This is a genomic window from Streptomyces sp. NPDC050508 (assembly GCF_040655155.1).
In the GTDB taxonomy this organism is placed as follows: Bacteria; Actinomycetota; Actinomycetes; order Streptomycetales; family Streptomycetaceae; genus Streptomyces.
Map to the genome: position 1 here is coordinate 113,780 of NZ_JBFAJJ010000012.1, position 57,457 is coordinate 171,236.

The following is a 57,457-nucleotide window of genomic DNA, read 5'->3' on the forward strand; positions in this document are numbered from 1 at the left end:
CTTCACCGCGTACTCCGTGAGCGCGTGCTCATGGGCGAGGATCTTGTCCATGCCGATGGCCGACAGGTAGTCGATCGCCGCGCCCAGACCGACCGCCTGCGCGATCGGCGGGGTGCCCGCCTCGAACTTGTGCGGCGCCGGGGCGTATGTCGACGAGTGCATCGACACCGTCTCGATCATCTCGCCGCCGCCCAGGAACGGGGGGAGGTCTTCGAGCAGCTCCTGGCGGCCCCACAGCACACCGATGCCCGTCGGGCCGCACATCTTGTGGCCGGTGAAGGCCACGAAGTCGGCCTGGAGGGCCTGGACGTCCAGTGGCATGTGCGGTGCGGCCTGCGAGGCGTCGATCAGGACCAGGGCCCCGACCTCCTGCGCGCGGCGCACGATCTTCTCGACCGGGTTGACCGTGCCCAGGATGTTGGACACCAGCACGAAGGAGACGATCTTCGTCTTCTCCGTGATGACCTCTTCTATGTTCGAGAGGTCCAGCCGGCCGTCGTCCGTGAGGCCGAACCACTTCAGCTTCGCGCCGGTGCGCTGCGAGAGCAGCTGCCACGGCACGATGTTGGAGTGGTGCTCCATCTCCGTGATGACGATCTCGGTCTCGTGGTCCACGCGGTAGGGCTCGTCGGCCCAACCCAGCATGTTGGCAACGAGGTTGAGCGACTCGGAGGCGTTCTTGGTGAAGATCACCTCGTCGCGGCTGGGCGCGTTGATGAAGGTGGCGACCTTGTCGCGCGCGCCCTCGTACAGCGCCGTGGCCTCCTCGGCGAGCACATGCACACCGCGGTGGACGTTGGCGTTGTAGCGCTCGTAGTACTCGTTCAGGGCGTCCAGCACCTGGCGCGGCTTCTGCGAGGTCGCCGCGTTGTCCAGGTACACGAGCTTCTTACCGTCGTGGACCGTGCGGTCCAGGATGGGGAAGTCCTTGCGGATCGCCTCGTCGAGCAGCTGAGAAGAACTCGTGAGGAGGCCCGGCGTCTGCGTCACGCGGATACGCCACCCTTCGTGTAAGCCTCGTAGCCCTCGTCCTCCAGTTTGTCGGCGAGCTCGGCGCCGCCGGACTCGACGATCTTGCCGCCGGAGAAGACGTGCACGAAGTCGGGCTTGATGTAGCGCAGGATGCGCGTGTAGTGCGTGATCAGCAGGGTGCCGACCTCGCCGGTCTCGCGGACGCGGTTGACGCCCTCGGAGACGACGCGCAGGGCGTCGACGTCCAGGCCGGAGTCGGTCTCGTCGAGGATCGCGATCTTCGGCTTGAGCAGCTCCAGCTGAAGGATCTCGTGGCGCTTCTTCTCACCGCCGGAGAAGCCCTCGTTGACGTTGCGCTCGGCGAAGGCGGGGTCCATGGAGAGGCGCTCCATGGTCTCCTTGACTTCCTTCACCCAGGTACGCAGCTTGGGGGCCTCGCCACGGATCGCCGTGGCGGACGTACGGAGGAAGTTGGAGACGGAGACGCCGGGGACCTCGACCGGGTACTGCATCGCGAGGAAGAGGCCGGCGCGGGCGCGCTCGTCGACGGACATCTCCAGGACGTCCTCGCCGTCGAGGGTGACGGTGCCGCCGGTGATCGTGTACTTCGGGTGGCCCGCGAGCGAGTAGGCGAGGGTCGACTTGCCGGAGCCGTTCGGGCCCATGATGGCGTGGGTCTCGCCCTGCTTCACGGTGAGGTCGACGCCCTTGAGGATCTCCTTCGTGGCGTTGTCGGCCTCGACGGTGACGTGCAGGTCGTGGATTTCAAGCGTTGCCATGGGTTCCTCAGGACTCCTGGGTGAGGGAGACGAGCACGTCGTCCCCTTCGATCTTTACGGGGTAAACGGGTACGGGGCGCGTGGCGGGAAGGCCGGACGGCTTGCCGGTGCGCAGGTCGAACGCGGAGCCGTGCAGCCAGCACTCGATTTGACAGTCCTCCACCTCGCCCTCGGAGAGCGAGACGTTCGCGTGCGAGCAGATGTCGTTGATCGCGAACACCTCTCCCGCGGTACGGACGACCGAGACCGGCGTGCCGTCGAGTTCCACCCGTTTCGGGGTGTCCTCCTCCAGCTCGCTCAGCCCACAGGCGCGTACGAACGACATCAGACCGACGCCTCCAGCTCCGCGTCGATCTTCTCCAGCAGCCGCTCCTGGATGTCGGCGACACCGATCTGCTGGACCAGCTCGGCGAAGAAGCCGCGGACCACCAGTCGGCGGGCGTCGTCGGCGGGGATGCCGCGGGCCATCAGGTAGAAGAGCTGCTCGTCGTCGAAGCGGCCGGTCGCGGAGGCGTGTCCGGCGCCGACGATCTCGCCGGTCTCGATCTCCAGGTTCGGCACGGAGTCGACCCGGGCGCCGTCGGTCAGCACGAGGTTGCGGTTCATCTCGTACGTGTCGGTGCCCTCGGCCGTGGCCTCGATGAGCACGTCGCCGATCCAGACGGCGTGGGCGCCCTCGCCCTGGAGCGCGCCCTTGTAGACGGCGTTGGACTTGCAGTGCGGGACGTTGTGGTCGACGAGGAGGCGGTGCTCCTGGTGTTGGCCGGCGTCCGTGAAGTACAGGCCGAACAGCTCGGCCTCGCCGCCGGGTCCGGCGTAGGCCACGCGCGGGTGCAGTCGTACGAGGTCGCCGCCGAAGGTGACGACGAACGACTTGAAGGTGGCGTCGCGGCCGATCAGCGCGTTGTGCTGGCCGACGTGTACGGCCTTGTCGTCCCAGTCCTGGACGGAGACGACGGTCAGCTTGGCGCCGTCACCGAGGACGTAGTCGACGTTGGCCGCGAGGACCGCGTCTCCGGTGTGGTCGATGACGACGACGGCCTCGGCGAAGGCTCCCAGCTCGATGACCTGGTGGCCGTAGGCGACCCCGCCCTCGCCGTGCACGACGATGCGGATCGGCTCGGTGAGGACCGTCTCCTTGGGAACGGTGACGACCGAGGCCTTCTCGAAGGACGAGTAGGCCTGGGCGGCCACCCGGTCCACCGGGGTGCCCGCCTTGCCGAGTCGCGCGTCGTCACGGCCGACGGTCTCCACGGTGACCCCTTCCGGGGCCCCGATGGCGACCTTCACGCCGTCGCCGGTGGCGACCGCGGTGCCGTCGTGCAGTCCGCGCAGGCGCTCCAGCGGGGTGAACCGCCACTCCTCCTCGCGGCCGTGGGGGACCGGGAAGTCCGCCACGTCGAAGGACGGGGGCGCGCTCATGCGCGTGGCGACGGTCGACTCGGCGGCAACGGCCACCGCGCCGGCGGTGGTGGAGCCCACCGGAATACTCTGAGCCTCAGCCATGGCTGTCGGTCTGCTCTCTTTCCTGCATCAGAATTCGCTGGCTACTTGCGGAAGGACCGGTCTTAACCGACCGAGCCTTCCATCTGCAGCTCGATCAGCCGGTTGAGTTCGAGCGCGTACTCCATGGGCAGTTCCTTGGCGATCGGCTCGACGAAGCCGCGCACGATCATCGCCATCGCCTCGAACTCGGTCATGCCCCGGCTCATCAGGTAGAAGAGCTGGTCGTCGCTGACCTTGGAGACGGTCGCCTCGTGGCCCATGGACACGTCGTCCTCGCGGACGTCCACGTACGGGTACGTGTCCGAGCGGGAGATCGTGTCGACGAGCAGCGCGTCGCAGAGCACGTTCGACTTGGAGCCGTGGGCACCCTCGCCGATCTCGACGAGACCGCGGTAGGACGTACGACCGCCGCCGCGCGCCACCGACTTGGAGACGATGTTGGAGGACGTGTTCGGCGCCATGTGGACCATCTTGGAGCCGGCGTCCTGGTGCTGGCCCTCGCCCGCGAAGGCGATGGAGAGGGTCTCGCCCTTGGCGTGCTCGCCCATGAGGTAGACGGCCGGGTACTTCATCGTCACCTTGGAGCCGATGTTGCCGTCGATCCACTCCATGGTCGCGCCCTCGTAGGCGACGGCGCGCTTGGTGACCAGGTTGTAGACGTTGTTCGACCAGTTCTGGATGGTCGTGTAACGGCAGCGGGCGTTCTTCTTGACGATGATCTCGACGACCGCGCTGTGCAGCGAGTCCGACTTGTAGATCGGGGCCGTACAACCCTCGACGTAGTGCACGTAGGCACCCTCGTCGACGATGATCAGGGTCCGCTCGAACTGGCCCATGTTCTCCGTGTTGATCCGGAAGTACGCCTGCAGGGGGATCTCGACCTGCACGCCCTTCGGCACGTAGATGAAGGAACCGCCGGACCACACGGCGCTGTTCAGCGAGGCGAACTTGTTGTCGCCGACCGGGATGACGGTGCCGAAGTACTCCTTGAAGAGCTCCGGGTGCTGCTTCAGCGCGGTGTCGGTGTCGAGGAAGATGACGCCCTGCTCCTCCAGGTCCTCACGGATCTGGTGGTAGACGACCTCGGACTCGTACTGCGCGGCGACACCGGCGACGAGGCGCTGCTTCTCCGCCTCGGGGATGCCGAGCTTGTCGTACGTGTTCTTGATGTCCTCGGGCAGGTCCTCCCAGGACTCCGCCTGCTTCTCCGTGGAACGCACGAAGTACTTGATGTTGTCGAAGTCGATGCCGGAGAGGTCGGAGCCCCAGTTCGGCATGGGCTTCTTCTCGAACAGGCGCAGGCCCTTGAGGCGGAGCTTGGTCATCCACTCCGGCTCGCTCTTCTTGCCGGAGATGTCCCGGACGACGTCCTCGTTGATGCCGCGCTTGGCGGAGGCACCGGCCACGTCGGAGTCGGCCCAGCCGTATTCGTACGTGCCCAGACCCTCAAGCTCGGGGTGGGCAGTCTCCTCGATGGGGAGCGTCATGCGGGGTTCCTCCCGGCGGTACTCGCGGATGCGTTGGGTAGATCAGGAACGGTCTTGGAATTCTTCGGAATGAACGTCGTGCACACGCCGTCGCCGTGGGCGATGGTGGCCAGCCGCTGGACATGGGTGCCGAGCAGCTGGGAGAAGAGCTCGGTCTCCGCCTCGCACAGCTGCGGAAACTGCTCGGCGACATGGGCGACGGGGCAGTGGTGCTGGCAGAGCTGCTCACCGACCGGTGCGCTACGCGCCGTAGCAGCGTACCCGTCCACGCTCAGGGCCTTGGCCAGGGCTTCCGCGCGATCCTCGGGGGCGGCGGCCTCGACGACCTTGCTGTACGCGACGGCCTGGGCGGCCATGCGGTCACGGGCGAAGGCGACGACGGCCTCGTCCCCGCCCTCACGCTGCGCGATCCAGCGCAGCGCGTCCGCGGCGAGCTTGTCGTAGGACTGGTCGAAGGCGTCGCGACCGCAGTCGGTCAGGGCGAACACCTTGGCGGGACGGCCGCGCGTGCGCGCTCCGTAGATCCGCTGCTCACGTGCTTCCACGACGTCGTCGGCGACGAGTGCGTCGAGATGACGGCGTACGGCGGCCTGGGTCAGCCCCAGTCGGCCTGCGAGGTCGGCCACGGTCGACGGGCCGTGGTCCAGGATGGAGCGCGCGACACGGTTGCGGGTGGACCGCTCACCGGTCGCGAGTTCCTCCTGCGGGGCCTCGCCAACGTATTTCACAACGCCATTGTTGCGTAATTCCTCAGAGCCTGACAACCCGCGCCCGACCGATGGACGGTGCGCTACATCACTTAGGTTTACCTAATCTGACCTGCGAAAACGATCTTTGATCGATCAATTCACTGGTGCCACCGACCCCCTTCGAGGACACTCCCGACCATGTCCACACCCCCTCCCACCGGCCCACTTGCCACCCGGGACACAGTCGCCGCACAACTGCGCGAGCTGGGCGTCCGCCCCGGTGAGATCCTCCTCGCGCACACCTCCCTCAGCTCCCTCGGATGGGTCTGCGGAGGCGCCGTGTCGCTCGTCCAGGGACTCCTAGACGCCCTCACCCCGGAGGGCACCCTGGTCGTCCCCACCCAGACCGGCGACCTCTCGGACCCGGCCCACTGGGGAAACCCGCCGGTCCCCCGCGAGTGGTGGGACACCATCCGCACCTCCATGCCGTCCTACGACCCCCTCGTCACGCCCTCACGCGGCGTCGGCATCGTCCCGGAGACCGTCCGCACCTGGCCCGGCGCCGAACGCTCCGCGCACCCGCAGACCTCCTTCGCGGCGCTCGGCCCGCGCGCGGGCGAGATCGTCGCAGGCCACGCGACCGACTGCCGGCTCGGCGAGCGCAGCCCGCTGGCCCGCCTGGAGGCCCTCCACGCGCGCGTGCTGCTGCTCGGCGCGGGCTACGACGCCTGCACGAGCTTCCATCTCGCTGAGTACCGCATCCCGTCCCCGCCGGTCCCGATCGGCCGCCCGGGACCGGACGGCTGGGAGACGGTGACCGAGGTGTCGATCTCCTCCGACCGCTTCGACGAACTGGGCCACGACTTCGAACGGGACCGTCCGGTCGTACGGGGGCGGGTGGGCGCGGCCGACGCACGACTGTTCCCGGTGGCGGACGCCGTGGCCTACGCGGAACGCTGGCTGCCACTTCACCGCCCCCGTGAGGAGGAGATCCTGCACCCGCCGCTCTGAGACAAGGTCGGGCTACCTAGACTCGGGCCCATGCGAAGTGAGCCCGTGCTCCAGGTCCAGGCCCTGGTGAAGCGGTACGGCACGAAGACCGCGGTGAACGGCCTCGACCTGGTGGCCGATGCGGGTGTCACCGCGGTGCTGGGTCCCAACGGGGCGGGCAAGACGACCACGGTCGAGACCTGCGAGGGGTACCGGAAGCCGGACTCCGGCACGGTGCGCGTCCTGGGCCTCGACCCGGTCCGTGAGTCCGCCGCGCTGCGCCCCAGGATCGGCGTGATGCTCCAGTCCGGCGGTGTCTACTCGGGCGCCCGCGCCGACGAGATGCTCCGCCACATCGCCAAGCTGCACGCGCACCCGCTGGACGTGGACGCGCTCATCGAGCGCCTGGGCCTCGGCAGCTGCGGCCGCACGACGTACCGCCGCCTGTCCGGCGGCCAGCAGCAGCGCCTCGCGCTGGCGATGGCCGTCGTAGGCCGCCCGGAACTGGTCTTCCTGGACGAGCCGACGGCGGGCCTGGACCCCCAGGCCCGCCACGCCACCTGGGACCTGGTCAGGGACCTGCGCACGGACGGCGTTTCGGTGATCCTCACGACCCACCACATGGACGAGGCCGAGCAACTCGCCGACGACGTCGCGATCATCGACGCCGGCAAGGTCATCGCGCAGGGCTCCCCCGAGGACCTGTGCCGCGGCGGCGCCGAGAACACCCTCCGCTTCACCGGCCGCCCCGGCCTCGACGTCGGCTCCCTGCTGAAGGCCCTCCCGGCCGACTCCACGGCCGCCGAACTGACCCCGGGCTCCTACCGCGTCGGCGGCAAGGTCGACCCGCAACTGCTGGCCACGGTCGCCTCGTGGTGTGCGCAGCACGGGGTGATGCCGGAGAAGATCTCGGTCGAACGGCACACCCTGGAGGACGTGTTCCTGGAACTCACCGGCAAGGAGCTGCGCTCGTGACCACGGCGACCTACACGCCCGCGCCAGGGGCGGCACCCCTCCCCCGCATGATCGCGGCGCAGGCGGCCCTCGAAACGAAGATGCTCCTACGGAACGGCGAGCAGCTACTGCTGACGGTCGTGATCCCGACCCTCCTCCTGGTCCTGTTCAGCTCGGTGGACATCGTCGACACCGGCAAGGGCAAGTCCGTCGACTTCCTCGCCCCGGGCATCCTCGCCCTCGCCGTGATGTCGACGGCGTTCACGGGCCAGGCCATCGCGACGGGCTTCGAACGCCGCTACGGCGTCCTGAAGCGCCTCGCGTCCTCCCCGCTCCCCCGCTGGGGCCTGATGACCGCGAAGACGGCGTCGGTCCTGGTCACGGAGATCCTCCAGATCATCCTGCTGACGGCGATCGCCTTCGCCCTGGGCTGGTCCCCGCACGGCAACCCCCTCGCTGTGTTCCTGCTCCTGGTCCTCGGCACGGCGGCCTTCTCGGGCCTGGGCCTCCTGATGGCGGGCACGCTGAAGGCGGAGGCGACGCTGGCCGCGGCCAACCTGGTCTTCCTGCTGCTGCTGGTCGGCGGCGGGGTGATCGTGCCGATGGACAAGTACCCGTCGGGGGTCCAGGACGTGCTGGGGCTGCTGCCGATCTCGGCCCTTTCGGACGGGTTGCGGGACGTGTTGCAGCACGGGGCCGGGATGCCGTGGGGGGACCTGGGGATTCTGGGGGTGTGGGCGGTCGTGGGGCTGACGGCGGCCGGGAGGTTCTTCCGCTGGGAGTGACGTTCGTACGGAGCGGGAAGAGTCGCTCCGTGGTCAAGACGGCGGAACCTCAGACTGCGCGCGCCCTACAACCGCTGCTGCACGACGTGGTGATCTGCGTCGCGGCTCCGGCGTTCGCCGTGTCACCCCGGGACGGGCAGTTGCGCGGTCTGCGCGCCGACGGGTTCTACGGCCACGACCGCAGGCTGCTGCACACCGTGTGCCTGCTGATCGACGGACGGGAGCCCGAGCCGATCGGAGTGCAGCCGCTCGGCCCCGACGAGGTGCGGTTCACCGCGATCCACCGCTATCCCGGGGGCGGTACGGACGATCCCACCGTGATCGTCGAACGCGTACGCACCGCCGGTGCGGGAGAGACCGTCCTGCTGCGCAATGTCGGCACGGTCACCCGCCGATTACACGTCGAGCTGGCTCTGGCGACCGACCTCGCGGACATCGCCGTGGTGAAGCGCGGCGATTCGGGAACCTCCGCGCCTTGCACGACCACGTCCGACGCCGTCGGCCTGGACTGGCAGACGCCCACCGGCCGGGCCGAGGTGCGTGTCGTGGACAAAGAGACCATCGCGCCGGAGATCGCCGTGGCCCCCGAGGGCGGCACCCTCACCTGGCCCAGGATCACGTTGCGGCCCGGCGAGAGTCGGCAGATCCGGCTGACCGTCGAGGGCGGAGCGGTTCCTGCCCCGCCCGGCCACCCCGACGCTCCCCGCTCCGCGGCGCCCTGGGCCGAACCCGTCGTGGAAGGCGACCGCCGGCTGGTGGAGCTGGTGCGCCAGGGCCTGGGCGATCTGCGCGCGCTGCGCTTGGCGGACCCCGAGCGAACAGCCCCGGACGGTCCCGAGGACCAGTTCGTCGCGGCGGGCTGCCCCTGGTACCTGACGCTGTTCGGCCGCGACTCGATCTGGTCGGCACGGATGCTGCTGCCGCTGGGCACGGACCTGGCGCGCGGCACCCTGTGGGCGCTGGCGCGCCGCCAGGGCACGGTGGACGACGAGACCCGCGAGGAGGCCCCGGGACGGATCCTGCACGAACTGCGCCAGGCCGACTCCGAACACGGCCACGGCCTGCGCGTGCCGTCGCGCTACTACGGCTCGGTGGACGCGACCCCGCTCTTCGTGACCCTGTTGGTGGAGGCCTGGCACTGGGGGCTGCCGGACGCGGAGGTGGACGCGCTGCTGCCGTACGCGGAGCGGGCCATGGAGTGGGTGGTGAAGACGAGCGACGGCGACGAGGACGGCTTCCTGCGCTACTACTCGCGCGCCGGCGGACTGCACCACCAGTCGTGGAAGGACAGCGAGGACGCGGTCCGGGACGCGGCGGGCCGCCGTATCGAGCCGCCTCTGGCCCTGTGCGAGGTGCAGGGGTACGCCTACCAGGCGGCGAGCGGGCTGGCCGAGCTGCTGTCGGCCCGTGGCCGCCACGAGCAGGCCGAGCGGTTGCACGCGTGGGCGCAGTCGCTGCGAAAGCGCTTCGCCGACGCGTTCTGGCTGCCGTCGCCGGACGGTCCGGCACCCCGCTACGTGGCCATCGCCGTCGGCCGCGACCTCACCCGGATCAGCGGCCCCGCGTCCAACATGGGCCAGTTGCTGTCCACCGGCATCCTCGACCCGGCCGGCTCCCGTGACGTCGCGGCCTGGCTCGCCTCCGGGGAACTGAACTCCGGCTGGGGCCTGCGCAGCCGCTCCTCGAAGCTCCCGGGCTTCAACCCGATGAGCTACCACGGCGGTTCGGTGTGGACCCACGACACGGCGATAGCGATCCAGGGGTTGTGCGCGACAGGCTGCCACGAGGAGGCGTATCTCCTTGCAGACGGCCTCCTGGACGCGGCAACCCGCTTCGGATACCGGATGCCGGAACTGTACGGCGGCGATGACCGCACCCCGGGATCACCCGCTCCCCTCGCCTACCCCGCGGCCTGCCGCCCGCAGGGCTGGTCCGCGGCGTCCGGAGTGGCGCTGCTGGGCGCACTCCTCGGGCTGCGCCCGGACGTCCCGAGCCGCACCCTGCGGATCAGCCCCATGCCGCCGGAGCAGTTCGGGCCGCTGCGCGCCGAGGGGGTGCGACTGGCCGGACACACGCTCACGATCAGCGCGGACCGCTCGGGCGGGGTGGACGTGACCGGGCTGCCCGGGGGCTGGAGCTACGTCGTCGAATGAGCCGACGGGTGAGGAATCCGCGCAGCCGCCTGTGGAAGGGGATACCGGCAAGCGCGTCGCCGTACGCCAAGACCAGTGGCGGCAGACAGCGGGCTTCGAGGTCGAACTCCTCCTGCACCCTCTTCCGCGCCGCGTTGCCGACGGACCAGGCCAGTTGGGGGGAGCGAAGCAGCTCGGCGATGCGTCCGGCGAGGTCGTCGGCGTCCTTGGGATCCACGAGGAAGCCGGACACACCGTCCGTACCGATTCCCTCCGAGAGACCGCCCACCTTGGTGGCGATAACGGGACGCGCCGCGCACATCGCTTCCAGTGCCGCGAGCCCCATGGGTTCCGCGAACGTGGACGGGCAGATCACGACCCGCGCCCCGCGGTACATATCAGTCATTCCATCCACACCGGCTCGTTCGAAGCGCACCCGATCGAGAATTTCAAGAGTTTTTGCGAGCGTGCGCACGGAAGCCCGAAATCCGACTTTCTCACCGTGGAAATCGACCGAGTCCGGCGTATCCATGAGAACCAGGTACGGCCGAACCGGAAGATCCTCCCCAATAACCTTGGCCAAGGCTTTCACAGCCAGTTCGGCACCCTTGTTGGGAATGAGCCGGGCCGGCAGAAGAATGGCGACCGCCTCACCCTCCTTCGGGTCGGAAAGCTCGGGTACCCGCAGATAGGACTCCGTGTCGATCCCCAGATACATGGGTTTCGCACAGTGCACGCTCAGCACCTCCGAACAGGCACCCCTGAGGAAGTCGGAGACCGCGAAGTGCGCGTCGAACCGGCCGCACGCCTCGGCCGGGGCGACGTTCTCAGGCTTCTCCCAGATGCTGTGATACGTGTGCAGCAGCACCAGCCCCAGCGCATCGCGCAGGTCGAGCAGGGCCTCGGCGGGCGCCGCGGAGAAATGGTGCAGATTGTGACCGTGCACCAACCGGATGTCCCGTGCGGTCAGTTCGGCCCGGAACCAGTCCCGCAGGGACTCCCTTTCCTCCCGACCCTCGGTGACCCGGGACAGATCGAGGCCGGGGTGGTACAGCACCTCAACCCCGTCCACCGGGGGCGTCCTGGCCCCTGGTGTCCCCGTGAACACCGTCACCCGGTGGCCGAGTCCGGCCAGCAGCCGGGAGCAGTTCCACAGGTAGGACTCGACCCCGCCGACCGTGGGCGGGAACGCCCAGTGGACAAAGGCGATGTTCAGCCTTTTCGGGGTCTGGAAACCGCTCGCCTGCCCCATTGCCGCCTCCGGCGCACTGGCCACCGTGCTCGGGCCAGACCCGGTAAACGGTAGAACAACTTCCGCGAGCGGGAATCGTATCCATACGACGCGCGGCTTGTCTCTTGAACGAACCAGGTTCTCGTTGGTTGTAAGCGCGAGCACCGGGGAAAACTGAAGATTAGATGACATTCGCCCGCAAACACGAGAGGGATGCTCGTGGTGTGTAGCGGAGCGATTTCGGGGGGTCACATGCGTTCGTGGGTGATCAATTTATCCGCTGGTACGGGGGCCGGAGCAGCCGCCTTCCTCACCGTGGCGGCCAAAGCCGCCGAGTCGGGCAAGGCACTGCTGTGGTGGCTGGCCGCAGGAGCCGCGGTCGTCGTGGGTCTGACCGCTGCCGTCGCCGCGCAGGTGGCGCGAAAGCCTGCCGAGAACCCCCGTCCGAAATCGCCCAGCCCCTTGCAGGGCCCGCCGAACAACCTCCCCATGCTCAGCATGTACTTCACAGGCCGCGCGGCGGAGAGCGAGCGGATCGTGAGCGTGCTGCGCCGCCCGGACGTCGAACGCCGCGAGAAGAACAAGAGGTCTCTCCCGCGCGTCTGTGTCCTGTACGGAGCGACCGGCGCCGGCAAGTCGCAGCTGACCGTGGCCTACGCCCTCCAGCACCTCCACCGGCACAGCCTCACGTGGTGGCTCCACGCCTCCCGGCCCGACGCGCTGCGCACCGAACTGCTGGAGCTCGCCGAGTACGTGGGCATCCCCGAGCAGGAGAGCAAGAACGTCGTCCTGATGAACCTGTGGTCCCGGCTTCGCGACCAGCAGGGATGGCTCCTCGTGTACGACGGATGGCCGGCGTACGACGATTCCCTGCGCCCCCTGCTGCCGCCCGAGGGCGACGGCGAGGTGCTGATCACCACCCAGCAGCACGACGGGTGGACCGGCCTGCGCGCCGACCCGATCGAACTGCGGGCGTTCCCCGAGCACGAGGGCATCGAGTTCCTGCGCCGCCGCTTCGGTATCGCACGCGACCACGTCACCGACGCGGACCATCGGGCCATGGCCTCGCTGGGCCGCCAGCTCGGCTGGCTGCCGCTGGCCCTCGAACAGGCCGCCGCCTACATCATGCAGGCCGAGATCACCGTGGCCGAGTACCTGCGCGACCTGCCGGGCGGGGCCTCCGTCGAGGACACCTTCCGGCTGTCCATCAGCAGGGTCTCGGACGCCTCGCCGGCCGCCGTGGACCTGTTGCAGCTGTTCGCGTTCCTGGCGTCGGAGGACGTACAGAAGACGACGCTGACCCAGAACCGGTCGGTGCTCCCGGGCCGGCTGTGCGCCATCATGACCGACCCGGTCACCTTCAACCGCGAGGTGATGCTGCTGGTGGACCACTCCCTGGTGACCCGCAGCGGCGACTGGCGCGACGGATCGGCCGCGTACGGCATGCATCCTCGGGTCCAGATACTGATCCATGACGAGCTGAGCGAGGCCGAGCGGCTGGAGTGGTCCCAGGCGGCGGTACGGCTCATGGAGGCCTGCTTCCCCACGACACCGGACCTGCTGGCGTCGTGGCCGGTGTGCGAGCGCCTGATGCCGCACGTCGAGGCCGTCATCGACAAGCTGGCCTGGGGCGACGACGCGGACGGCGGATACGGCGCCTCGCAGGACCCGGAGGCGTTGGCCCGGCTGCTGCACCGCGTCGGCATGTACCAGGAACACCGCTGCGACTGGGTACGAGCGCTGGACTTCTTCGAGCAGGAGGCCGAACTCCGCGAGATAGGGGACGACGACGAACTCGCCCGCGCCACCGCCCGCTACGCGATGGCCCGCCAGCACTACCTGCTCGCCGCACTCGACGAAGCCGAACAGGAGTGCCGCCTGGCCCTCGACCTGTGCGCGGACCACGAAGGGGAGGCGTTCCTTCGGCTACGGGCGCAGTGCCAGCGGCAGTTGGGCGGCATCATGCGCGAGCGCAACCGCTTCCCGGAGGCGCTGGAGGCCGTGCAGACGGCGGTGAAGATCTACGAGGGGCAGACCTGGCGGGAGGAGAGTCTCGACTGGGCCGTCGCCGAACAGGAGATCGGCCTGATCCACCGCAACGCGGGCCAACTTGCCCAGGCCGCCGTCCACTACGAGCGCGCCGAGGAACGGATACCCAGCCGGGGCAGTCAGGAGCCGCCGGAGTACACGGTCTTCCGTGCCATGCTCCAGCGCGACCTAGGCATCGTCGCCCAGGACCGCGGGCAACTGGAACTCGCCGAGGAGAGGCTGAACTCGGCCCTGGAGACGTGCAAGGTCCACCGGGGAGGGGAGGACTTCGAGACGGCGCAGGTCGCCAAGTTCCTGGCGGACGTGCTGCGGCGACGGGGCGAACAGCACCGGGAGGATGCCCGCCGTACCGTGCAGCCGCTGCGCCGCCTCGACCTGGCGCGCCAGGCCCGTGCGGCGCTGGGGCGGGCCGACGCGCTCCTCGGCCCGGTGGTGGAACTCCACAGCAAGCGCAGTGAGGCCGAGGAACACAAGTACGCGTCCTGCCTCAACAAACTGGGCTCACTGCGGCTCGCTCAGGGCCGGACGGCCGAGGCGAAGCGGATCCTGGAGCAGGCAGAGAAGATCTACCGGCGTGCCTACGGCAATCAGCACTACTACCGTGCCAAGTCGCTCACCCGGCTCGGACCCGTGCTGCGCGCCGAGGGCGACGACCAGGGTGCGGAGCGCGTGCTGCGGGACGCGGGTGAGATCTTCCGAACCGCGCTCGGCGGCGACCACCCCGTGCTGATGGCGGTGTACGAGCACCTGGCCGACTGCGTCGCGGACCGGGGCGACCCCCGGGAGGCCGGTCTGCTCAGGGCGGAGGCGAAGCGCATCCGGCAGTCGCTGTGACCAGCACCTCCGCATGATCCACCCGGCAAAGCACCGCCCACGTGAATTCATGCACAAGCACCCCCCTACGATGGTCCCCGTGCCCAACGTGACCCCCGCCGACGTCGTAGCCGCCGCGCGCAACCCCCTCGCCTTCATCGCCGCTCGCTGGACCCCGGATCCCCGGACGGTGCAGCGCGCGGCCCTCGCCGCGCTCGTCATGTCGGTGGTCATCGTGGTCACCGGCGGTGCCGTGCGGCTGACGGGTTCCGGGCTCGGCTGCCCGACCTGGCCCAAGTGCACGGACGACTCGCTCACCACGACCAGCGCGATGGGCTTCCACGGTGCCATCGAGTTCGGCAACCGGATGCTGACGTACGTGCTGTGCGCCGCCGTCGGCTGGGCGATCATCGCGGCACGCTCGGAGAAGCCGTACCGCCGCACGCTCACCCGGCTGGGCTGGGCGCAGTTCTGGATCGTGATGAGCAACGCGATCCTCGGCGGCATCGTGGTGCTCGTCGGCCTCAACCCGTACACGGTCGCGGCACACTTCCTGCTCTCCTCGGCGCTGATCGCGGTCGCCACGCTGATGTGGCAGCGCAGCCGGGAGGGCGACGCGGAGCCCAAGCCGCTGGTCGGCAAGGCCGTGCAGCAGCTGGTGTGGTTCCTGGTCACCGCCTCCGTGCTGCTGATCGCGGTCGGCACGGTGGTCACCGGCGCGGGCCCGCACGCGGGCGACTCCAAGGAGGTCGACCGCATCCCGATCGACTGGGAGACGGTCGCCAAGCTGCACGCGGTGCTCGCCTGGATCGTGGTCACGCTGACCTTCGCCCTGTGGTTCGTCCTCAAGGCGGTCGACGCCCCCAAGGGCCCCCTGCACCGCACCCGGGACCTGTTCCTGATCCTGCTCTCCCAGGGCGTCATCGGTTACGTCCAGTACTTCACGAACCTCCCCGAGGCCCTGGTCGCCCTCCACATGCTGGGCTCCTGCCTGGTGTGGATCGGCGTGCTGCGAGTGCTGCTCGCGCTGCGGGAACGACCGGAGGTCGTGGCCGACCTGCCGGGCCCGTCGGTGGAACAGTCACTCCCCACGCGCGCGTGAAGCGTCACCCGTAATAAACGGCTCACCCGTAGCGCGTCACCAGGTCGTCGATCGCCGGGCCCAGATAGGCCCGGGTCAGCTCGGCCCGGCGGCGGAGCCAATCGCCCTCTACGGAGGCTGCGGACGGTACCGGATCGTCGTAACGCCGCCGTACGACGTCCTCCACGACCTCCACCGGAGCGCCGAGCGCGGGCAGCAGGTCGAGTGCCTCGCGCTTGGTGATCAGGCGGCCGTCCCGTCGGGTGACCGTCGCGCGGGCGAAGGTGGTCAGGCCCACATCGACCCAGCCGTTCTCAAGCCAGATCTGCGGCTTGTCCACGGCCGGCCGCCAGAACTCCCGCTGGTCCCGTACGACGAACTCGGCCAGCTCCTGGTCCGTCACGACCGGCAGCAGGTCCTTCGGTGATCCGCCGTGCAACACCCGCCCGAATTGGTGCAGTTCACGCCGGGTGACAGGCGTGACGGGCCGACGGGTGACGTGGTCGTGCGCCCAGGTGAGGTGGCGCTGGTTCGGGGCGTCCTGGGTGCCCGGGGCGAGGTAGCTGCAGTGCAGCCGGACGGCGAGGGGGTCGGTGCGCAACCCCCGGTGCAGGGCGACGAGCTGTCGGGCGGTGCTCGGCTTGAGGGGATGGTCGAGGATGGCTATCAGGTCCAGGTCGCTACGGCCCTCCTGGTAGTCGCCCCCGCCGAGCGAACCGTGAGCCCACACGGCGATGGGCTCCAGGGGGGCCAGTTCGTTCAGGAAGCGGGCGAGCAACGCGTCGGTCGACATGGGCCCAGTCTGTACAGCTCACTCCAGCCCGTACACCCTCTTTGCGTTGCCGACCGCGATCAGTCCCGCCACCCGTTGGGCGTCCGCCGGCGACCATGCCCCTTCGGCGACCCAGGTACCGAGCACCCTGCCCAGCGCCTCGCGGAACAACCGCGCCCCCACGACGTGCAGTTCGGGCAGTCCGTGCGCCCCGCTGGAGAAGAGGATCTTGCCGAAGGGGGCCAGCTCCAGGATCTCGGCGAGTACGGTCGCGGCGCGGGCGCCGGTGCGGACGAGGGCGGCGCCGGAGTCGGCGTAGACGTGCGGGAAGACGCCGGCGAGGTGGGCCGCGTGCCGGTGGTACGGGTAGCTGTGCAGCAGCACCAGGTCCGTGCCGAGCCCGGCCGTCGCGCGCACGAAGTCGGTGAGCAGGACGGGGTCGGTGCGGTCGATGCGCAGGCCCGGTTCGCCCAGTCCGGCGTGCAGTTGGAGCGGCAGTCCGGACGCCACGGCGTTCCACAGCAGGTGTCGTAGGAGCACGGGATCGCTGAGCGGTCCGCCGACGCGCCGCCCGGCCAGCCAGCGGCCCGCCGCGCCCCGCACCTCGCCGGGTCCGGGCGGTTCGGGCGCGAGTGCGAGACCGTGCCGTACGCCCGCCACCGAGGTGAAGGCGACCGCGCTCGCGGCGGCGCCGTGCACCGACTCGGCGAGGTTGGCGAGGAAGGACTCGACGGTGCCGGAGGTGTCGGCGACCTGTTCGGCGAGGAGTTCGAGGCGGACGATCTCCCGCGCGTCCGCCTGCCCGGCCGTCGCCATCTCCGCGGGTCCGGTGAGGTCGCCGGGCAGGCCCGTGTCGATCAGATACGTCGTGATGCCACTGCCGCGCAGCAGCCGGCGGCCCGCTTCCAGTACGCCGAGTTCACGGCGCCGGGCGAGATAACGGGCGGGCGGACAGTGCGGCTCCAGACCGAGCAGGGGTGGGCACCATCGTCGTACGGCGAATCCCGTCTGGGTGTCGAAGAGGGTGGTGCCGGCTGCGGGTGGGCCCTCGGTGCGGGCGAGTTGGGCCTCGAAGGTGCCGAGGCCCAGCTCCGTTCTCAGTACGCCGTGGCAGTACTGGTCCACGAGGGACGGCGTTTCGATCATCCGGGCTCCCCATGGCTGGACCTTGCGCTCCTCAGGTCCTAACGGGTGAACCGGGTGTGAGGTGTTGCTCGTACACACCCCGTGTGAGGGGGCGCCCCTCGTCAGCCGTTGCTCGGGCCGCCGACCTGGATGCCCGCCATGCGGCTCCACTCGTACGGGCCCGTCGTCACCTTGGCCGCGAACTCGCCGTCGAAGTCCTCGTGGACCGTGATCCCGGACTTCTCCACGGCCTGCTGGGCGATCTCGTACGACGTGGCCACCAGGTCGCCCCAGCCGCCGTCCTCGCCGACGAGGACGATGCGGGCGCCGCGCTCCCCGATGTACGCGACCTGGCCCTCGGCCCCGCCGTGCGCCTTGGAGAAGGTGCCGATCTGCTTGGCGAGGCGGGCCACCTGGCGCTCGGCCTTCGCGTCAACCTGCTGCGTGTCTGCCATGGCCAGGATGCTACCGACGGGTAGATCGAACGGCGACGGGCGGGGGGAGTGACTCCTGCCTCAGGAGGAGACGCACTACCTCAGGAAGGGGTCCACCGCGATCGCCACGAACAGGAGCGACACATAGGTGATCGACCAGTGGAACAGCCGCATCTCCTTGAGCTTGCCGCCCGTCACCTCGGCCTTGGCGCGGTTCTGCAGCCCGTGCGCCTCCCAGAGCCAGAAGCCGCCGGCCAGCAGCGCGACCAGGGTGTAGAACCAGCCCGTGTAACCGAGGGGCGTCAGCAGCAGCGAGACCGCGACCATGACCCAGCTGTAGATCACGATCTGCCGGGCGACGACCTTGTTGGAGGCGACGACCGGGAGCATCGGAACGCCCACGCGCGCGTAATCGTCCTTGACCTTCATGGACAGCGGCCAGTAGTGCGGCGGCGTCCAGAAGAACATGACGAGGAAGAGAATGATCGGGGCCCAGGACATGGAGTCCTTGACCGCGGACCAGCCGATGAGCACCGGGAGGCAGCCGGCGATGCCGCCCCACACGATGTTCTGCGAGGTACGGCGTTTGAGGATCATCGTGTAGACGACGACGTAGAAGAGGAGCGCTCCGAGCGCGAGCCAGGCCGACAGCCAGTTGACGGTCAGGCCGAACATCAGGGTCGAGACGACGGCGAGCGTGATGCCGAAGGCGAGGCACTCGCGGGGGCTGACCATGCCGGTGACCAGGGGGCGCTGCGAGGTGCGGTCCATGAGCGCGTCGATGTCGCGGTCGATGTACATGTTGAGGGCGTTGGCGCCACCCGCGGAGAGGTAGCCGCCGACACAGGTGAGGAGGACCAGCTTGAGGTCCGGCACACCCTGCTGGGCCAGGAACATCACCGGGACGGTGGTGATCAGCAGCAGCTCGATGATCCGCGGCTTGGTCAGCGCCACGAACGCCATGACCCGGGCCCTGATCGGCCGCCGACTCGGGCTCTGGCTCGCCCCGACAATCCCCGCTGGACGGGATTCAACGGCCGTCACGCACACCCCTGACAGAGACATCCCAGCAAGCCTCCGGGTGTGAACTCCCCGTAAAGGCTCGCGCGTACCACGCCACTGTAGACGTTGCCCAGACCCGGACATTCGCGGGGGTGGGGTCGTGTTGGGCACCGCCCCCGGAAGAGCTGATCACCTCTCTGTTGAGCACTCGAACGAGCACCTCCGTATTCAGTTGCCGAATGCGAAACGGACCAGTAACGGACCGGTCGGGAGGCGGATCCGCGCGAGTCCCGGCAGTCTGGAATGACTCGAAAAAATGCGCGTTCTTACGGGGGTAGGCTCGACAACGGCCGGTGGGCGCCAAGTGCACCGGTATTCGACATGCGTGACATGTGGAGAGGAGCCCTGACCCAGGGTGAGCACCAAGCCGACCACAACAGACCTCGACTGGACCGAGTTGGACCAGCGCGCGGTGGACACCGCGCGCGTCCTGGCAGCCGATGCCGTACAGAAGGTCGGCAACGGCCATCCCGGTACGGCGATGAGCCTGGCCCCGGCCGCGTACACCCTCTTCCAGAAGGTGATGCGCCACGACCCCGCCGACGCCGACTGGGTCGGACGCGACCGGTTCGTGCTGTCCGCCGGTCACTCGTCCCTGACCCTCTACACGCAGCTCTACCTGGCCGGTTTCGGCCTGGAGCTGGCCGACCTCGAAGCGTTCCGTACGTGGGGCTCCAAGACTCCGGGGCACCCCGAGTACGGCCACACCACCGGCGTGGAGACGACGACCGGCCCGCTGGGCCAGGGTGTCGCCAACGCCGTGGGCATGGCCATGGCCGCCCGCTACGAGCGCGGTCTGTTCGACCCGGACGCTCCGCAGGGCGAGTCCCCCTTCGACCACTTCATCTTCGCCATCGCCGGTGACGGCTGCCTCCAGGAGGGCATCTCCGGTGAGGCGTCCTCGCTCGCCGGCCACCAGGAGCTCGGCAACCTCATCCTCCTGTGGGACGACAACCACATCTCCATTGAGGGCGACACCGAGACCGCCGTCTCCGAGGACACCGTCAAGCGCTACGAGGCCTACGGCTGGCACGTCCAGCGCGTCGCCCCGAAGCCGGACGGCGACCTCGACCCGCACGCCATCTACAACGCCGTCGAGGCCGCGAAGAAGGTGACGAACAAGCCGTCGTTCATCGCGATGCGCTCGATCATCGCCTGGCCCGCGCCGCACGCGCAGAACACCGAGGCCGCGCACGGCTCGGCGCTCGGCGCCGACGAGGTCGCGGCCACCAAGCGCGTTCTCGGCTTCGACCCGGAGAAGTCCTTCGACGTCTCCGACGACGTCCTCAAGCACACCCGCCAGGCGCTGGACCGGGGCCGCGAGGCGAAGGCCGCGTGGGACCCGTCGTACCAGCAGTGGCGCAGCAACAACCCGGAGCGCGCCGCCGAGTACGACCGCATCGCCGCGGGCGAGCTGCCGGCCGGCTGGGAGGACAAGCTCCCGGTGTTCGAGGCGGGCAAGGGTGTCGCCACCCGTGCCGCGTCCGGCAAGGTGCTCCAGGCGCTCGGCGCGGTCATCCCGGAGCTGTGGGGCGGCTCGGCCGACCTCGCGGGCTCGAACAACACGACGATCGACAAGACGTCGTCGTTCCTGCCGGCGGACAACCCGCTGCCGGAGGCGAACCCGTACGGCCGCACCATCCACTTCGGTATCCGCGAGCACTCCATGGCCGCGGAGATGAACGGCATCACGCTGCACGGCAACACCCGTGTCTACGGCGGTACGTTCCTCGTCTTCTCCGACTACATGCGCAACGCCGTCCGGCTGTCGGCGCTCATGCACGTGCCGGTGACGTACGTGTGGACGCACGACTCCATCGGCCTCGGCGAGGACGGCCCGACGCACCAGCCGGTCGAGCACCTGGCCTCGCTGCGCGCCATCCCGGGCCTGAACGTGATCCGCCCGGCCGACGCCAACGAGACGGCCATCGCCTGGCGCGAGGTCCTGCGCCGCTACACCAAGGTGTACGGCGAGGGTGCCCCGCACGGTTTCGCGCTGACCCGTCAGGGCGTGCCGACGTACGAGGCCAACGAGGGCACCACCAAGGGCGGTTACGTCCTGTTCGAGGCGTCCACGGGCACGCCCGAGGTGATCCTCATCGGTACCGGTTCCGAGGTGCACCTGGCCGTCGAGGCCCGCGAGCAGCTCGAAGCCGACGGTGTGCCGACGCGGGTCGTGTCGATGCCGTGCGTGGAGTGGTTCGACGCGCAGGACAAGGAGTACCGGGACAGCGTGCTGCCGCCGTCGGTCAAGGCGCGGGTCGCGGTCGAGGCCGGGATCGGTCTGACCTGGTACCGGTTCGTCGGGGACGCCGGTCGCATCGTTTCCCTGGAGCACTTCGGGGCTTCCGCCGACGGCAAGGTGCTCTTCCAGGAGTTCGGCTTCACTGCCGAGAACGTGGCTGCCAAGGCCCGGGAATCCATCGCCGCCGCCCAGAGCTGACGCTGACAAACGACACGTAGGAGATGCATTTTCCATGACAGACGCACTCAAGCGCCTCTCCGAGGAAGGCGTCGCGATCTGGCTGGACGACCTGTCGCGCAAGCGGATCACGTCCGGCAACCTCGCCGAACTGATCGACCAGCAGCACGTCGTGGGCGTCACCACCAACCCGTCGATCTTCCAGAAGGCCATCTCGTCGGGCGACGGTTACGAGCAGCAGCTCACCGACCTCGCCGCCCGCAAGGTGACCGTCGAGGAAGCCCTCCGCATGATCACGACGGCGGACGTCCGTGACGCCGCCGACATCCTGCGTCCGGTCTACGACACGAGCGGCGGCCAGGACGGCCGGGTCTCCATCGAGGTCGACCCGCGGCTGGCGCACAACACGGCGGCGACCATCGCCGAGGCCAAGCAGCTGGCCTGGCTGGTGGACCGGCCCAACACCCTGATCAAGATCCCGGCCACCAGGGCGGGTCTCCCGGCGATCACCGAGGTCATCGGCCTCGGCATCAGCGTCAACGTCACGCTGATCTTCTCGCTGGCGCGCTACCGCGAGGTCATGGACGCGTTCATCGCCGGCCTGGAGAAGGCCAAGGAGCGCGGCCTGGACCTGGCGAAGATCCACTCCGTGGCGTCCTTCTTCGTGTCCCGCGTGGACACCGAGATCGACAAGCGGATCGACGCGCTGGGCACCGACGCGGCCAAGGCCGCCCGCGGCAAGGCCGGCCTCGCCAACGCGCGGCTCGCCTACGAGGCGTACGAAGAGGTCTTCTCCTCCTCGCGCTGGGCCGCCCTCGACAAGGCGCAGGCCAACAAGCAGCGTCCGCTGTGGGCCTCGACCGGCGTCAAGGACAAGGCGTACAAGGACACGCTGTACGTGGACGACCTGGTGGCGCCGAACACGGTGAACACCATGCCGGAGGCCACCCTTGAGGCCACCGACGACCACGGCCGGATCACCGGCAACACCATCTCCGGTACCTACGAGCAGTCCCGTGCCGAGATCGCCGCGGTCGAGGCGCTCGGGATCTCGTACGACGATGTGGTCCAGCTGCTGGAGGACGAGGGCGTCGAGAAGTTCGAGGCGGCCTGGACCGACCTGCTCAAGTCGACCGAGGCGGAGCTTTCGCGCCTCGCCCCCTCGGAGGGCTGAAACCTTGTCGAGCAGCAACCCGCTGCGTGACCCCGCCGACCGACGGCTCCCGCGTATCGCGGGGCCGTCGGGCCTGGTCATCTTCGGCGTAACAGGCGATTTGTCACGCAAAAAGCTGATGCCCGCCGTGTACGACCTCGCGAACCGGGGTCTGCTGCCGCCGGGTTTCTCGCTCGTCGGCTTCGCCCGGCGCGAGTGGGCCCACGAGGACTTCGCGCAGGAGGTCCATGACGCGGTCAAGGAACACTCCCGTACGCCGTTCCGTGAGGAGGTCTGGCAGCAGCTCGTCCAGGGGATGCGCTTCGTCCAGGGCACCTTCGACGACGACGACGCGTTCGAGCGGCTGCGCGACACGATCGACGAACTGGACAAGGCGCAGGGCACGGGCGGCAACTTCGCCTTCTACCTGTCGGTGCCGCCGCGTTCCTTCCCGGTCGTCATCCAGCAGCTGAAGAAGCACGGTCTTGCCGACCAGGAGGGGGGTTCGTGGCGTCGCGCGGTCATCGAGAAGCCCTTCGGGCACGACCTCAAGTCGGCCGAGGACCTCAACAAGGTCGTGCACGAGGTCTTCGCCGCGGACCAGGTCTTCCGCATCGACCACTACCTCGGCAAGGAGACCGTCCAGAACATCCTGGCGCTCCGCTTCGCCAACACGATGTTCGAGCCGATCTGGAACCGGTCCTTCGTGGACCACGTGCAGATCACCATGGCCGAGGACATCGGCATCGGCGGCCGGGCCGGCTACTACGACGGCATCGGCGCCGCCCGTGACGTCATCCAGAACCACCTGCTCCAGCTGATGGCGCTGACCGCGATGGAGGAGCCCTCCTCCTTCTCCGCCGACGCGCTGGCCGCCGAGAAGGAGAAGGTGCTCGGCGCGGTGCGGCTGCCGAAGGACCTGGGCAAGAACACGGTCCGCGGGCAGTACGCGGAGGGCTGGCAGGGCGGCGAGAAGGCCGTCGGCTACCTCCAGGAAGACGGCATCGACCCGCAGTCGAAGACCGACACCTACGCCGCGATCAAGGTCGAGGTCGACAACCGCCGCTGGGCGGGCGTCCCCTTCTACCTGCGCACCGGCAAGCGCCTTGGCCGTCGCGTCACCGAGATCGCGGTGGTCTTCCAGCGCGCCCCGCACTCCCCCTTCGACCAGACGGCGACGGAGGAGCTGGGCCAGAACGCGATCGTCTTCCGCGTCCAGCCCGACGAGGGCGTCACGGTCCGCTTCGGCTCCAAGGTGCCCGGCACCTCGATGGAGATCCGGGACGTCTCCATGGACTTCGCCTACGGCGAGTCGTTCACGGAGTCGAGCCCCGAGGCGTACGAGCGGCTCATCCTGGACGTCCTCCTGGGCGACTCGAACCTCTTCCCGCGCACCGAGGAGGTCGAGCTGTCCTGGAAGATCCTCGACCCGATCGAGCGGTACTGGGACAAGCACGGCAAGCCCGCGCAGTACCAGTCCGGCACGTGGGGTCCGGTCGAGGCGGACGAAATGCTCGCACGAGAGGGACGGAGCTGGCGCCGGCCATGAAGATAGACCTCACCGACACCACAGCCAGCAAGATCAACAAGGGGCTGGTGAAAGCCCGCCGCGCCATCGGCACCCCGGCCGTCGGCATGGTGCTCACCCTCGTCGTCGTCACGGACGAGGAGAACGCCTACGACGCCCTGAAGGCCGCCAACGACGCGTCGCGCGAGCACCCCTCGCGCACACTCGTCGTCATCAAGCGCGTCTCGCGCTCACCCCGGGACCGCACCCAGTCCCGCCTCGACGCCGAGGTACGGGTGGGCACGGACGCGGGCAGCGGCGAGACGGTCGTCCTGCGGCTCTACGGCGAGGTCTCCGACCACGCCCAGTCCGTGGTGCTGCCGCTGCTGCTGCCGGACGCGCCGGTGGTGGTCTGGTGGTCGGTGGACGCGCCGAGCGACCCGGCGGCCGACCCGCTGGGCGCCCTGAGCCAGCGCCGGGTCACCGACAGCTACGCGGCGGAGAAGCCCGTCGACGAACTGCGGTCCCGCGCCGAGAGCTACGAGCCGGGCGACACCGACCTGGCCTGGGCCCGGATCACGCCGTGGCGTTCGATGCTGGCCGCCGCGCTCGACCAGGTCGACTCGGAGATCGTCTCCGTCGAGGTGGCGGGCGAGGAGTCCAACCCGAGCGTCGAACTGCTCGCGATGTGGCTCGCCGACCGGCTCCACGTGCACGTCCGGCGGGCGGTCTCCGCGGGTCCCGGTCTGACCCAGGTGCGCCTGGAGACGACCGGCGGCCCCATCACGCTGCACCGCTCCGACGGGGCGATGGCCACGCTGGCGCTGCCCGGCCAGCCGGACCGCGCGGTGGCGCTCAAGCGCCGCGAGACGTCCGAACTGCTCGCGGAGGAGCTGCGCAGGCTCGACCCGGACGACACCTACGCGTCCGCGCTGCGGTTCGGCGTGGACCGGCTGGGCGGCATCCAGTCGGCCGCGGAGCGCGCCGAGGCGGCGGCTCAGCCGGTGCCGGCGCTGCCGGTGCGTGCGGTGACCGAGCCGGCGGCGACCGGTGTGCAGCCGGCCTCCTCGGAGAGCGGGGGCGCCGACCGGCCCACCCCCGCGAAGATGCCCCCGGTCAAGAAGGCTGATCCGCAGTGAGCACTCCCCAACTCGTCGTCCACCGCGACAAGGAACTGATGGCCCAGGCCGCCGCGGCCCGGCTGATCACGAAGATCGTGGACGCGCAGGCCTCGCGCGGCTACGCCTCGATCGTGCTCACCGGCGGTCGCAACGGCAACGGTCTGCTGGCAGCTCTGGCGGGCCAGCCCGCCCGGGACGCCATCGACTGGGGCCGGCTCGACCTGTGGTGGGGCGACGAACGCTTCCTGCCCGAGGGCGACCCGGAGCGCAATGTCACCCAGGCCCGTGCGGCACTGCTCGACGCGGTGCCGCTGGACCCGAAGCGCGTGCACGCCATGCCCGCGTCGGACGGCCTCTACGGCAACGACGTGGAAGCGGCGGCGGCAGGCTACGCCGAGGAACTCGCCCGGTCCGCCGGTCCCGAGAACCATGGTTCCGTCCCGACCTTCGACGTCCTGATGCTGGGCGTCGGCCCGGACACCCATGTGGCGTCGCTCTTCCCGGAGTTGCCCGCCGTACGGGAGACCGAGCGCACGGTGGTCGGCGTGCACGGCGCGCCCAAGCCGCCGCCGACCCGGGTCACCCTGACCCTCCCGGCGATCCGGTCGGCCCGTGAGGTGTGGCTGCTCGCGGCCGGCGAGGACAAGGCGGAGGCCGCGGCTATCGCCCTGTCGGGCGCGGGCGAGATCCAGGCACCGGCCGCCGGTGCCCAGGGCCGCTCCCGCACCCTGTGGCTGCTGGACGCGGCGGCGGCCTCACAGCTGCCGCGCTCGCTGTATCCGCCTGCCTCTCCGTGACACCGGCGTCCTTCTGAAGAGCCCGTACGACTCCGGTCGTGCGGGCTCTTCCGTGTGTCAACGCCCGCGCAGCTCGCGGTACTTGGCGACCAGGGCCGTCGTCGACGCGTCCAGGCCGGGCACGTCGGCGCCCTCGCTCAGGGCGGGTTCGACGCGCTTGGCGAGGACCTTGCCCAACTCCACGCCCCACTGGTCGAAGGAGTCGATGTTCCAGACCGCGCCCTGCACGAACACCTTGTGCTCGTAGAGCGCGATGAGCTGGCCGAGCACCGACGGAGTCAGCTCGCGGGCCAGGATCGTGGTCGTGGGGTGGTTGCCCTTGAACGTCTTGTGCGGCACCAGCTCCTCCGCCACGCCCTCCGCTCGCACCTCGTCCGGCGTCTTGCCGAACGCCAACGCCTGTGTCTGGGCGAAGAAGTTGGCCATCAGCAGGTCGTGCTGCGCCTTGAGCCCGTCACTCAGCTCGGCCACCGGCTCGGCGAAGCCGATGAAGTCCGCCGGGATCAACTTCGTGCCCTGGTGGATGAGTTGATAGTAGGCGTGCTGCCCGTTCGTGCCGGGCGTGCCCCACACCACCGGTCCCGTCTGCCAGTCGACCTCCTGGCCGTCCCGGCCCACGTACTTGCCGTTCGACTCCATGTCCAACTGCTGCAGATACGCGGTGAACTTGGACAGGTAGTGGCTGTACGGCAGCACGGCATGCGACTGGGCGTCATGGAAGTTGCCGTACCAGACACCCAACAGGCCAAGCAGCAAAGGCACGTTGGACTCGGCGGGCGCGGTACGGAAGTGCTCGTCGACGAGGTGGAAGCCGTCGAGCATCTCGCGGAAGCGGTCCGGCCCGATGGCGATCATCAGCGACAGCCCGATGGCCGAGTCGTACGAGTAACGGCCGCCGACCCAGTCCCAGAACTCGAACATGTTGGCCGTGTCGATGCCGAACTCGCTGACCTTCCCGGCGTTCGTGGACAGCGCCACGAAGTGCTTGGCGACGGCGTCATGACCGGCCTTCAGCTCGGTCAGCAGCCAGTCGCGGGCGGAGGTCGCGTTGGTGATCGTCTCAATCGTGGTGAACGTCTTGGAGGCGATGATGAACAGCGTCTCCGCCGGGTCGAGGTCACGGGTGGCCTCGTGCAGGTCGGCGCCGTCCACGTTCGACACGAACCGGACCGTCAGACCGCGGTCGGTGAAGCCGCGCAGCACCTCGTACGCCATCGCCGGACCGAGATCGGAGCCGCCGATGCCGATGTTGACCACGTTCTTGATGCGCTTGCCGGTGTGCCCGGTCCACTCGCCGGAGCGGACGCGGTCGGCGAAGCCGGCCATCTTGTCGAGCACGGCGTGGACCTGCGGCACGACGTTCTCGCCGTCGACCTCGATGACCGCGTCACGCGGAGCGCGCAGCGCGGTGTGCAGGACCGCGCGGTCCTCGGTGACGTTGATCTTCTCGCCGCGGAACATCGCGTCCCGCAGCCCGAACACATCCGTGGCGGCGGCCAGCGCGTGCAGGAGCCGCAGGGTCTCGTCGGTGACGAGGTGCTTCGAGTAGTCGAGGTGCAGGTCACCGACCTTGAGCGTGTAGCCGGTGCCGCGCCCGGGATCGGCGGCGAACAGCTCCCGCAGCTGCACCTCGCCGAGCTCCTCACGATGCTTGGCCAAGGCGGTCCACTCGGGCGTCTGGTTGAGCCTGGTACGGCCGTCTGCGTTCATTGCGACTTCAGCCTTCTTTCCTACCGACCTGGGGGCCGGTTCCAACCTAATTGATCAGCCCGTGGCGTGAGCGGTCGTCCCGTTGTCCTGCGGGGCAACAACAGGTACGTCCGGCTTGACCGCAGGTATCAGTGCGATGACCGACAGGACGAAGAAGGCGGCGGTGAGCAGGGCGGGTGTGTTCAGGCCCCAGGCCGTGGCGGCGGCGCCACCGAGGAAGGCGCCCAGCGGGGCCACGGCGACGGCCAGGGTGCGGAAGGCGGAGCTGACCCGGCCCAGCATGTCGGCGGGCGCGCGCTGCTGCATCAGTGTGGTCGTGTTGACGTTCCACAGCATGCTCATGAAGCCGAAGACGCCGAGTGCCGCCACGACCGCGATCAGGCTGCGCACGGAGCCCATGACGACGAGAGCGCCGGTCTGCACCAGGCCCGCGAGCAGCACGCTCCGCATCGGGCCGAGGAGGACAGTGACGCGTCGGTTCACCACTCCCCCGGCCAGGCCGCCGACGGTGAACGCGGTGGTCGCCGCCGCGTATCCGGCTGTTCCGGCGTCCAGCCAGCCGGTCACCAGGATGACCAGGGTGGCGATCAGGGCGCCCATGCCGACGTTGCACAGGGCTGTCGCTACGCACAGTCCGCGCAGAGGCCGGTCGCGCCACAGGGTGCGCAGCCCGTCCGCGATCTCTCCGCGCAGGGTGCTGCCCACCGGTTTCGACTCCCGGTCGGGTGCCCCGGTCCGCAGCGAGGCGACCAGTGCGGCGGCCAGGAGGAAGGTCCCCGCGTCGGCCACGAAGGGAACCGCCGCCCCCGCGGCGATCAGGAGGGGCACCACGGGCGCTCCCATCAGGCCGCCCGCGATCTTCTGCCCGGTCATCAGCCGGGCGTTGGCGCTGCCGAGCGCCGCACGGTCCACCAAGGCGGGCAGCAGGGCCGTGGAGGCGTTGTCGAAGAGGGTCTGGAGCGTGGTCAGCGCGAAGGCGAGCGCGATGAGCAGGAGGATCGAGGCGTGGCCGAGCGCGACGGTCACGGCGAAGGCGGCGACGAGCAGCCCGCGGACCGCGTCCACCGTCCACATCGCGCGCCGCTGGTCCACCCGGTCCGCGACCGCGCCGCCGAGCAGTCCGAAGACGATCCAGGGCAGATAGCCGCAGGCGGTCACGGACGCGATGAGGAGGGGCCGGTCCGTCAGAGAGACGGCGAGCAGCGGCAGTGCCGCACCACGCAGCGCGTCCCCGAACCGCGAGATCACGGCGGCACCACACAGCCGCCCGAACCCCCCGCGCCACGCGGGCACATGAGTGCCCGTCACCTCGACCGTCGTCACCGCTCCCCCTCACGATTCGTCACTTCACAAACCGTAGAGGGCGCCACTGACAATCGGTCCGGAGGCGGGTCGGCCACCGGCCTGCGAAACAGCTCCGGCCAGACACCTTGTGGGCGTCCGGCCGGTTCAACTCCTAGATTTCTCCCCGCAGTTTGGCGAGTGCCTCGGCGAGGATCGCCTCGCCGTCCGCGTCGCTGCGCCGCTCCCGTACATACGCGAGGTGCGTCTTGTAGGGCTCGGTGCGCGGCGGGGCCGGCGGATTGTCCCGGTCCTGTCCGGCCGGGAAGCCACAGCGGGGGCAGTCCCAGGTTTCGGGAACCTGCGCGTCGCTGGCGAAGCTGGGCTGCGTCTCGTGTCCGTTGGAGCACCAGAAGACGATGCGCAGCCGGGGCGCGGACTCGCCGCGCTCGGCCTCACCCATCGGCCCCGCCCCGACCCGGCTTCCTCGGATCGCGTTGCCACTTGCCACGGTCGTAACTCCCTGCGTGATGGTGCCGCGAAGCGAGTCGGCGTTTTCGCTTCGTTGCGAGCGCCTCAGTCTACGTAAGGCCCAACGCGCGTCCAGTGGTTGGAGTTACAGCCCCTACACCTAGACGCAAGCCCCATGATAGGCCGCGCTCAGCTGCGCGTACCGAACATGGGGCCTTACGTACAGAATGTGCGTGTGGAACGTGCGGTCAGTTCGTCTTCATCAGCAGGCCGAGCACGACGATGCAGGTGAACCACAGCAGAGCGAGCCCCACGGTGATGCGGTCGAGGTTGCGCTCGGCCACCGAAGAACCACCGACGGACGACGACATGCCGCCACCGAACATGTCGGAGAGACCGCCGCCCTTCCCCTTGTGCATCAGCACCAGCAGCAGCAGCAGCAGGCTGAAGACGATCAGGGCGATCGAGAACCCCAAAACCACGGCTGGACCAACTTCCTCGGATTCGGATGGACGACGGGGACATGGCCGTCGGGCCATGTCCCCGCAAGGGTACGACGGATCGCCGCTACGGCCTACTCACGGCCTCACTGGTCGCGGAAGCGCGCGATCTTGACGAACTCGTCCGCGTCCAGCGAGGCACCGCCGACCAGGGCGCCGTCGACGTCGGGCTGGGCCATGATCTCGGCGACGTTGCCGGACTTCACGGAGCCGCCGTACTGGATGCGGACCTGGTCGGCCAGCTCCTGCGAGTACAGCTCGGCGAGCTTGCCGCGGATGGCCTGGCAGACCTCCTGGGCGTCGCCGGCGCCGCAGACCTTGCCGGTGCCGATGGCCCAGACGGGCTCGTAGGCGATGACGATGGACTCGGCCTGCTCGGCCGGGACGTCCTTGAGGCCGCCCTCGACCTGGGAGAGGGTGTGCGCGACGTGGTTGCCCGCCTCGCGGATGTCGAGTTCCTCGCCGACGCACAGGATCGGGGTCAGGCCGTGCTTGTACGCGGCCTTGACCTTGGCGTTGACGATCTCGTCGGTCTCCGCGTGGTACTGGCGGCGCTCGGAGTGGCCGATCGCCACGTACGTGCACTTCAGCTTGGCCAGCATCGCACCGGAGATCTCGCCGGTGTAGGCGCCGGAGTCGTGCGCCGAGATGTCCTGGGCGCCGTACTTGATCTTGAGCTTGTCGCCGTCGACCAGGGTCTGCACGGAGCGCAGGTCGGTGAAGGGCGGCAGGACGGCGACCTCGACGGCCTCGTAGTCCTTGTCCGCGAGGGCGAAGGCGAGCTTCTGGACGTGGGCGATGGCCTCAAGGTGGTTGAGGTTCATCTTCCAGTTGCCCGCCATGATCGGCGTGCGCGTGCTCATTAAGGTCAGTCCTCCAGTGCGGCGAGGCCGGGGAGCGTCTTGCCCTCTAGGTATTCGAGGGAGGCGCCGCCGCCGGTCGAGATGTGGCCGAATGCGGTCTCGTCGAAGCCCAGGATGCGGACGGCCGCGGCGGAGTCGCCACCGCCGACGACCGTGAAGGCCGGGGAGTCGAGAAGGGCCTGGGCGACCGCTTTGGTGCCCTCGGCGTAGTCGGGGTGCTCGAAGACGCCCATCGGACCGTTCCAGAAGATGGTGGCCGCGTCGGCGAGCTTCGAGGCGTACAGGGCACCGGTCTCGGGACCGATGTCGAGGCCCATCTGGTCGGCGGGGATGGCGTCCGCGGCGACGACGGTGGGGTTGGACGGGGCCTTCGTCTTCAGGTCCGGGAACCCGGCCGAGGTCACGACGTCGACCGGGACGACCAGCTCGACGCCGTTCTTCTCGGCGCGCTCGACGTACTCGGTGACGGCGGGCAGCTGGTCGTCCTGGACCAGGGAGGCGCCGATCTCGTAGCCCTTGGCCTTGAGGAAGGTGAAGGCCATGCCGCCGCCGATGAGGATGCGGTCGGCCTTGCCGAGCAGCTGGTCGATCACGGCGAGCTTGTCGGAGACCTTGGAGCCGCCGAGGGCGACGACGTAGGGCCGCTTGACGTCCTCGGTGAGCTTCTTCAGGACGCCGACCTCGGTGGCGATGAGGTAGCCGGCGTAGTGCGGCAGGCGGGCCGGCAGGTCGTACACGGAGGCGTGCTTGCGGTGCACGGCACCGAAACCGTCGCCCACGTAGATGTCCGCGAGGGCGGCGAGCTGGTCGGCGAACTCGCCGCGCTCGACGTCGTCCTTGGAGGTCTCGCCCGGGTTGAAGCGCAGGTTCTCGATGACCGCGACCTGGCCGGGTTCGAGGCCGCGCACCGCGTCGTGGGCGGCGGGGCCGACGGTGTCCTGGGCGAACGCGACCGGCGCGCCGAGGAGTTCGGCGAGGCGCTCGGCGGGCTGGAGGAGGGAGAAGGCAGGGTCCGGGGCGCCCTTGGGGCGGCCCAGGTGCGAGGCCACGATCACCTTGGCGCCCGCTTCGACGAGGGCCTTGATCGTGGGCAGGACGGCGCGGATCCGGCCGTCGTCGGTGATGAGGCCGTCGGCCAGCGGGACGTTGAGGTCGGCGCGGACGAAGACCCGCTTGCCGTCCACGCCTTCGGCGAGAAGTTCGTCGATCGTCTTCATAAAGGGACTCCTAGGGAGGGCTCTTCAGATCCGAGAGGGCTGATCGATCACTACGTAGCAAGGGCTCGGACAGCGCGGCGTGCGCTGCCCGAGCCCTGACTCACATCGAGTTGCCTGCTCTGGGAGTTAGAGCTGGCCGCCGACGAAGACCGTGAGGTCGACGAGGCGGTTGGAGTAGCCCCACTCGTTGTCGTACCAGCCGAGGATCTTCACCGTGTTGCCTTCCTGAACCATGGTCAGGAGGGAGTCGAAGGTGCAGGAGGCCTGGTCGCCGACGATGTCGGAGGAGACGATCGGGTCCTCGGTGTAGGACAGGTAACCCTTGAGGTCGCCGTCCTCGGAGGCCTTCTTGAACGCGGCGTTGACCTCGTCCTTGGTGGTCTCGCGGGCCAGCGTCACGACCAGGTCCGTGGCCGAACCGGTCGGGACCGGGACACGCATCGCGATGCCGTCCAGCTTGCCCTTGAGCTGCGGGAGGACCAGGGCGGTGGCCTTGGCGGCACCGGTCGTGGTCGGGATGATGTTCTCGGCGGCGGCACGCGCGCGGCGCAGGTCCGAGTGCGGGAAGTCCAGGATGCGCTGGTCGTTCGTGTACGCGTGGACCGTCGTCATCAGGCCCTTGACGATGCCGAAGTTCTCGTCGAGAACCTTGGCCATCGGCGCCACACAGTTGGTGGTGCAGGAGGCGTTCGAGATGACGTGGTGGTTGGCCGCGTCGTACTTGTCCTGGTTGACGCCCATCACGATCGTGATGTCCTCGTCCTTGGCCGGAGCCGAGATGAGGACCTTCTTGGCGCCGCCGGCGATGTGCTTCTCGGCGTCGGCCTTCTTCGTGAAGATGCCGGTCGACTCGATGACGATGTCGACACCGAGGTCGCCCCACGGGATGTCGGAGGGGTTGCGCTCGGACAGGACCTTGATCGTGTGCCCGTCGACGGTGATCGTGTCGGCGGTGTGCGACACCTCGGCCTGCAGGCGGCCCAGGATGGTGTCGTACTTGAGCAGGTGAGCGGTGGTCGCGGTGTCACCCAGGTCGTTGACAGCCACGATCTCGATGTCAGCACCCTGCTTCAGCAGCGCGCGGAAGTAGTTACGACCGATGCGGCCAAAGCCGTTGATGCCTACGCGGATCGTCACGAACCGATCTCCTCGTTGGTACGCCGGCTCAGTGCCGGCGAGTTGTATGGGATGTCCCCGACCGCCTACGACCCTACCTCCCTGAGCCCTCCGTGGTGACATCGAGATGCCCCATACACGGCAGGGCGGTCCGTACCCGCCAGTAGGGGTACGGACCGCCCTCGATGTTCATGACATCGTCACGCAGGGTCAGCTGGTCAGAGCGGTCAGCGCCTTCTTGAGAAGGGCCGCCCGGTCGGTCGCCGAGGTGACCTGTTCCAGGCCGAAGCCGAGCAGCACGGTGCGGTCGGTGGTGATCGCGCCGTACGTCTGGAACAGGGCTCCGGTGCGGGTCCAGTCCTTCAGGACCGCCGGGCTGCCCGGGGGCGGTCCGGTGACGCTCCAGGCGCCGAGGGAGGTCTCGAAGCCCTCGGTCTGGGTCGCCGTGCCGCCGACGACGAGCGAGGCGTCGTCGGCGAGGACGCCGTGGCCGCCGGTGCCCGGGTCGGTGACGTAACTGAGCGAGACCTCGACCGACTTGCCGGCGTAGGCGCTCAGGTCGAAGTTGACCTGCTGCCAGCCGTTGGAGGCGCCGGTGAAGCTGTTCCACGAGCCGGTGGAGCCGGTCGCGGTGCAGCCGCTGGTGGAGAAGGTCAGGTAGTGCTTGAGCCAGGGGTGCTCGGCGACCAGGAAGCCGGCCTCGCACTCCGACGGCAGCGCGGTGCTGGTGGCGCCGCCCGCCTCCGGGAGCGTGGTCCAGTCGTCGGCCCCGGTGGTGTGGATCTCGACGACGGCGTGGTCGTAGCCGGGCTCGGTGTCCCACAGCAGTTCGCTGCGGAGCGTGGGCTTGTCGGCCGCGCTCACTCCGGTGAGGTCGATGGTGCGGGTGAGGCGCTTGTAGGCGTCGTCGGTGTGGACGGCGGCGGCCATGTAGGAGCCCGAGTAGGGCCCGTACGGGTTGACGGTCCCGGCGAACTGGCCCGCCCCCGCGCTCGCGAACTGCGGGTAGGTGGCCGGGGACAGCGAGTCGGAGGTGACGCTGTAACTGCCCGCCCGGTCCAGCGGGTTGCCGGGCGCGCCGCTGAGGGCACCGGAGAAGCCGTCCAGCTTGCCGGAACCGGTGAAGCCGGTGGCCCCGGGGAGGGACGTGCGCGAGTAGGCGCCCAGGTAGTACTGGCTGAAGTCGTTCGAGGGAGTGCCGTCGGCGAGCGCGACGGAGCCGCCGGCCTGTTCACCGGCCTCGATCAGCTTGCCGCCCTCATTGAGGAAGGCGCGCAGTTGGAGCTGGGTGTCGTTGCCCGGTCCGGCCGGGCCCGAGTAGTGGACGACCGTCTTGAAGTGGTCGAGCACACCGAGCGCGTCGGGCGCGCCCTGGGTGGCGACGTCCCAGACGGCGGCCTTGCGGCCGTTCGCCTTCAGCGCGTCGACGTAGGTCTGCGTCTGGGTGGCGGCAGCGCCCTCTTCGGCGACGACGAGGGTGTCGGCAGCGGGTCGTGGGGCCACCGTGTACGTGAAGTGCGCGCTGGAGGTGGGCTTCCCGGCCTTCGTCTCGCCGGTGAACCACACCTCGACCTTGTCACCCGGGTCGCCGTCCTTGACCTTGGCCCGGTACTCGTCGAAGTACAGGTTGTCGTCCCCGCCGTAGGTCTGGCCGCCCTTCCAGGGCTTGAGTGCCGTGTCGTGCGTACGGCCGCCGTTGACGCGGTACTTGAGCTCCTTGTCGCGCACGGACTTCCGTACGACGACGGAGACCTTCTGGTCGGCGCCGCGGGAGTACGACGTCGGGAAGGTGGCCGGGGTGAAGTCGGCGGCGCTGAGGCCGACCGACGACGTGGGCTGGTCGGGGTGGGCGGCGGTCTCTGCGACGGAGAGCGCGAAGGGGATGTTCTTCGCGAACTCGTCCTGGATCAGCTTCTCGTCGTCGGGGAAGTTGAAGACGGACTGGCAGTCGGCCGCGTTCCAGGCGTCGTTCGGGTCGATGTTGGACGCGGTCTGGCAGGTCGACATCTCCGGGGTGAACATCGACATGCTGTTGACGTTCGACGCGTGGCCGTCCGCCTCGCCGTTGGTCGTGTACAGCTCCGAGGAGACCTGTGAGTGGTAGCCGGGGATGGCCGGGTTGTCCGGGGTGCCGGCGAGTGCCTTGTAGAGCACGTCGTCCGGGGTCGGGGTCGCCACCTGCCAGCCGACTCCGTAGAGGAGGAGTTCGGCGGCGGAGTGATAGTTGATGCCGTACGTGAAGCCGATCCGCTTCTCGAAGTTGTCGAGCGCCTGGGTCTCGGGCTCGGAGGCGGGGGCCGTGCCGCGGTAGGTCTCGCTGGTGGGGTTCGGGGACGAACCCTCGTCGTCGTAGCCCCACTTGTAGGCGAAGTTGCGATTGAGGTCGACGCCGTCACCGGCGGAGATGACGCCGTCGCCGTTGACGTCCCGCAGGTTCTTGCGCCACAGGCGGGTGTTGGAGTCCTTGAAGGTGTAGTCGTAGCCGTCCGGGTTGGCGGACAGCACGAACCACAGCTCGGTGTTGTCGACGATCTTCTTGATGCGCTTGTCGGTCTTGTAGTTGTCCAGGTAGTAGTGCATCAGCCGGCGGGTCATTTCCGGCGTGATCCACTCGCGCGCGTGCTGGTTGGACACGTACAGCACGGAGGGCTTGGAGCCGTCCTTGGTCTTCTTCGCGTTCTTGGTCAGTTTGAGCGCGAGGATGTCCTGGCCGTCGATCGTCTTGCCTATGGACTCGACCTTGGTGAGCCCGGGGTTGGCCTGGCCCGTCTTGAGGATCTCCTCCTCCAGACCGCCGCTTCCGCTGTACGGCCGGAACACGCCCTGCGCCGCGTTCTCGACGCGGGTCTCCGCCTTGGCCGAAAGCGTGTGTTCGGTGAGGTCGACGCCCTGCTTCTCCAGCTTCTGGGCCTGCTGGTCGGTGAGGTAGACCTCGACGGAGGTCTTGCCGGCCGCCGAGAACTTGTTGTCGCCGAGTTCGTGGGCGTCCTGTCCCGCCTTCAGGAGCAGGGGTATCTGCTTCTGGGTGACATCGGCGTGGAAGACCTTGACCTCGTCCGGGTCGGTCTTCGTCGAACTCCCGCCCTGCGCCTGGGCGATCGGTGCGATGCTCGCCCCTGCGATCAGGAGCGCGCCGACAGCGAGGATCGATCTCGCTCTGTGTCTCATGAACCCCCCTAGCAATTGTTCGCCACAACGGCGAACAGTTGCCAGGCTCATGACACTTCATGATCGAGTCAAGGGCGCCACAAGGACAGACAAACGCCGGTACGGGGCCCTCCGGGGGCTCGGCGGGCTTGTGCGGGGGCGAGGACCGACACCCGTTCTTCCCGGCGTGGGCGGCGCTGCGGTCGGGGAGCCCGGCGGATCCCTCCAGGGACGTGAGGGCGGCGGCACGCACTCGCCGAGTGAACATGAAAACGCCGGTGCGGCTGCCCCAAGGGGACATCCGCACCGGCGTGTTGAGGGTTCGTCAGCAGACAGGGGGTCAGCCGACCATGTTGTCGGCCATCTCCTCCGTGATGCTGGACTCCGTGCCCGGGATGCCCAGGTCCTGTGCCCGCTTGTCGGCCATCGCCAGCAGTCGGCGGATACGGCCCGCCACGGCGTCCTTGGTGAGCGGCGGGTCGGCGAGGGCGCCCAGTTCCTCCAGGGAGGCCTGCTTGTGGTCCATGCGGAGCCGGCCGGCCGCCGCGAGGTGCTCGGGGACCTCATCCGCGAGGATCTCCAGGGCGCGCCCCACACGGGCACCGGCGGCGACGGCCGCGCGGGCCGAGCGGCGGAGGTTGGCGTCGTCGAAGTTGGCGAGGCGGTTCGCCGTGGCGCGCACCTCGCGGCGCATCCGGCGCTCCTCCCAGGCCAGCACCGACTCGTGCGCGCCGAGCCGGGTGAGCAGGGCGCCGATCGCGTCGCCGTCGCGGACGACCACCCGGTCGACCCCGCGCACCTCACGTGCCTTCGCCGCGATCGACAGCCGGCGGGCCGCGCCGACCAGTGCGAGCGCGGCCTCCGGGCCGGGGCAGGTCACCTCCAGGGAGGAGGACCGGCCGGGCTCGGTCAGCGAGCCGTGTGCCAGGAACGCGCCTCTCCAGGCCGCCTCGGCGTCACAGGTGGCCCCCGAGACGACCTGCGGCGGCAGGCCCCGGATGGGGCGTCCGCGGCCGTCCACGAGCCCTGTCTGCCGGGCCAGCTGGTCGCCGCCGGCTACCACCCGGACGACGTAACGGGAGCCGCGGCGCAGTCCGCCGGGCGCCATCACGATCAGTTCGGAACTGTGGCCGAAGATCTCCAGGATGTCCCGCTTGAGCCGGCGCGCCGCCATCGCGGTGTCCAGCTCCGCCTCGATCACGATGCGCCCGCTCACCAGGTGGAGGCCTCCGGCGAACCGCAGAATGGCGGAGACCTCCGCCTTCCTGCAGCAGGTCCGGGTGACGGGGAGCCGGGAGATCTCATCCTTCACCGCTGCCGTCATCGCCATGGGCCGATCCTTCCATGCATCCGAAAAATACGGTCGTACGCGGCGGCCAACAGCTCCGGGTCGTGCCTTGGAGTTCCGTCGGTCCGGGCCACCGGCGCCAGCTCGACCGCGGCGTCCAGCCGTTTGGCGGCTTCGGTGAGCGACGCGCGATCGGGCACGGCGGCCTCGTCGGCCAGCACCACGTCCAGGGCGAGTTTAGGGGCGTGTCGTCCCAAAACCTCCAAATGACGCTGCGGGGAGAAGCCATCGGTTTCTCCGGGCTGCGGCGCGAGGTTCAGGGAGAGTACCCGGCGCGCCTTCGTCTCGGTGAGCGCGTCCAGCAGTTCCGGCACCAGCAGGTGCGGGATGACCGACGAGAACCAGGAGCCGGGGCCGAGCACCACCCAGTCCGCGTCGAGCACGGCGGCGACGGCCTCGGGCACGGCGGGCGGGTCGTGCGGCACGACGTGCACGGACATCACCTCACCGGGCGTGAGCGCGACGGTCGCCTGTCCCCGGACGGTGTCGACGTCGTCGGGCCGCGCCGGATCGTGCCCCTTGACCAGGGCCTGGAGCTCCAGGGGTACGGCGGACATGGGCAGCACGCGCCCGTGCGCGCCGAGCAGCTTGCCGACCAGGTCGAGGGCCTGGACGTGGTCGCCGAGCTGCTCCCACAGGGCGACGATCAGCAGATTGCCGACCGCGTGCTCGTGCAGGTCGCCCTTGGACTGGAAGCGGTGCTGGATGACGCGGGCCCAGGTCTGGCCCCAGTCGTCGTCGCCGCACAGCGCGGCGAGGGCCTTGCGCAGGTCCCCGGGGGGCAGCACACCCAGTTCGTCGCGCAGGCGTCCGCTGGAGCCGCCGTCGTCGGCCACGGTGACGACGGCGGTGAGGTCGCCGGTGATCCGGCGCAGTGCGGTGAGCGAGGCGGACAGGCCCATACCGCCGCCGAGGGCGACCACCTTGGGCTGGGTGCCACGCCGGCGCGGCTTGCCGCCGCGAGCCTCGACGGGCCTGGTCGTCCGTCCTTCGGGCACCACTCGGCGCAGCCTGCCCAGCCGTGGGCTACGTCCTGTCATTCCCGTCCCATGTCCCGGTGTACGACCACCGTCTCCACGCCCTCGGCCACGAGCCGCGCGGCGAGCTTCTCCGCCGTGGCGACCGAGCGGTGCTTGCCGCCGGTGCAGCCGATCGCGATCGTCACGTACCGCTTGCCCTCGCGCCGGTAACCGGCCGCGATGAGGCGCAGCAGCTCGGCGTACCGGTCGAGGAACTCCTTGGCGCCGGGCTGGTTGAAGACGTACGCCGAGACCTCTTCGTTGAGGCCGTTGAAGGGGCGCAGCTCCGGGACCCAGTGCGGGTTGGGCAGGAAGCGCATGTCCGCGACCAGGTCGGCGTCGACCGGGAGGCCGTACTTGAAGCCGAAGGACATGACGGTGGCCCGCAGCGCGGGCTCCTCCTCGCCGGCGAACTGGGCGTCCATCTTGGCGCGCAGTTCGTGGACGTTGAGGCTGGAGGTGTCGATGACGAGGTCGGCGTCGCCGCGCAGCTCGCGCAGCAGCTCGCGCTCGGCGTCGATGCCGTCGACGATGCGGCCGTCGCCCTGGAGGGGGTGCGGACGGCGCACCGACTCGAAGCGGCGCACCAGGGCGTCGTCGGAGGACTCCAGGAAGACGATCCGCCGGGTGACGTTCTTCGACTCCAGGTCGGCGAGGGACTCGCGGAGGTTGTCGAAGAAGCGTCGTCCGCGTACGTCGACGACGACCGCGATCCGTGCCACGTTGCCCTGGGAGCGGGCGCCGAGCTCCACCATGGTGGGGATCAGGGCGGGCGGGAGGTTGTCGACGACGAACCAGCCGAGGTCCTCAAGACACTTGGCGGCGGTGGACCGCCCGGCCCCGGACATGCCGGAGATGATCACCAGCTCGGGGATGGCCGCTTCGGGCACCCCGGGTGTCGTGCTGTCCGTGCTCACTTCTGCTCCGTTGTCCTGGGTGCCTTCCGGTGGAGCCTGATCCTCTCCCGTCTCCTTGTGGGTCTGATCTCGGTCCGCTGTGGGCCGCTTCTCGTGCTCGCTCATGTCTCCTGCCCCCGTCGCTCGTCCGGGGCTCCCGCGGGTACGGGCTCCCCTGGGGCACCCGCCGTCGTCTGGGGTGTCCCGTCTTCCATGTCATCCATGATCTCTCCAGTCGCCGTGTTCACGGCGGGTGCGACCGGGGCCGCCTGGGCGAGGGCCACCGCGATGGTCTCGGCGGTCTTGCGACCTATGCCCGGAATCTCGCAGATCTGGTCGATTGTCGCGGATCGCAGCTTCTTCACCGAACCGAAGTGCTTGATCAGCGCCTGCTTGCGTGTCTCGCCGAGGCCGGGCACGTCGTCCAGGGGGCTCGCCCGGAACCGCTTGGCACGCTTGGCGCGCTGGTAGGTGATCGCGAAGCGGTGCGCCTCGTCGCGGACGCGCTGGAGGAGGTAGAGGCCCTCGCTGGTGCGGGGCAGGACCACCGGGTCGTCGTCGTCCGGGAGCCAGACCTCCTCCAGGCGCTTGGCGAGGCCGCACACGGCGATGTCGTCGATGCCCAGCTCGTCCAGGGCCCGCTTGGCGGCGGCGACCTGCGGCTGCCCGCCGTCGACCACGACGAGCTGCGGCGGGTAGGCGAACCGCTTGGGGCGGCCCTCGTCGTCCTTGAGGTCCCTCAGCTCGTCGCCGTCCGCCCACTCCCCCGTCTTCTCCTTCTCGGCGAGATAGCGCCGGAAGCGGCGGGTGATCACCTCGTGCATGGAGCGGACGTCGTCCTGTCCCTCGAAGCCCTTGATCTGGAAGCGGCGGTACTCGCTCTTGCGCGACAGCCCGTCCTCGAAGACGACCATGGAGGCCACGACGTCGTCGCCCTGGAGGTGCGAGATGTCGTAGCACTCGATCCTGAGGGGGGCGCTGTCCAGGTCGAGGGCCTCGGAGATCTCCTCCAGGGCGCGCGAGCGCGTGGTGAGGTCGGAGGCGCGCTTGGTCTTGTGGAGGATCAGCGACTGCTGGGCGTTGCGCGCGACGGTCTCCATGAGGGACTTCTTGTCGCCGCGCTGCGGAATGCGCAGCGACACGTTCGACCCGCGCCGGTCCGTCAGCCACTGCTGGACCGGCTCCACCGGGTCGGGCAGGGCCGGGACGAGGACCTCCTTGGGGACGGAGTCGCCGGTCTCCTCGCCGTAGAGCTGCTGGAGGGCGTGCTCGACGAGGGCCGCGGTGGTGACGTCCTCGACCTTGTCGGTGACCCAGCCGCGCTGGCCGCGGACGCGTCCGCCGCGGACGTGGAAGATCTGGACGGCCGCCTCCAACTCGTCCTCGGCCACGGCGATCAGGTCGGCGTCGGTCGCGTCGGCGAGGACGACCGCGCTCTTCTCCATGGCCTTCTTCAGGGCCTCGACGTCGTCACGGAGACGGGCCGCCCGCTCGTACTCCATCTCCTCGGCCGCGTCCGTCATCGCCTTCTCCAGGCGGCGGATGTACGTGCCGGTGCGGCCGGCCATGAAGTCGCTGAACTCCTCGGCCAGTTCGCGGTGCTCCTCCTCGGAGACACGGCCGACACAGGGTGCCGAGCACTTGCCGATGTAGCCGAGCAGACAGGGGCGGCCGGTGCGCGCGGCGTTCTTGAAGACACCGGCCGAGCAGGTGCGGACGGGGAACACGCGCAGCAGCAGGTCCACGGTGTCGCGGATCGCCCACGCGTGTCCGTACGGCCCGAAGTAGCGGACGCCCTTCTTCTTGTGACCGCGCATCACCTGCACGCGCGGGAACTCCTCGTTCATCGTCACGGCGAGGTACGGGTAGCTCTTGTCGTCGCGGTACTTGACGTTGAACCGGGGGTCGTACTCCTTGATCCAGGAGTACTCCAGCTGGAGTGCCTCGACCTCCGTGGACACCACGGTCCACTCCACCGACGCGGCCGTGGTGACCATCGTGCGGGTGCGCGGGTGGAGTCCGGCCAGGTCCTGGAAGTAGTTCGCCAGGCGCTGGCGCAGGCTCTTCGCCTTCCCGACGTAGATCACCCGGCGGTGCTCGTCGCGGAACTTGTAGACCCCGGGCGAGTCCGGGATCTCTCCCGGCCTGGGGCGGTAGCTGGAGGGGTCGGCCATGTTTCACACCCTACTGGCGCGCAGTGACAGCGCGGCGGGGCTGTGGACAACGCCGACCCACACCCGGCGGAACTCCTACCGGGACTCCAGAAACGTGAGAACCGCCAGGACACGGCGGTGGTCGTCGGCGGCTTCCGGAAGGTGGAGTTTGCCCAGGATGCTGCGGACGTGCTTCTCGACGGTGCCCTCGGTGACCCACAGTCTGCGGCCGATGCCGGCGTTGGACCGGCCCTCCGCCATCAGGCCCAGGACCTCCCGTTCGCGGGTGCTGAGGAAGGACAGCGGGTCGTCTCGGCGCTGCGCCGAGAACAGCTCGTGCACCAGGGAGGGGTCGACGACCGAGCCGCCCTTGTGGATGCGGTCCAGGGCCTCGATGAAGTCGTCGACGACCGTGACCCGGCTCTTGAGGAGATACCCGACCTTGTGTCCGCCGGCCAGCAGCTCCAGGGCCTCCTCGACCTCGACGTACGCCGAGAGGACGAGGATGCCGGTGCCTGGGTGGCGCTCGCGGATCGTACGGGCCGCCTTCAGGCCCTCGGTGGAGTGGTCCGGGGGCATCCTGATGTCGACGATCGCGAGGTCCGGCCGCTCGGTGTCGACCAGTTCCAGGAGCCGTACCGCGTCGCCGGCCTGCCCGGCCACCTCGTAGCCGAGGCGTTCGCACAGGCTCGCCAGGCCCTCTCTGAGCAGGACGTCGTCGTCGGCGAGGACGACCCGTCCCCGCGCGGTCTGCTGCGATGCGTCCATCGTCCCGGCTCCCCTTGCCCGACCGGTGCCGGGCGCCACACACAGCCTGCCGGACCGGGTCGGGTACGGCCAGCGGGTACGGGAATTGGGGGGTGACCGTGACGACATGGGGCCGCATCCGAGCGATTCTCGTAGCAGTGCGGACGCAAGCGGACCGGTCGCCTCGGGCGAGAGGTGACGGGCCCCGGGTCGGAAGGGCTGCGGGAGATGCGGCGGACACGGGCAGACAGACGACGGCGGTCGGTCCGTGTCCACCCGTACGACGACGACACTCGGTCCCTGAAGGACCTTCTCGACCCGCGGGACCCCGACGTGGTCCGTGCCAAGCACATACGTGCCAGAACGTCGGAGCACTCCTAGAGCCGGACGGTTGCCTCTCCGTCCGAGAAGACCGCCCGATGCGTACGCAACGTCACCGAGTCCACGGCTCCCCCCGGCCCGGACCCCCCTCGCGTACGCCTCGGGCGGTCACACGTCCGTCCGGGGCAGCGGCAGCCGTACGGTCAGGGTCGTGCCCTCCCCGGGCGGGCTGTTGACGCGCAGCTTGCCGCCGATCGCCTCGACGCGGTCGACGAGTCCGATGAGCCCGGAACCCTGCCCGAGGTCGGCGCCCCCCGCCCCGTCGTCGGCGATCGTCACCTCCAGGACGTCGTCCTCGACCCGCGCCGACACCTGCACGAAGCTCGCGCGCGCGTGCTTGGCGGCGTTGGTGAGGCACTCGGAGGTCACGTAGTAGACGGCCACCTCGGTCTGTTCCGGGAGGCGGCCCGCGGGCAGCCGCAGGTCGAGTTCCACGGGGACGGCGGAGCGGCGGGCCAGCGCGCGCAGGGCCGGGCCCAGGCCGCCCTTGGAGAGGATCGCGGGGTGGATTCCGCGCGCGACCTGCAGCAGGTCGGCGAAGGCGTCGTCCAGGCCCTTGGCGATGTGGTCCAGCTGCTCGGCGAGTTCCTCCGGCTGCTCGTCCAGCATCGACTGGGCGGCTCTGAGGTCGAGTTGGACGGAGACGATCCGCTGTTGGACGCCGTCGTGCAGATCCCGTTCGATACGGCGTCTGGAGGCGTCCCCTGCGGCCACCACGCGCGCGCGTGACGCGGTGAGCTGGTCCCGGCTGTCGGCGTTGGCGAGGGCGGTGGCGACGAGTTCGGTGAAGTCGGCGAGCCGGGACTCGGTGTCCGGGGGCAGCGGTTCGGGTCCGGCGGCGGCTGCGACGACGGCGCCCCACAGCCGGTCGTCCACGACGATGGGGGCGCCCACCGAGCGGCCCACGCGCGCGGGGCGGGCGGTGCGCGCCACCTCCGCCGCCGCGGCCGTCTCGGCCTGTGCTGCGGGCCCGCGGGCGGAACCGAGGACGGTGGCGGCCCCGTCGGCGCCGTAACGCAGGACGGCGGCGGAGCCGCTGCTCAGGACCTTGCCCACCTGGTCGGCGACTTCGGAGAACACCTCGTGCGGTGGCACCCCGCGCGCGACGAGGGTGGCGACCCGGCGCAGCGCGGTCTGTTCGCGGGCGGCGCGGCGACTCTCGGTGACGTCGCGCGCGGCGGCGTAGATCAGGCCGTCCCCGGTGACCGGGCGGGCGCTCCACTGGAGCCAGCGTTCGGTGCCGTCGTCGCGGACGAAGCGGTTCTCGAACTCGGCCAGTTCGACGCCGCTCGCCAGCCGGTCGAGGACGGCACGCGTGCGTGCCCGGTCCTCCGGGTGCACGAACTCCAGCCAGGGTCTGCCGAGCAGTGCCTCGGCGGAGTGGCCGAGGGTCCGCTCGAAGGCGGGGTTCACGCGCTTGAAGTAGCCGTCGAGTCCCGCGATGCACAACAGGTCGAGGGAGAGGTGGAAGATGCTCGCCAGTTCCTGTTCGGCCTTGTCGCGTCGCCCGTGTGCCGCGGCGAAGGACGCCATGGTGCCGTTCATGCCGCCCAGCAGTTGCGCCCAGGTCCCCTCGAACGCGCCGACGTCCGCGCGGTGGCCGAGCCGGTTGTCGTCGATCGCCGCGTTCATGGTGTTGATCTCGGTGGCGAGCCGTTCGGTGGTGACCCGTAGTTCGCGGAAGGTGTCCGCTACGGCGCCGAGTTCGTCCCGGCCCGCGTACCGGATGTCGTACGACAGATCGCCTTCGGAGAGTGCGCGGGCGCCCGCGGAGACCTCGCTGAGGGGGCGGGTGATCGACAGCCGCAGAGTCAGGGCGAGGACGGTGACGGCGGCGAGGACGGCCAGCGACACACCGAGGTCGCGTGCCTCACGCGCGCGTGCGGTGTCGAGGTCGCGTGAGGCGTCACGGCCCAGTTCGGCGGCGGCCCGGTGCTGGATGCCGCGCAGGGCCTCGATGCGCCGCGTCGACGCGGTCAGCCAACTGGCGTACGTGGGCCAGGCGTTCCGCTGGGCGTTCGGGTCGGCGAAGGTCTCGCGGGTCTTGCGGACGACGAGGCCGGGGTGCTGGAGGAGGACGACGTAGAGCCTGCCCTTGAGGTCGGCGGGCGCGGTCCGGCCGAAGTCGTCCAGGAGCGCCTTCTCCAGGGCCGACCAGCGGTCCGTGGCGGTGGCGTGCGGGGCGTCGGGGGTGTCGAAGAGCACGGCCAGTTCGGTGCGTTCGTGTTCGGCGGCCTCGATGGCGTTCAGGAGCGCGATGTGGGCGTCGGCCGCCTGTCCGGACCTGCGGGTCGGACGGCCGGACTCCAGGGTGGCGGCCAGCTCCAGGAGGTCGTTCTCGATCGTGTCGTACTGGCCGGCGAGTTGGGGCGCGGTGAGGGAGCCGGTCCCGGTCTGCAGCCGCAGGGCGTGCAGTTGGCGGTTCCGCGCGCCCAACTGGCCCGGCACGTCGGGCGGTCCGGCCCAGTCGGCCGTGTCGAGGAGGGCCGCGTCCAGGGCGCGGTCGGTGGCCTGTTGCGCACCGGAGCGCTCCTGCAGCGTCGCCGGTCCGGGACGCAGCCGGGCCTTCACGGCGGCGATGCGTTCCCTGGCGATGGCGTCGGTCAGCGTGGTGGTCCTGAACGACAGCTCCGTCGCCGTACGGAAGTCCCGCAGTGTCTGGGCGTCGTGCCACTGGGTGAGGGCGCCGAACACGGTGAACGCCATCATGCCGGTCACCGGGAGCAGCACCAGGAGCATCAGCTTGCGTCCGACGCGCAGCCTGGCGAGGAACGACATGCGGAGGGCGACACCGGGCCGCGGGCGCCGGAGGCGGGGCCTGTGCGGGGCGGGGCGGTCGGAGCGCGGGCTGCGCAGCTCCGGGAACGCGGTGGGCGTGGCGAGGTCGGGCTCGGGGCGGAGCCCGGCAGACACTCTGCGGAGCGGGCCCGGGGACAGGGGGCGACGCACGGCGGGCTCTCAGCGGCCGGCGGGCGGGGAGTTTCGATGGCGGTGGGTCACGTGCCCAGCCTGCCTCCAACCGGCCATGATCGTGAGGGCCTTGGGGAGGACGGGGCGCCGGAAGTCGGGCACACGCGCGTGTGGCGCCCGCTTTCGCTACTTGCCCTGGGGATAGCCGTCGTGCGCCGCGAGATCCTTGTCGATCTTCCTGGCGGCCTCGTCGAGGGTGGCCCTGACCGGAGCCCGATTGAAGATGATCTTCGCGAAGGCCCGGGAGAAGGCGTCGGTGATCGCCGGGTAGGCGGGCGTCTGCGGCCTGGGGCGGGCTACTCCGTCCCGGAGTTGCTCGATGAAGAGGTGCTCGGGGCCGCCGGGCGCGTACTGCGGCGAGAGCCTGATCGCGCTCTCGGTCGCCGGGATCGCTCCGTTGGCCACGGTCATCCGGTGCACCTGGGCGGGCCGGAGCAGGAAGGACAGGAAGCGCCATACGGCGTCCCCGTCCGCGTTGCCCGCCGGGACGCCCCACTGGAAGGAGCCCATGCCGGTGACGGTGCCCCGGCCGAAGTCGGGCAGCGGGACGATCGCGACGTCTCCCGGGAAGGCCTTGTTGAACTCCGGATAAGTCCAGTGCCCGCACCAGGAGATCGCGCTGCGGCCGCTGACGAACGCCTTGTCGTCCTTGACCATGTCGATGAGCCCCGCCTTGGCCCAGTTCTGCATGTCGGTGAGCGCCTTGACCGCACCGGGGCCGTTCACATAGCCGTCGGCGGTGCGGTAGTTCCCGGGTTCGACGAGGTCGCCGCCTGCCGACCAGACGGCGGGCGCGAAGCCGTACGTGTTCCACTCCTGGCCCGGCTGCGAGTAGACGAGCCTCAGGTCGAGCGGCGCCTTGTAGCCCTGCTTGCGGAGCTTGTGGAGGATGCCGGTCATCTCGGAGGCCGTCCAGGCGTCCTTGGGGCCGGTCGGGACGCGTATTCCGGCCTTCTTCATGACGGACCTGCGCACATAGAGGCCCATGCCCGAGTCGAAGGTGCCGATGCCCCACAACCTGCCCGCATAGGTGCCCTGTTGACGGATCGTCGGCAAGAGGTCGGCGCGGACGCTCGCGGGCACGCAGGAGTCGATCGGCCGGAGCTTGCCCGACCAGGCGTAGCTGTAGAGGTTCGGCCCGTCGAAGTCGAGGAGGTCGGGCAGGTCGCCACTGGCCGCGGCGGACAGCACCAGGTCGGTGTAGGCGCGGTTCTCCGGGAGGGTGACCAGTTCGACCCGCACCTGCTTCTGCGCCTTGTTGAACTCCTTCACCTGACTCCGCAGGGTGGTGAACTCACCGCTCGGGCCCGCATGGAACCACACCGTGATGTGCGCGGTGCCGTGGATCTTCCCGTCGCAGGTGGTGTCCTTCGGAGACGCGCTCGCCCCCTTGGCGTCGCTCCCGCCGCTGTCGCACGCGGCCAGCAGCAGGGCCGCGCACAGCATCCAGGGGGCCAGGGTTCCCCGGACCCGACGCATCCCGTGCCACGCGCGCGTGGCGCTCGTACCGTTCATGGCACACCCCCACTCGACCAGACGACTCGGCCTCCCCAGGGCGCCGTCATGCTACCGCCCGTCGCCTCCCCATCGCCCTGCGTGCACGAGAACCTCCGTTCGTGGCACAGGACTTCAGCACTTTCCGGCTAGCTGGAAGGCGCGACCGACCACTGGTTGGCAAGCTGTGCACATGTCGCTGCGCTGTCTCCTCGTCGACGACAGCGCCCGGTTCCTGGAGGCGGCTCGCGCCCTGCTGGAACGTGGCGGGGTGGAAGTCGTCGGCATCGCCTCGACGGGCGCGGACGCCCTCTCCCAGGCCCGGGAGACGGTCCCTGACGTCGTCCTGGTCGATCTCGACCTCGACGGCGAGAACGGCTTCGACGTCGCGCGCCGCCTCGTGGGCAGCGTGCCGGCGGTGATCCTCATCTCGACCCACTCCCGGGAGGACTTCCAGGAACTCATCGCCGCCAGTCCCGCGCGCGGCTTCCTGCACAAGTCGGCCCTGTCCGCACGGGCGATCAGGGACGTGCTGGGCGGCGACGAGCCGGCGGCACCGCCGTGAGGACGCCCACCGTGACTCGGCCAGGTCACATATGCCTGATGGGCGAGAGGTGTTGTCGGGACTTGGTCAACACGCTTCAATGCGGGGGAACTCGGGGCGTGAACGACGGCGTACGGATGTGAAGACCCTTCTCCCGCGCCGACGGGGGCCCCGATGCACACCGCGTGAACGGCCTGACCAGCCGTTGTGAACATTCACAGAAAGGGCCCCTGCATGCCGCACGCCACACAGCAGGCAGACGTCGCCACCGCCGAACTGGACTCGGCCCTGCGCGGCGGCCCCTTCCACGTCGCACTCCGCGCCGCCATCGCCGCCCGCGGACTGCCCTTGCAGCGCGTCCAGCACCACCTGTCGCGCCACGGGGTCAAGGTCGGCGTCACCAGCCTGAGTTACTGGCAGCAGGGCGCCCGCCGCCCGCAGCGCCCCGAGTCGCTGCGCGCCGTACGGGCGCTGGAGGAGATCCTCCAACTCCCCGAGGAGTCACTGATCCGGCTGCTCGCCGAGGCCGAGGAACGCTCCGCCGCCCAACGCCCCGCGACCCGCTCGTACCGCTCCTTCGTCGAGGCCTCGGGCGTCCTCGAACAGCTGCTCGCCGAGCTGGAGTCCACGCTCGACAGCGGCCTGCACACCTTCGGACACCACGAGCGGATACGCATCGGACCGCACCGTGAGCTGGCGAGCCGCGAGTCGCACCACATCGTCCGCGCCCACCGGGACGGCATCGACCGCTTCATAGCCGTCCACTACGGCGACCCGGGCTGCGCCCCGGAACACATGACCGTGCACGCCCTGGAGAACTGCCGTACGGGCCGCGTCCGCCGCCACCACGACACCGGCATGCTGGTCGCCGAGCTGCTCTTCGGCACCCGGTTGCGTTCCGGAGATACGTTCCTCTTCCGCTACGGCGTTGAGGACGGCACCGCCGGCGTCTCCCGCGAGTACGTCCGTGACTTCGGTTCCGCGGGCGGCCAGTACGCACTCCAGGTGCGCTTCGACGAGAACGCGCTGCCGGTGCGCTGCCACCGGTTCACCCAGCACTCGGCGGCGGCCCCGCGCAGCGGCCGTCAAGAGCTGCGCCTGACCGGAGGCCACCACTCGGTGCACCTCGTGGAGCCGCGGATGCGGTCAGGGATCGTGGGGATCGGCTGGGACTGGGAGTGAGCCGCTCGGACGCCCCGGCGATCAGGCTCCCGGCCCCGCGACAATCTTCCCGTTCCCGGCCGTCACCTTCAGCTCCTGCAACGGCTCGGTGGCCGGGGACTGCACCACCTTGCCGGTCATGGCGTCGAACTGGCTGCCGTGGCACGGGCAGATGAGGGTCGTGCCGTCCAACTTGTTGATGGGGCACTGCGCGTGCGTGCAGATCGTGCTGTACGCCTTGAGGATGCCGTTCGCAGCCCGGCTGACGACCACGTTCTGATCGCGGTACAGCTTGGCGCCGCCCTTGGCGACCTCGCTCTCCGCACCGAGTTCCACGGGCGCGGTCAGCGTCGCGGCGGCCCCTGAGCCGCCGGAGCAGGCGGTGAGTCCGAGCCCTGCGACGGGTGCGAGGGCCGCTCCGCGCAGGACGGTACGACGGCTCGGGGCGGGGCGGCCGGGCATGGGGGGCTCCAGTTGTTCGCGCTGTCCAGGCCATTCAGGCTGTTCAGAGGTCGGTTCAGGGCGACGATACCCGCGCGGTTCCGCCCGCTTTGAGGTGGGTTCGCCGAACGGGCGCTCACGGTACGTAAACGTTTGCGCAAGCGTTTACGTCGGGCGGCGAATGGGATACGTTCCCGCCCAGAAGGCCCGCCGCACCTCGGGGAGGGAACCCGCGATGGCCACCATGGTCGACGTCGCACGCAGCGCCGGTGTGTCCGTCGCGACCGTCTCGCACGTGCTGAACGACACCCGTCCGGTGCTGCCCGACACCCGGCAGGCCGTGCTGACCGCGATCGAGGAACTGAACTACACGCCCAACACCCTCGCCCGCTCTTTGGTGACGTCCCGCACCCGCTCGATCGGCCTCGCGGTCTCGGCGATCAGCAACCCGTACTTCACGGAGATCCTCCAGGGCGTCGAGGCCGGCGCCCTGGAACAGGGCTACAGCCTGCTCATCGCCGATCCGCACGACGACCCGGAGCACGAGCGCAAGGTCGTCCAACTCCTGCACGAGCGCCGGGTGGACGGCATGATCGTCGCGCCGTCGGCGGTCCCGGACGCCCTCGTCGCCTACCTCGGCCGGCACTCCGTACCGACGGTGTTCCTGGACCGGGTGGTCGAGGCACCCTCGGACGACGCGTCCCCCTTCGACCAGGTGTGCGCCGAGAACGCCGAACCGACGGCCCACCTCGTCACGCACCTCGCCGGACTCGGCCACCGCCGTATCGGCATGGTCGCGGGCCTGCCCGGGCTCAGCACCACCGGCGAGCGGATCGCCGGATACCGATACGGCCTCGCCGCCGCCGGACTCCCTTACGACGAACGGCTGTTGGTGCACGGCGACTCCGAGTCGGCCCCCGCCGAGCGCGCCACCGCGACCCTGCTGTCCCTCGCCGCCCCACCCACGGCCCTGGTGACCGCCAACAACGCGATGACCATCGGCACCCTGCGCACGCTGCGGGCGCGCGGGCTGTCCGTCCCCGCTGACCTCGCGCTGTGCTGCTTCGACGACTTCGCCTGGGCCGACCTGTTCGAGCCCCGGCTCACCGCAATCGCCCAGCCCAGCAAGGAAATCGGGGCCCAGGCCGTACGGCTGCTGCTGGACCGGCTCGCCTCGCCGGACCGGCCCGCCCGCGTCCTGCGGCTGCCCTGCGCCTTCGTCCACCGCACGTCCTGCGGCTGCCCCGACCAGTCCGAACAGTCCCCGAAGGGAAACATCTCGTGATCGTCGTAGCCGGTGAGGCCCTGATCGACCTGGTGCCGCAGGGCACGGGAGCCCTCGCCGCCCTGAAGCCGGCGCTCGGCGGCGGCCCCTACAACACCGCCGTCGCCCTCGGCCGCCTCGGCTCCCCCACCGCCTTCTGCTCCCGCGTCTCCTACGACGCGTTCGGCGAGGCCCTCCTCGACGGGCTGCGGCGGGCCGAGGTGGACGTCCTGGACGTGCAGCGCGGCCAGGAGCCGACGACCCTCGCGGTCGCCACGCTCGACGCGAACGGCTCGGCCACGTACTCCTTCTACGTCGACGGCACCGCCGACCGGCTCTTCGCGGTGCCCGCGGCGCTGCCCGCCGAGACCGAGGCCGTGTCCTTCGGCACCTGCTCGCTCGTCCTGGAGCCGGGCGCGAGCGCCTACGAGGAGTTGATGCGGACCGCGTCCGGGCAGGGCGTATTCACCCTGCTCGACCCGAACATCCGGGCCGGCCTGATCCCCGACGCGGACGCCTACCGGGCGCGCTTCAAGAGCTGGCTGCCGTACGTGTCCCTCCTCAAGCTGTCCGAGGAGGACGCGCTGTGGCTGGGCGGCACCCCGCGCGAGTGGCTGGACGCCGGTCCCTCGGCGGTCGTGATCACCCATGGTGGCGACGGCCTCGCCGCGTACACCCAGGACGGCACGGTGTACCCGATTCCGGGCGCGAAGGTCGACGTCGTGGACACGATCGGCGCCGGCGACACCGTCAACGCGGCGCTGCTGCACGGTCTGTCCGCCCGGGACGCGCTCTCTCCGGAGGGGCTGGCCGGTCTGGGCCGCGACGGCTGGACCCAGCTGCTGCGGTTCGCGGCACGGGCGGCGGCGATCACGTGTTCACGGGCGGGGGCGGAGCCGCCGTATGCCTCTGAACTGGGCGGTCTGTAGAGGCTGTTGAGCGCGTGTGGCGCCCTGCGGGGAAGTTCCCGCGGGGCGCCACACGCGCGTTCTCGCTGCCGGTCAGGCCTTGCGGGCTCGCGTCGTCTTCTTCGCGGGCGTGGCCTTCTTGGCCGGCACGGACTTCTTCGCCGCGACCGCCACCGTCTTCTTGGCGGCGACCTTGCGCGGGGCCTTCACCGGCGCCCCGTCGCTGATCCGGTCGGCGTCGAGGATCTCGCGCAGGAACTTGCCGGTGTGGCTGGCCCCCACCGCGGCGACCTGCTCCGGAGTGCCCTCCGCGATGACCAGACCGCCGCCCGCACCGCCCTCGGGGCCCATGTCGACGACCCAGTCGGCGACCTTGATCACGTCGAGGTTGTGCTCGATGACGATGACCGTGTTGCCCTTGTCGACCAGGCCGCCGAGCACCGTGAGGAGCTTGCTGATGTCCTCGAAGTGCAGACCGGTGGTCGGCTCGTCCAGGACGTAGACCGTACGGCCGGTGGAACGGCGCTGCAGCTCGCTGGCGAGCTTGACGCGCTGCGCCTCACCTCCGGACAGGGTGGTCGCGGACTGGCCGAGCCGGACGTAGCCGAGGCCGACGTCCTTGAGGGTGTTGAGGTGGCGGGCGATCCCGGGGACCGCCTCGAAGAACTCCGTGGCCTCCTCGATCGGCATGTTCAGGACGTCGGCGATGGACTTGCCCTTGTAGTGGACGTCCAGCGTCTCCCGGTTGTAGCGGGCGCCGTGGCACACCTCGCACGGGACGTACACGTCCGGCAGGAAGTTCATCTCGATCTTGATGGTGCCGTCGCCCGCGCAGTTCTCGCAGCGACCGCCCTTGACGTTGAAGGAGAAACGGCCGGGCAGATAGCCCCGCACCTTCGCCTCGGTCGTCTCCGCGAACAGCTTGCGGACGTGGTCGAAGACACCGGTGTACGTCGCCGGGTTGGAGCGCGGGGTGCGGCCGATCGGCGACTGGTCGACGTGCACGACCTTGTCGACGAGATCGTCGCCGTCCACGCGCGTGTGCCGCCCCGGCACGTTCCTCGCGCCGTTCAGCTCGCGGGCCAGGTGCGTGTACAGGATGTCGTTGACCAGGGTCGACTTGCCGGAGCCGGAGACGCCGGTGACCGCGGTGAACACGCCCAGGGGGAACGAGACGTCGATGTCCTGGAGGTTGTTCTCCCGGGCGCCGTGCACCGTGAGCCGGCGGGAGGGATCGAGCGGGCGCCGGATGTCGGGCAGCGGGATGGCCCTCTTGCCGGACAGGTACTGCCCGGTCATCGACTCGTCGTTGGCCAGCAGCTCCTTCAGGGAGCCGCTGTGGACGACCCTGCCGCCGTGCTCGCCCGCGCCGGGACCGATGTCGACGATCCAGTCGGCCACCTTGATGGTGTCCTCGTCGTGCTCGACGACGATGAGCGTGTTGCCCATGTCGCGCAGCCGGACCAGGGTCTCGATCAACCGGTGGTTGTCCCGCTGGTGCAGGCCGATGGACGGCTCGTCGAGGACGTACAGGACGCCTACGAGTCCGGAGCCGATCTGGGTGGCCAGGCGGATGCGCTGGGCCTCGCCGCCGGAGAGGGTGCCGGCCGCGCGGTTCAGCGAGAGGTAGTCGAGGCCGACGTCGACCAGGAACCGCAGCCTCTCGTTGCACTCCTTCAGCACGCGCTCGGCGATCTTCTTGTCGCGGGCGTCGAGCTTCATCCCGCCCAGGAACTCCGCGCAGTCGCTGATGGACATCCCGGAGATCTCGGCGATCGACTTGTCCATGATCGTGACCGCGAGGACGACGGGCTTCAGGCGCGTGCCGTGACAGGTCGGGCAGGGCACTTCGCGCATGTAGCCCTCGAAGCGCTCGCGGCTGGCGTCGCTCTCCGCCTCGCCGTGCCGCCGCTTCACGAAGGGGACGGCGCCTTCGAAGGGCGTCGTGTAGACCCGCTCGCGGCCGTACCGGTTCCGGTACCGGACCTCGATCTGCGTCTTGTGGCCGTACAGCAGGGCCTTCTTGGCGCGCTGCGGGAGACCCGCGAAGGGGATGTCGGTGCGGAAGCCCAGCGCGTCCGCGAGGGCGCCGACGAGACGGCCGAAGTAGTCCTTGGTGTGGCCGTGCGACCACGGGTGGATGGCGCCCTCGTCGAGGGACTTGTCCTCGTCCGGGACGATCAGCTCGGCGTCGACCTCCATGCGCGTGCCGATGCCGGAGCACTCGGGGCAGGCGCCGAAGGGCGAGTTGAAGGAGAAGGAGCGGGGCTCCAGCTCCTCGAAGGACAGGTCGTCGTACGGGCAGTACAGGTGCTCCGAGAACATGCGCTCGCGCTCGGGGTCGTCCTCGGGGAGGTCGACGAAGTCGAGCACGATCATGCCGCCGGACAACCCGAGGGCGGTCTCCACGGAGTCGGTGAGGCGGCGCTTGGCGGAGTCCTTCACCGTGAGGCGGTCGATGACCACCTCGATGGTGTGCTTCTCCTGCTTCTTCAGGACGGGCGGCTCGGAGAGCTGGATGGTCTCGCCGTCCACGCGCGCGCGGCTGTAGCCCTTGGTCTGGAGGTCCGCGAACAGGTCGACGAACTCGCCCTTGCGCTCGCGCACCAGCGGCGACAGGACCTGGAAGCGGCTTCCCTCGGGCAGCGCCAGGACCTTGTCGACAACGGCCTGCGGCGACTGGCGCGAGATGGGCCGGCCGCATTCGGGGCAGTGCGGCTTGCCGATGCGCGCGAAGAGCAGGCGCAGGTAGTCGTAGACCTCGGTGATGGTGCCGACCGTCGAGCGCGGGTTGCGCGAGGTCGACTTCTGGTCGATGGAGACGGCCGGGGAGAGACCCTCGATGAAGTCGACGTCCGGCTTGTCCATCTGGCCGAGGAACTGGCGGGCGTACGAGGAGAGCGATTCCACGTAGCGCCGCTGGCCCTCGGCGAAGATCGTGTCGAAGGCCAGGGAGGACTTGCCCGACCCGGACAGGCCCGTGAAAACGATGAGCGAGTCGCGTGGAAGGTCGAGCGAGACATTCTTCAGATTGTGCTCGCGCGCGCCACGGACGATGAGACGGTCGGCCACGCCGGTCCGCACCTTTCTTGAGAGAAGTGACAGGGGCGGGGCCCCCGTCGTTCTCAGACTAGGGGGAGCCACTGACAACGCCGGTCGGAATCCCGGCCGAGGCATAACAACCTCCGGCCTTCCAGCATGCCCGACGCCGCACCCGACGATATAGCACGTGCATTCGATTTACGGCACTGCTTCACCACCTTCACCCAAAGGTGTGGCGGCGCTAGGGTCAGCAGCATGATTGATCACGCTCATGACCTGGCCTCTGTACGTGATGCGACCGAGCGAGTGCTCACCGCTGCCGCCGGACTGGACAACGCTTCCGTGGCCGAGCCGTCACGGCTTCCCGGCTGGAGCCGCGGCCACGTCCTCGCCCACCTCGCCCGGAACGCGGACGCCCTCGTGAACGTCCTGGAGGGGCGCCCCATGTACGCGACGGCGAGCGTCCGCGACGCCGACATCGAGCGCGACGCCCCTCGCCCCCTGGACGTCCAGCTCACCGACGTGCGCGAGAGCGGGGCCCGCTTCCAGGACGCGGGTGCCGCTCCCGCGGACTGGTCACGCACCGTGGAGCTGCGCAACGGGGTCGTCGACTCCGCGTCCCAGATCCCGTTCCGGCGCTGGGCCGAGGTCGAGTTGCATCACGTGGACATGGGGATCGGATACGAACTGGAGGATCTGCCGGAGGAGTTCACCCAGCGGGAGACCGACTTCCTGGTCGAGCGGTTCGACGGGCACCCTGATGTGCCGTCGACGCACCTGACGGACGGCACGCACGCGTGGAGCACGGGTCGTGCGGCCGAGAAGCCCGAAATCACCGTCACCGGAAGCCTCGTCGATCTGCTCGGCTGGCTCTGCGGGCGCCGTGACGGGTCCGGTCTGACGGTCGACGGCGGCTCCTTGCCGACGCTTCCCCCGCTATAGACCCCCAGCCCTTTCGTAGAGCCTCCGGTGTCACTCGTTGGCGTCGGGTGCGGGTTCGGTGGTGGGTGCGGGGTTCGGGCCGGTCTCGATGAGGTGGAGCAGCGTCCAGGCGACGCCGTAGCAGTCGTCCGGGCCGAAGCAGGCGACGAGCGCACGCACTTCCGTTCTCATGGGCGAATGATCGGCTTCAGTCACCACGACGGGCAAGGCATCACGGTCCCGCGCCCGATCACCCGAACGTCCGAAGAGCGCCAGTCCCTTCGGGACGTCTCCGCGAACGCACTAGGCTGACCACCATGACGTACAGCGGCGAGGTGACGGTCGGTGGACCGGCGGATGTGCACGAACTCACGGACCTGATGATCACCAAGATCGCGGTCGGGCCCATGAACAACAACGCCTATCTGCTGCGCTGCCGGGCCACGGACGAGCAGTTGCTGATCGACGCGGCCAACGACGCGGAGACCCTGCTCGGCACGATCGGTGACGACGGCATCGCGTCCGTCGTCACCACCCACCAGCACGGCGACCACTGGCAGGCGCTCGCCGAGGTCGTGACGGCCACGCGCGCGCGTACGTACGCGGGCCGCGAGGACGCCGACGGCATCCCCGTATCGACCGACGTCCTGGTCGACGACGGCGACACGATCCGGGTGGGGCAGGTCGAGTTGACGGCGCGTCACCTCGTGGGTCATACGCCGGGTTCGATCGCGCTCGTCTACGACGACCCGCACGGGCACCCTCATGTGTTCACCGGGGACTGCCTGTTCCCGGGCGGCGTGGGCAACACCCGCAAGGACCCCGAGGCGTTCGCCAGCCTGATCCACGACGTCGAGACGAAGATCTTCGACGCACTCCCGGACGAGACCTGGGTCTACCCGGGCCACGGCAACGACACGACACTGGGCGCGGAGCGTCCGCACCTGCCGGAGTGGAGAGCTCGCGGCTGGTGATCTGTTGAACCTTGCTGGGGCCGTCCTGAAATGGGTCGGCCCCGCTTTGGTGTTGGAGCAGCACAGCAGGGCCTGCCCGAAGGTCTTCCACTTTCACACCTTCAACACGTCCGGGTGAATCCCCCGATAGGCGGCAACCAGACACCTCCCTGACAAGTCACATATCTCGCATCCAATCAGCGAGGACCTCAGGGGGACCCATGAGCAATCAACCGCCCTACCCGCCACAACAGCCTTACGGACAGCCCCCGTTCCAGTCGCAGCCTCCGAAGAAGCGCTCCGTCGGAAAGATCGTCGGTTTCGGTTGCCTGGGCATTGTCGGCTTGTTCGTCGTCATCGCCATCGCCGCCGCCGTCATGGGAGGCGGCACCAGCAACTCGAAGAGCACGGCGCCCACCGGCAAGAGCTCCGACAAGGCCGCCGCAGACTCAAAGAAGGACGCCACGAAGGACGCGACCGACGGCAAGGTCGTCTTCAAAGTGTGGGGCACCGCCCCCGCCGGCGCCCTCGGCGGTCTCGACATCGGCTACGGCTCCGATTCGGACACCCGTAAGGGCACGTTCAGGGACGGCAGGTTCGAGGCAACGCTGACCCTCGACAAGGACGCCATGTACTACAACGTGAACGCACAGCTCCAGGGCGCCGGGGACATCAACTGCTCGGTCACCGTGGACGGGAAGACGAAGAAGGGCCACGCGTCCGGCGGCTACAACATCTGCAACGCGCAGCTGAGCAGCAACTTCACTGGGGGCTGGTCGTAGCCGGTTCGGCAGACGCGGGCGGGGGAAGCTGCAGGCCATCCCCCCGGCGCCCGAACACGAACGGAACGACTACCGCTGGGGGGCCATGACCGAAACCAGCATGTCAGCAATGCCGCCAATGCCACCGCTGCCACCGCTGCCACCACCACCGAACGACCCGGCGCCACCGGTGAAGAGGCCCCGCACCAATCTCGTCATCATCGCCTCGGCCGTGGCCGTCATCGCCGCCGTCGTGGCCACCGGCGCCGTGGTCGTGCGGTCCGGCAA

At 69.6% G+C, this 57,457-nt stretch carries 49 protein-coding genes (2 of these 49 cut by a window edge); 19 read left to right on the plus strand and 30 right to left on the minus strand.

Annotated features, from left to right (window positions below; genetic code table 11):
• From AB0I69_RS31005 to AB0I69_RS31030, 6 genes are all read right to left on the minus strand, one after another.
• Window positions 1-990 carry the 5' portion of a cysteine desulfurase gene (locus AB0I69_RS31005; protein WP_363099037.1) on the minus strand. It extends 285 nt beyond the left edge of the window, so the window shows 990 of its 1,275 coding nt (coding positions 1-990); the start codon lies at window positions 988-990; its stop codon lies beyond the left edge, outside the window.
• Entirely contained in the window at window positions 987-1,751 is a 765-nt protein-coding gene (sufC, locus tag AB0I69_RS31010; RefSeq protein WP_363099038.1) for a Fe-S cluster assembly ATPase SufC, read from the minus strand. Before sufC ends, AB0I69_RS31005 begins: the two co-directional genes overlap by 4 nt.
• Before the next feature lie 7 nt (window positions 1,752-1,758).
• Window positions 1,759-2,076: a non-heme iron oxygenase ferredoxin subunit gene (locus tag AB0I69_RS31015; protein ID WP_262062027.1), complete on the minus strand. Its 318-nt coding sequence runs from the start codon at window positions 2,074-2,076 to the stop codon at window positions 1,759-1,761.
• A complete protein-coding gene (gene sufD, locus AB0I69_RS31020) occupies window positions 2,076-3,257 on the minus strand; it encodes a Fe-S cluster assembly protein SufD (RefSeq protein WP_363099039.1) in 1,182 nt (393 codons plus the stop codon). The genes AB0I69_RS31015 and sufD overlap by 1 nt, the downstream gene beginning before the upstream one ends.
• A 62-nt stretch (window positions 3,258-3,319) precedes the next feature.
• Complete coding sequence (sufB, locus tag AB0I69_RS31025; protein WP_363099040.1) at window positions 3,320-4,744, minus strand: Fe-S cluster assembly protein SufB; 1,425 nt, start codon at window positions 4,742-4,744, stop codon at window positions 3,320-3,322.
• Window positions 4,741-5,472: a metalloregulator ArsR/SmtB family transcription factor gene (locus tag AB0I69_RS31030; protein WP_363099041.1), complete on the minus strand. Its 732-nt coding sequence runs from the start codon at window positions 5,470-5,472 to the stop codon at window positions 4,741-4,743. Before AB0I69_RS31030 ends, sufB begins: the two co-directional genes overlap by 4 nt.
• 159 nt (window positions 5,473-5,631) lie before the next feature.
• On the opposite strand from AB0I69_RS31030, the gene AB0I69_RS31035 reads away from it, so the two are divergent.
• Genes AB0I69_RS31035 through AB0I69_RS31050 form a run of 4 tightly spaced genes read left to right on the plus strand, consistent with a single transcriptional unit; the run spans window position 5,632 to window position 10,315 of the window.
• Window positions 5,632-6,444 (plus strand): AAC(3) family N-acetyltransferase, encoded by an 813-nt coding sequence (locus tag AB0I69_RS31035; RefSeq protein WP_363099042.1) that lies wholly within the window; start codon window positions 5,632-5,634, stop codon window positions 6,442-6,444.
• A 30-nt stretch (window positions 6,445-6,474) separates the two neighbouring features.
• Window positions 6,475-7,398, plus strand: a complete 924-nt coding sequence (locus AB0I69_RS31040) for an ABC transporter ATP-binding protein (protein ID WP_363099043.1) — start codon at window positions 6,475-6,477, stop codon at window positions 7,396-7,398.
• A gap of 47 nt (window positions 7,399-7,445) precedes the next feature.
• The gene (locus AB0I69_RS31045; RefSeq protein WP_363099217.1) at window positions 7,446-8,162 is read left to right on the plus strand and encodes an ABC transporter permease; all 717 of its coding nucleotides are present in this window, start codon (window positions 7,446-7,448) and stop codon (window positions 8,160-8,162) included.
• 29 nt (window positions 8,163-8,191) lie between these two features.
• Window positions 8,192-10,315 carry a glycogen debranching N-terminal domain-containing protein gene (locus tag AB0I69_RS31050; RefSeq protein ID WP_363099044.1) on the plus strand — a complete coding sequence of 708 codons (2,124 nt, stop codon included), beginning with the start codon at window positions 8,192-8,194 and terminating at the stop codon, window positions 10,313-10,315.
• Here the strand turns inward: AB0I69_RS31050 and AB0I69_RS31055 are convergent.
• Entirely contained in the window at window positions 10,245-11,546 is a 1,302-nt protein-coding gene (locus tag AB0I69_RS31055; RefSeq protein ID WP_363099045.1) for a glycosyltransferase family 4 protein, read from the minus strand. The genes AB0I69_RS31050 and AB0I69_RS31055 overlap by 71 nt on opposite strands.
• Before the next feature lie 231 nt (window positions 11,547-11,777).
• Between AB0I69_RS31055 and AB0I69_RS31060 the strand changes: the two genes are divergently transcribed.
• Both AB0I69_RS31060 and AB0I69_RS31065 read left to right on the plus strand, forming a co-directional pair.
• Window positions 11,778-14,408 (plus strand): tetratricopeptide repeat protein, encoded by a 2,631-nt coding sequence (locus AB0I69_RS31060; RefSeq protein WP_363099046.1) that lies wholly within the window; start codon window positions 11,778-11,780, stop codon window positions 14,406-14,408.
• Between the two features lie 70 nt (window positions 14,409-14,478).
• On the plus strand, window positions 14,479-15,489 hold the full coding sequence (locus tag AB0I69_RS31065; RefSeq protein WP_363099047.1) for a COX15/CtaA family protein: 1,011 nt from the start codon (window positions 14,479-14,481) through the stop codon (window positions 15,487-15,489).
• 22 nt (window positions 15,490-15,511) lie between these two features.
• Here the strand turns inward: AB0I69_RS31065 and AB0I69_RS31070 are convergent, their stop codons facing one another.
• The 4 genes from AB0I69_RS31070 to AB0I69_RS31085 form a co-directional block, all read right to left on the minus strand.
• Window positions 15,512-16,261 carry a nucleotidyltransferase gene (locus AB0I69_RS31070; RefSeq protein WP_363099048.1) on the minus strand — a complete coding sequence of 250 codons (750 nt, stop codon included), beginning with the start codon at window positions 16,259-16,261 and terminating at the stop codon, window positions 15,512-15,514.
• An 18-nt stretch (window positions 16,262-16,279) separates the two neighbouring features.
• Entirely contained in the window at window positions 16,280-17,386 is a 1,107-nt protein-coding gene (locus AB0I69_RS31075) for an amidohydrolase family protein (protein ID WP_363099049.1), read from the minus strand.
• A 101-nt stretch (window positions 17,387-17,487) separates the two neighbouring features.
• On the minus strand, window positions 17,488-17,820 hold the full coding sequence (locus AB0I69_RS31080) for a hypothetical protein (RefSeq protein WP_363099050.1): 333 nt from the start codon (window positions 17,818-17,820) through the stop codon (window positions 17,488-17,490).
• A 75-nt stretch (window positions 17,821-17,895) separates the two neighbouring features.
• Complete coding sequence (locus AB0I69_RS31085) at window positions 17,896-18,864, minus strand: heme o synthase (protein WP_363099051.1); 969 nt, start codon at window positions 18,862-18,864, stop codon at window positions 17,896-17,898.
• A 352-nt stretch (window positions 18,865-19,216) separates the two neighbouring features.
• Between AB0I69_RS31085 and tkt the strand changes: the two genes are divergently transcribed.
• Genes tkt through pgl form a run of 5 tightly spaced genes read left to right on the plus strand, consistent with a single transcriptional unit; the run spans window position 19,217 to window position 25,861 of the window.
• Window positions 19,217-21,304, plus strand: coding sequence for a transketolase (gene tkt, locus AB0I69_RS31090; RefSeq protein ID WP_363099052.1), 2,088 nt, complete (start codon window positions 19,217-19,219; stop codon window positions 21,302-21,304).
• 34 nt (window positions 21,305-21,338) lie between these two features.
• On the plus strand, window positions 21,339-22,457 hold the full coding sequence (tal, locus tag AB0I69_RS31095) for a transaldolase (RefSeq protein WP_363099053.1): 1,119 nt from the start codon (window positions 21,339-21,341) through the stop codon (window positions 22,455-22,457).
• A gap of 4 nt (window positions 22,458-22,461) precedes the next feature.
• Window positions 22,462-23,985, plus strand: a complete 1,524-nt coding sequence (zwf, locus tag AB0I69_RS31100; protein WP_363099054.1) for a glucose-6-phosphate dehydrogenase — start codon at window positions 22,462-22,464, stop codon at window positions 23,983-23,985.
• Complete coding sequence (gene opcA, locus AB0I69_RS31105) at window positions 23,982-25,082, plus strand: glucose-6-phosphate dehydrogenase assembly protein OpcA (RefSeq protein WP_363099055.1); 1,101 nt, start codon at window positions 23,982-23,984, stop codon at window positions 25,080-25,082. The genes zwf and opcA overlap by 4 nt, the downstream gene beginning before the upstream one ends.
• Entirely contained in the window at window positions 25,079-25,861 is a 783-nt protein-coding gene (gene pgl, locus AB0I69_RS31110; RefSeq protein ID WP_363099056.1) for a 6-phosphogluconolactonase, read from the plus strand. Before opcA ends, pgl begins: the two co-directional genes overlap by 4 nt.
• Before the next feature lie 57 nt (window positions 25,862-25,918).
• Here the strand turns inward: pgl and pgi are convergent, their stop codons facing one another.
• The 15 genes from pgi to AB0I69_RS31185 all read right to left on the minus strand — a co-directional run bounded on the left by pgi (window position 25,919) and on the right by AB0I69_RS31185 (window position 47,195).
• A complete protein-coding gene (gene pgi, locus AB0I69_RS31115) occupies window positions 25,919-27,571 on the minus strand; it encodes a glucose-6-phosphate isomerase (protein ID WP_363099057.1) in 1,653 nt (550 codons plus the stop codon).
• Window positions 27,572-27,625: 54 nt separating this feature from the next.
• Complete coding sequence (locus tag AB0I69_RS31120; protein ID WP_363099058.1) at window positions 27,626-28,894, minus strand: MFS transporter; 1,269 nt, start codon at window positions 28,892-28,894, stop codon at window positions 27,626-27,628.
• Between the two features lie 133 nt (window positions 28,895-29,027).
• Complete coding sequence (locus AB0I69_RS31125) at window positions 29,028-29,363, minus strand: RNA polymerase-binding protein RbpA (protein ID WP_078623027.1); 336 nt, start codon at window positions 29,361-29,363, stop codon at window positions 29,028-29,030.
• Window positions 29,364-29,571: 208 nt separating this feature from the next.
• Window positions 29,572-29,805 (minus strand): preprotein translocase subunit SecG, encoded by a 234-nt coding sequence (gene secG, locus AB0I69_RS31130; protein ID WP_363099059.1) that lies wholly within the window; start codon window positions 29,803-29,805, stop codon window positions 29,572-29,574.
• Window positions 29,806-29,909: 104 nt separating this feature from the next.
• The gene (gene tpiA / locus AB0I69_RS31135; RefSeq protein ID WP_318015618.1) at window positions 29,910-30,686 is read right to left on the minus strand and encodes a triose-phosphate isomerase; all 777 of its coding nucleotides are present in this window, start codon (window positions 30,684-30,686) and stop codon (window positions 29,910-29,912) included.
• Window positions 30,687-30,691: 5 nt separating this feature from the next.
• Window positions 30,692-31,903: a phosphoglycerate kinase gene (locus AB0I69_RS31140; RefSeq protein WP_363099060.1), complete on the minus strand. Its 1,212-nt coding sequence runs from the start codon at window positions 31,901-31,903 to the stop codon at window positions 30,692-30,694.
• A gap of 126 nt (window positions 31,904-32,029) precedes the next feature.
• Window positions 32,030-33,040, minus strand: a complete 1,011-nt coding sequence (gene gap, locus AB0I69_RS31145; RefSeq protein ID WP_363099061.1) for a type I glyceraldehyde-3-phosphate dehydrogenase — start codon at window positions 33,038-33,040, stop codon at window positions 32,030-32,032.
• Between the two features lie 189 nt (window positions 33,041-33,229).
• Window positions 33,230-36,187 (minus strand): M14 family zinc carboxypeptidase, encoded by a 2,958-nt coding sequence (locus AB0I69_RS31150; protein ID WP_363099062.1) that lies wholly within the window; start codon window positions 36,185-36,187, stop codon window positions 33,230-33,232.
• A 319-nt stretch (window positions 36,188-36,506) separates the two neighbouring features.
• Window positions 36,507-37,496, minus strand: coding sequence for a DNA-binding protein WhiA (whiA, locus tag AB0I69_RS31155; RefSeq protein WP_019060506.1), 990 nt, complete (start codon window positions 37,494-37,496; stop codon window positions 36,507-36,509).
• A complete protein-coding gene (yvcK, locus tag AB0I69_RS31160) occupies window positions 37,487-38,554 on the minus strand; it encodes a uridine diphosphate-N-acetylglucosamine-binding protein YvcK (protein ID WP_026150944.1) in 1,068 nt (355 codons plus the stop codon). The genes whiA and yvcK overlap by 10 nt, the downstream gene beginning before the upstream one ends.
• On the minus strand, window positions 38,551-39,555 hold the full coding sequence (gene rapZ / locus AB0I69_RS31165; protein WP_363099063.1) for an RNase adapter RapZ: 1,005 nt from the start codon (window positions 39,553-39,555) through the stop codon (window positions 38,551-38,553). The genes yvcK and rapZ overlap by 4 nt, the downstream gene beginning before the upstream one ends.
• A complete protein-coding gene (uvrC, locus tag AB0I69_RS31170; RefSeq protein WP_363099064.1) occupies window positions 39,552-41,603 on the minus strand; it encodes an excinuclease ABC subunit UvrC in 2,052 nt (683 codons plus the stop codon). Before uvrC ends, rapZ begins: the two co-directional genes overlap by 4 nt.
• A 75-nt stretch (window positions 41,604-41,678) precedes the next feature.
• Window positions 41,679-42,350, minus strand: coding sequence for a response regulator transcription factor (locus tag AB0I69_RS31175; RefSeq protein WP_363099065.1), 672 nt, complete (start codon window positions 42,348-42,350; stop codon window positions 41,679-41,681).
• A 468-nt stretch (window positions 42,351-42,818) separates the two neighbouring features.
• Window positions 42,819-45,488 carry a PAS domain S-box protein gene (locus AB0I69_RS31180; RefSeq protein WP_363099218.1) on the minus strand — a complete coding sequence of 890 codons (2,670 nt, stop codon included), beginning with the start codon at window positions 45,486-45,488 and terminating at the stop codon, window positions 42,819-42,821.
• Window positions 45,489-45,806: 318 nt separating this feature from the next.
• Window positions 45,807-47,195, minus strand: a complete 1,389-nt coding sequence (locus tag AB0I69_RS31185; RefSeq protein WP_363099066.1) for a sugar ABC transporter substrate-binding protein — start codon at window positions 47,193-47,195, stop codon at window positions 45,807-45,809.
• A gap of 172 nt (window positions 47,196-47,367) precedes the next feature.
• Here AB0I69_RS31185 and AB0I69_RS31190 point away from each other — a divergent pair, with 172 nt between their 5' ends.
• Window positions 47,368-47,739, plus strand: coding sequence for a response regulator (locus AB0I69_RS31190; protein ID WP_363099067.1), 372 nt, complete (start codon window positions 47,368-47,370; stop codon window positions 47,737-47,739).
• A gap of 213 nt (window positions 47,740-47,952) precedes the next feature.
• On the plus strand, window positions 47,953-48,900 hold the full coding sequence (locus AB0I69_RS31195) for a hypothetical protein (RefSeq protein ID WP_363099068.1): 948 nt from the start codon (window positions 47,953-47,955) through the stop codon (window positions 48,898-48,900).
• A 21-nt stretch (window positions 48,901-48,921) separates the two neighbouring features.
• Here AB0I69_RS31195 and AB0I69_RS31200 read toward each other — a convergent pair whose 3' ends face one another.
• Window positions 48,922-49,341 (minus strand): Rieske 2Fe-2S domain-containing protein, encoded by a 420-nt coding sequence (locus AB0I69_RS31200; protein ID WP_363099070.1) that lies wholly within the window; start codon window positions 49,339-49,341, stop codon window positions 48,922-48,924.
• Between the two features lie 214 nt (window positions 49,342-49,555).
• Here AB0I69_RS31200 and AB0I69_RS31205 point away from each other — a divergent pair, with 214 nt between their 5' ends.
• Both AB0I69_RS31205 and AB0I69_RS31210 read left to right on the plus strand, forming a co-directional pair.
• Window positions 49,556-50,605, plus strand: a complete 1,050-nt coding sequence (locus tag AB0I69_RS31205; RefSeq protein WP_363099071.1) for a LacI family DNA-binding transcriptional regulator — start codon at window positions 49,556-49,558, stop codon at window positions 50,603-50,605.
• On the plus strand, window positions 50,602-51,513 hold the full coding sequence (locus AB0I69_RS31210) for a carbohydrate kinase (RefSeq protein WP_363099072.1): 912 nt from the start codon (window positions 50,602-50,604) through the stop codon (window positions 51,511-51,513). The genes AB0I69_RS31205 and AB0I69_RS31210 overlap by 4 nt, the downstream gene beginning before the upstream one ends.
• A gap of 72 nt (window positions 51,514-51,585) precedes the next feature.
• Here the strand turns inward: AB0I69_RS31210 and uvrA are convergent, their stop codons facing one another.
• Window positions 51,586-54,564, minus strand: coding sequence for an excinuclease ABC subunit UvrA (gene uvrA, locus AB0I69_RS31215; RefSeq protein WP_363099073.1), 2,979 nt, complete (start codon window positions 54,562-54,564; stop codon window positions 51,586-51,588).
• A 225-nt stretch (window positions 54,565-54,789) separates the two neighbouring features.
• Between uvrA and AB0I69_RS31220 the strand changes: the two genes are divergently transcribed.
• The gene (locus AB0I69_RS31220; RefSeq protein WP_363099074.1) at window positions 54,790-55,476 is read left to right on the plus strand and encodes a maleylpyruvate isomerase family mycothiol-dependent enzyme; all 687 of its coding nucleotides are present in this window, start codon (window positions 54,790-54,792) and stop codon (window positions 55,474-55,476) included.
• 30 nt (window positions 55,477-55,506) lie between these two features.
• Here the strand turns inward: AB0I69_RS31220 and AB0I69_RS31225 are convergent, their stop codons facing one another.
• Both AB0I69_RS31225 and AB0I69_RS31230 read right to left on the minus strand, forming a co-directional pair.
• Window positions 55,507-55,647 (minus strand): hypothetical protein, encoded by a 141-nt coding sequence (locus AB0I69_RS31225; protein WP_363099075.1) that lies wholly within the window; start codon window positions 55,645-55,647, stop codon window positions 55,507-55,509.
• A 58-nt stretch (window positions 55,648-55,705) separates the two neighbouring features.
• On the minus strand, window positions 55,706-55,828 hold the full coding sequence (locus AB0I69_RS31230) for an MYXO-CTERM sorting domain-containing protein (protein ID WP_363099076.1): 123 nt from the start codon (window positions 55,826-55,828) through the stop codon (window positions 55,706-55,708).
• On the opposite strand from AB0I69_RS31230, the gene AB0I69_RS31235 reads away from it, so the two are divergent.
• From AB0I69_RS31235 to AB0I69_RS31245, 3 genes are all read left to right on the plus strand, one after another.
• Window positions 55,773-56,429 carry an MBL fold metallo-hydrolase gene (locus AB0I69_RS31235; RefSeq protein WP_363099077.1) on the plus strand — a complete coding sequence of 219 codons (657 nt, stop codon included), beginning with the start codon at window positions 55,773-55,775 and terminating at the stop codon, window positions 56,427-56,429. The two genes, AB0I69_RS31230 and AB0I69_RS31235, sit on opposite strands and share 56 nt — an antisense overlap.
• A gap of 200 nt (window positions 56,430-56,629) precedes the next feature.
• Entirely contained in the window at window positions 56,630-57,190 is a 561-nt protein-coding gene (locus AB0I69_RS31240) for a hypothetical protein (protein ID WP_363099078.1), read from the plus strand.
• A gap of 109 nt (window positions 57,191-57,299) precedes the next feature.
• Window positions 57,300-57,457 carry the 5' end (the start) of a hypothetical protein gene (locus tag AB0I69_RS31245; RefSeq protein WP_363099079.1) on the plus strand. It continues 400 nt past the right edge of the window, so only the first 158 of its 558 coding nucleotides appear in the window; it begins with the start codon at window positions 57,300-57,302; its stop codon lies beyond the right edge, outside the window.

Excerpts from the sequence above, each read along its gene's own strand:
- AB0I69_RS31065 (WP_363099047.1), top strand. The coding sequence starts at position 14,479 with ATGGTCCCCGTGCCCAACGTGACCCCCGCCGACGTCGTAGCCGCCGCG.
- AB0I69_RS31225 (WP_363099075.1), bottom strand. The coding sequence starts at position 55,647 with ATGAGAACGGAAGTGCGTGCGCTCGTCGCCTGCTTCGGCCCGGACGAC.
- opcA (WP_363099055.1), top strand. The coding sequence starts at position 23,982 with ATGAAGATAGACCTCACCGACACCACAGCCAGCAAGATCAACAAGGGG.
- AB0I69_RS31055 (WP_363099045.1), bottom strand. The coding sequence starts at position 11,546 with ATGGGGCAGGCGAGCGGTTTCCAGACCCCGAAAAGGCTGAACATCGCC.
- AB0I69_RS31185 (WP_363099066.1), bottom strand. The coding sequence starts at position 47,195 with ATGAACGGTACGAGCGCCACGCGCGCGTGGCACGGGATGCGTCGGGTC.
- AB0I69_RS31220 (WP_363099074.1), top strand. The coding sequence starts at position 54,790 with ATGATTGATCACGCTCATGACCTGGCCTCTGTACGTGATGCGACCGAG.
- AB0I69_RS31190 (WP_363099067.1), top strand. The coding sequence starts at position 47,368 with ATGTCGCTGCGCTGTCTCCTCGTCGACGACAGCGCCCGGTTCCTGGAG.
- sufC (WP_363099038.1), bottom strand. The coding sequence starts at position 1,751 with ATGGCAACGCTTGAAATCCACGACCTGCACGTCACCGTCGAGGCCGAC.
- AB0I69_RS31235 (WP_363099077.1), top strand. The coding sequence starts at position 55,773 with ATGACGTACAGCGGCGAGGTGACGGTCGGTGGACCGGCGGATGTGCAC.
- AB0I69_RS31195 (WP_363099068.1), top strand. The coding sequence starts at position 47,953 with ATGCCGCACGCCACACAGCAGGCAGACGTCGCCACCGCCGAACTGGAC.
- AB0I69_RS31175 (WP_363099065.1), bottom strand. The coding sequence starts at position 42,350 with ATGGACGCATCGCAGCAGACCGCGCGGGGACGGGTCGTCCTCGCCGAC.
- rapZ (WP_363099063.1), bottom strand. The coding sequence starts at position 39,555 with ATGAGCGAGCACGAGAAGCGGCCCACAGCGGACCGAGATCAGACCCAC.
- AB0I69_RS31200 (WP_363099070.1), bottom strand. The coding sequence starts at position 49,341 with ATGCCCGGCCGCCCCGCCCCGAGCCGTCGTACCGTCCTGCGCGGAGCG.
- yvcK (WP_026150944.1), bottom strand. The coding sequence starts at position 38,554 with ATGACAGGACGTAGCCCACGGCTGGGCAGGCTGCGCCGAGTGGTGCCC.
- whiA (WP_019060506.1), bottom strand. The coding sequence starts at position 37,496 with ATGGCGATGACGGCAGCGGTGAAGGATGAGATCTCCCGGCTCCCCGTC.
- AB0I69_RS31205 (WP_363099071.1), top strand. The coding sequence starts at position 49,556 with ATGGCCACCATGGTCGACGTCGCACGCAGCGCCGGTGTGTCCGTCGCG.
- tal (WP_363099053.1), top strand. The coding sequence starts at position 21,339 with ATGACAGACGCACTCAAGCGCCTCTCCGAGGAAGGCGTCGCGATCTGG.
- AB0I69_RS31075 (WP_363099049.1), bottom strand. The coding sequence starts at position 17,386 with ATGATCGAAACGCCGTCCCTCGTGGACCAGTACTGCCACGGCGTACTG.
- AB0I69_RS31035 (WP_363099042.1), top strand. The coding sequence starts at position 5,632 with ATGTCCACACCCCCTCCCACCGGCCCACTTGCCACCCGGGACACAGTC.
- pgi (WP_363099057.1), bottom strand. The coding sequence starts at position 27,571 with ATGAACGCAGACGGCCGTACCAGGCTCAACCAGACGCCCGAGTGGACC.
- AB0I69_RS31045 (WP_363099217.1), top strand. The coding sequence starts at position 7,446 with ATGATCGCGGCGCAGGCGGCCCTCGAAACGAAGATGCTCCTACGGAAC.
- AB0I69_RS31140 (WP_363099060.1), bottom strand. The coding sequence starts at position 31,903 with ATGAAGACGATCGACGAACTTCTCGCCGAAGGCGTGGACGGCAAGCGG.
- AB0I69_RS31040 (WP_363099043.1), top strand. The coding sequence starts at position 6,475 with ATGCGAAGTGAGCCCGTGCTCCAGGTCCAGGCCCTGGTGAAGCGGTAC.
- AB0I69_RS31070 (WP_363099048.1), bottom strand. The coding sequence starts at position 16,261 with ATGTCGACCGACGCGTTGCTCGCCCGCTTCCTGAACGAACTGGCCCCC.
- sufD (WP_363099039.1), bottom strand. The coding sequence starts at position 3,257 with ATGGCTGAGGCTCAGAGTATTCCGGTGGGCTCCACCACCGCCGGCGCG.
- tpiA (WP_318015618.1), bottom strand. The coding sequence starts at position 30,686 with ATGAGCACGCGCACGCCGATCATGGCGGGCAACTGGAAGATGAACCTC.
- AB0I69_RS31060 (WP_363099046.1), top strand. The coding sequence starts at position 11,778 with ATGCGTTCGTGGGTGATCAATTTATCCGCTGGTACGGGGGCCGGAGCA.
- sufB (WP_363099040.1), bottom strand. The coding sequence starts at position 4,744 with ATGACGCTCCCCATCGAGGAGACTGCCCACCCCGAGCTTGAGGGTCTG.
- AB0I69_RS31015 (WP_262062027.1), bottom strand. The coding sequence starts at position 2,076 with ATGTCGTTCGTACGCGCCTGTGGGCTGAGCGAGCTGGAGGAGGACACC.
- AB0I69_RS31240 (WP_363099078.1), top strand. The coding sequence starts at position 56,630 with ATGAGCAATCAACCGCCCTACCCGCCACAACAGCCTTACGGACAGCCC.
- AB0I69_RS31085 (WP_363099051.1), bottom strand. The coding sequence starts at position 18,864 with ATGTCTCTGTCAGGGGTGTGCGTGACGGCCGTTGAATCCCGTCCAGCG.
- AB0I69_RS31150 (WP_363099062.1), bottom strand. The coding sequence starts at position 36,187 with ATGAGACACAGAGCGAGATCGATCCTCGCTGTCGGCGCGCTCCTGATC.
- uvrC (WP_363099064.1), bottom strand. The coding sequence starts at position 41,603 with ATGGCCGACCCCTCCAGCTACCGCCCCAGGCCGGGAGAGATCCCGGAC.
- AB0I69_RS31080 (WP_363099050.1), bottom strand. The coding sequence starts at position 17,820 with ATGGCAGACACGCAGCAGGTTGACGCGAAGGCCGAGCGCCAGGTGGCC.
- AB0I69_RS31180 (WP_363099218.1), bottom strand. The coding sequence starts at position 45,488 with ATGTCGTTCCTCGCCAGGCTGCGCGTCGGACGCAAGCTGATGCTCCTG.